General features: G+C 32.2%; 47 protein-coding genes (1 of these 47 only partly in view). 11 read left to right on the top strand and 36 right to left on the bottom strand.

The window, feature by feature from the left end:
• The 9 genes from A2530_RS11905 to A2530_RS11865 form a co-directional block, all read right to left on the bottom strand.
• Positions 1-617 (bottom strand): hypothetical protein (locus tag A2530_RS11905; protein ID WP_294891537.1); only part of this gene is annotated, 617 nt, incomplete at its 3' end.
• Positions 617-1,015: a PAS domain-containing protein gene (locus A2530_RS11900; protein ID WP_294885562.1), complete on the bottom strand. Its 399-nt coding sequence runs from the start codon at positions 1,013-1,015 to the stop codon at positions 617-619. The genes A2530_RS11905 and A2530_RS11900, both read right to left, overlap by 1 nt.
• A 72-nt stretch (positions 1,016-1,087) precedes the next feature.
• Positions 1,088-1,510 (bottom strand): PAS domain-containing protein, encoded by a 423-nt coding sequence (locus A2530_RS11895; protein WP_294885157.1) that lies wholly within the window; start codon positions 1,508-1,510, stop codon positions 1,088-1,090.
• Positions 1,511-1,596: 86 nt separating this feature from the next.
• Positions 1,597-2,172 carry a hypothetical protein gene (locus tag A2530_RS11890; RefSeq protein WP_294885158.1) on the bottom strand — a complete coding sequence of 192 codons (576 nt, stop codon included), beginning with the start codon at positions 2,170-2,172 and terminating at the stop codon, positions 1,597-1,599.
• A 1-nt stretch (position 2,173) separates the two neighbouring features.
• Positions 2,174-4,078 carry a methyl-accepting chemotaxis protein gene (locus A2530_RS11885; RefSeq protein WP_294885159.1) on the bottom strand — a complete coding sequence of 635 codons (1,905 nt, stop codon included), beginning with the start codon at positions 4,076-4,078 and terminating at the stop codon, positions 2,174-2,176.
• Positions 4,079-4,232: 154 nt separating this feature from the next.
• On the bottom strand, positions 4,233-6,785 hold the full coding sequence (locus A2530_RS11880; RefSeq protein ID WP_294885160.1) for a methyl-accepting chemotaxis protein: 2,553 nt from the start codon (positions 6,783-6,785) through the stop codon (positions 4,233-4,235).
• A gap of 22 nt (positions 6,786-6,807) precedes the next feature.
• On the bottom strand, positions 6,808-7,884 hold the full coding sequence (locus tag A2530_RS11875; protein WP_294885161.1) for a response regulator: 1,077 nt from the start codon (positions 7,882-7,884) through the stop codon (positions 6,808-6,810).
• 81 nt (positions 7,885-7,965) lie between these two features.
• Positions 7,966-8,649, bottom strand: coding sequence for a response regulator transcription factor (locus tag A2530_RS11870; protein WP_294885162.1), 684 nt, complete (start codon positions 8,647-8,649; stop codon positions 7,966-7,968).
• Positions 8,650-8,666: 17 nt separating this feature from the next.
• Positions 8,667-9,830: a hybrid sensor histidine kinase/response regulator gene (locus A2530_RS11865; protein ID WP_294885163.1), complete on the bottom strand. Its 1,164-nt coding sequence runs from the start codon at positions 9,828-9,830 to the stop codon at positions 8,667-8,669.
• Between the two features lie 142 nt (positions 9,831-9,972).
• Here A2530_RS11865 and A2530_RS11860 point away from each other — a divergent pair, with 142 nt between their 5' ends.
• The 7 genes from A2530_RS11860 to A2530_RS11830 all read left to right on the top strand — a co-directional run bounded on the left by A2530_RS11860 (position 9,973) and on the right by A2530_RS11830 (position 21,739).
• Positions 9,973-11,664, top strand: a complete 1,692-nt coding sequence (locus A2530_RS11860) for an EAL domain-containing response regulator (RefSeq protein WP_294885164.1) — start codon at positions 9,973-9,975, stop codon at positions 11,662-11,664.
• Between the two features lie 17 nt (positions 11,665-11,681).
• Complete coding sequence (locus A2530_RS11855; RefSeq protein WP_294885165.1) at positions 11,682-12,872, top strand: sensor histidine kinase; 1,191 nt, start codon at positions 11,682-11,684, stop codon at positions 12,870-12,872.
• Positions 12,865-15,027: a nitrate- and nitrite sensing domain-containing protein gene (locus tag A2530_RS11850; RefSeq protein WP_294885166.1), complete on the top strand. Its 2,163-nt coding sequence runs from the start codon at positions 12,865-12,867 to the stop codon at positions 15,025-15,027. Before A2530_RS11855 ends, A2530_RS11850 begins: the two co-directional genes overlap by 8 nt.
• Positions 15,028-15,037: 10 nt before the next feature.
• Positions 15,038-16,519 carry a PAS domain S-box protein gene (locus tag A2530_RS11845; protein WP_294885167.1) on the top strand — a complete coding sequence of 494 codons (1,482 nt, stop codon included), beginning with the start codon at positions 15,038-15,040 and terminating at the stop codon, positions 16,517-16,519.
• Positions 16,512-17,759 carry a response regulator transcription factor gene (locus tag A2530_RS11840; protein WP_294885168.1) on the top strand — a complete coding sequence of 416 codons (1,248 nt, stop codon included), beginning with the start codon at positions 16,512-16,514 and terminating at the stop codon, positions 17,757-17,759. The genes A2530_RS11845 and A2530_RS11840 overlap by 8 nt, the downstream gene beginning before the upstream one ends.
• Before the next feature lie 62 nt (positions 17,760-17,821).
• On the top strand, positions 17,822-19,504 hold the full coding sequence (locus A2530_RS11835; protein WP_294885169.1) for a response regulator: 1,683 nt from the start codon (positions 17,822-17,824) through the stop codon (positions 19,502-19,504).
• 72 nt (positions 19,505-19,576) lie between these two features.
• Positions 19,577-21,739 carry a nitrate- and nitrite sensing domain-containing protein gene (locus A2530_RS11830; RefSeq protein WP_294885170.1) on the top strand — a complete coding sequence of 721 codons (2,163 nt, stop codon included), beginning with the start codon at positions 19,577-19,579 and terminating at the stop codon, positions 21,737-21,739.
• 85 nt (positions 21,740-21,824) lie between these two features.
• On the opposite strand, the gene A2530_RS11825 is transcribed toward A2530_RS11830, so the two are convergent.
• A complete protein-coding gene (locus A2530_RS11825; RefSeq protein WP_294885171.1) occupies positions 21,825-22,211 on the bottom strand; it encodes a class II SORL domain-containing protein in 387 nt (128 codons plus the stop codon).
• 178 nt (positions 22,212-22,389) lie between these two features.
• On the opposite strand from A2530_RS11825, the gene glyS reads away from it, so the two are divergent.
• Positions 22,390-24,411, top strand: coding sequence for a glycine--tRNA ligase subunit beta (gene glyS, locus A2530_RS11820; protein WP_294885172.1), 2,022 nt, complete (start codon positions 22,390-22,392; stop codon positions 24,409-24,411).
• 37 nt (positions 24,412-24,448) lie between these two features.
• Here the strand turns inward: glyS and A2530_RS11815 are convergent, their stop codons facing one another.
• From A2530_RS11815 to coaBC, 12 genes are all read right to left on the bottom strand, one after another.
• Positions 24,449-24,640, bottom strand: coding sequence for a hypothetical protein (locus A2530_RS11815; protein ID WP_294885173.1), 192 nt, complete (start codon positions 24,638-24,640; stop codon positions 24,449-24,451).
• Positions 24,641-24,691: 51 nt separating this feature from the next.
• The gene (locus A2530_RS11810; RefSeq protein WP_294885174.1) at positions 24,692-25,873 is read right to left on the bottom strand and encodes a HAMP domain-containing sensor histidine kinase; all 1,182 of its coding nucleotides are present in this window, start codon (positions 25,871-25,873) and stop codon (positions 24,692-24,694) included.
• Complete coding sequence (locus A2530_RS11805; protein ID WP_294885175.1) at positions 25,860-26,561, bottom strand: response regulator transcription factor; 702 nt, start codon at positions 26,559-26,561, stop codon at positions 25,860-25,862. Before A2530_RS11805 ends, A2530_RS11810 begins: the two co-directional genes overlap by 14 nt.
• Positions 26,561-28,081, bottom strand: a complete 1,521-nt coding sequence (locus A2530_RS11800) for a hypothetical protein (RefSeq protein ID WP_294885176.1) — start codon at positions 28,079-28,081, stop codon at positions 26,561-26,563. The genes A2530_RS11805 and A2530_RS11800 overlap by 1 nt, the downstream gene beginning before the upstream one ends.
• A 1-nt stretch (position 28,082) precedes the next feature.
• Positions 28,083-29,333 (bottom strand): hypothetical protein, encoded by a 1,251-nt coding sequence (locus A2530_RS11795; protein ID WP_294885177.1) that lies wholly within the window; start codon positions 29,331-29,333, stop codon positions 28,083-28,085.
• A gap of 1 nt (position 29,334) precedes the next feature.
• Positions 29,335-30,069: a hypothetical protein gene (locus A2530_RS11790; RefSeq protein WP_294885178.1), complete on the bottom strand. Its 735-nt coding sequence runs from the start codon at positions 30,067-30,069 to the stop codon at positions 29,335-29,337.
• A gap of 90 nt (positions 30,070-30,159) precedes the next feature.
• Complete coding sequence (gene truA / locus A2530_RS11785; protein ID WP_294885179.1) at positions 30,160-30,873, bottom strand: tRNA pseudouridine(38-40) synthase TruA; 714 nt, start codon at positions 30,871-30,873, stop codon at positions 30,160-30,162.
• Positions 30,874-31,899 (bottom strand): LptF/LptG family permease, encoded by a 1,026-nt coding sequence (locus A2530_RS11780; RefSeq protein ID WP_294885180.1) that lies wholly within the window; start codon positions 31,897-31,899, stop codon positions 30,874-30,876. It abuts the gene before it with no gap.
• Complete coding sequence (locus tag A2530_RS11775; protein WP_294885181.1) at positions 31,899-32,714, bottom strand: A24 family peptidase; 816 nt, start codon at positions 32,712-32,714, stop codon at positions 31,899-31,901. The genes A2530_RS11780 and A2530_RS11775 overlap by 1 nt, the downstream gene beginning before the upstream one ends.
• On the bottom strand, positions 32,714-33,391 hold the full coding sequence (gene uppS / locus A2530_RS11770; RefSeq protein ID WP_294885182.1) for a polyprenyl diphosphate synthase: 678 nt from the start codon (positions 33,389-33,391) through the stop codon (positions 32,714-32,716). Before uppS ends, A2530_RS11775 begins: the two co-directional genes overlap by 1 nt.
• Positions 33,388-34,134 (bottom strand): hypothetical protein, encoded by a 747-nt coding sequence (locus A2530_RS11765; RefSeq protein ID WP_294885183.1) that lies wholly within the window; start codon positions 34,132-34,134, stop codon positions 33,388-33,390. The genes uppS and A2530_RS11765 overlap by 4 nt, the downstream gene beginning before the upstream one ends.
• Complete coding sequence (gene coaBC, locus A2530_RS11760; protein WP_294885184.1) at positions 34,131-35,399, bottom strand: bifunctional phosphopantothenoylcysteine decarboxylase/phosphopantothenate--cysteine ligase CoaBC; 1,269 nt, start codon at positions 35,397-35,399, stop codon at positions 34,131-34,133. The genes A2530_RS11765 and coaBC overlap by 4 nt, the downstream gene beginning before the upstream one ends.
• A gap of 154 nt (positions 35,400-35,553) precedes the next feature.
• Here coaBC and A2530_RS11755 point away from each other — a divergent pair, with 154 nt between their 5' ends.
• Positions 35,554-36,660: a multiheme c-type cytochrome gene (locus tag A2530_RS11755; RefSeq protein WP_294885185.1), complete on the top strand. Its 1,107-nt coding sequence runs from the start codon at positions 35,554-35,556 to the stop codon at positions 36,658-36,660.
• A gap of 22 nt (positions 36,661-36,682) precedes the next feature.
• Here A2530_RS11755 and A2530_RS11750 read toward each other — a convergent pair whose 3' ends face one another.
• The 6 genes from A2530_RS11750 to A2530_RS11725 are packed head-to-tail and all read right to left on the bottom strand — an operon-like array spanning position 36,683 to position 42,897.
• A complete protein-coding gene (locus A2530_RS11750; protein ID WP_294885186.1) occupies positions 36,683-39,754 on the bottom strand; it encodes a CusA/CzcA family heavy metal efflux RND transporter in 3,072 nt (1,023 codons plus the stop codon).
• Positions 39,751-40,821 (bottom strand): efflux RND transporter periplasmic adaptor subunit, encoded by a 1,071-nt coding sequence (locus A2530_RS11745; protein ID WP_294885187.1) that lies wholly within the window; start codon positions 40,819-40,821, stop codon positions 39,751-39,753. Before A2530_RS11745 ends, A2530_RS11750 begins: the two co-directional genes overlap by 4 nt.
• 2 nt (positions 40,822-40,823) lie before the next feature.
• On the bottom strand, positions 40,824-42,014 hold the full coding sequence (locus A2530_RS11740) for a TolC family protein (protein WP_294885188.1): 1,191 nt from the start codon (positions 42,012-42,014) through the stop codon (positions 40,824-40,826).
• Between the two features lie 42 nt (positions 42,015-42,056).
• Positions 42,057-42,368 carry a hypothetical protein gene (locus tag A2530_RS11735; RefSeq protein ID WP_294885189.1) on the bottom strand — a complete coding sequence of 104 codons (312 nt, stop codon included), beginning with the start codon at positions 42,366-42,368 and terminating at the stop codon, positions 42,057-42,059.
• A gap of 53 nt (positions 42,369-42,421) precedes the next feature.
• On the bottom strand, positions 42,422-42,589 hold the full coding sequence (locus tag A2530_RS11730; RefSeq protein ID WP_294885190.1) for a hypothetical protein: 168 nt from the start codon (positions 42,587-42,589) through the stop codon (positions 42,422-42,424).
• A 35-nt stretch (positions 42,590-42,624) separates the two neighbouring features.
• Positions 42,625-42,897 carry a CDGSH iron-sulfur domain-containing protein gene (locus A2530_RS11725; RefSeq protein WP_294885191.1) on the bottom strand — a complete coding sequence of 91 codons (273 nt, stop codon included), beginning with the start codon at positions 42,895-42,897 and terminating at the stop codon, positions 42,625-42,627.
• Positions 42,898-42,980: 83 nt separating this feature from the next.
• Between A2530_RS11725 and A2530_RS11720 the strand changes: the two genes are divergently transcribed.
• The gene (locus A2530_RS11720) at positions 42,981-44,180 is read left to right on the top strand and encodes a cation:proton antiporter (RefSeq protein WP_294885192.1); all 1,200 of its coding nucleotides are present in this window, start codon (positions 42,981-42,983) and stop codon (positions 44,178-44,180) included.
• Here the strand turns inward: A2530_RS11720 and nosD are convergent.
• Entirely contained in the window at positions 44,177-45,397 is a 1,221-nt protein-coding gene (nosD, locus tag A2530_RS11715; protein ID WP_294885193.1) for a nitrous oxide reductase family maturation protein NosD, read from the bottom strand. The genes A2530_RS11720 and nosD overlap by 4 nt on opposite strands.
• A gap of 114 nt (positions 45,398-45,511) precedes the next feature.
• Here nosD and pyk point away from each other — a divergent pair, with 114 nt between their 5' ends.
• Positions 45,512-46,954: a pyruvate kinase gene (pyk, locus tag A2530_RS11710; RefSeq protein WP_294885194.1), complete on the top strand. Its 1,443-nt coding sequence runs from the start codon at positions 45,512-45,514 to the stop codon at positions 46,952-46,954.
• A 130-nt stretch (positions 46,955-47,084) separates the two neighbouring features.
• Here the strand turns inward: pyk and A2530_RS11705 are convergent, their stop codons facing one another.
• The 7 genes from A2530_RS11705 to A2530_RS11675 form a co-directional block, all read right to left on the bottom strand.
• A complete protein-coding gene (locus tag A2530_RS11705; protein ID WP_294885195.1) occupies positions 47,085-47,879 on the bottom strand; it encodes a shikimate dehydrogenase in 795 nt (264 codons plus the stop codon).
• 5 nt (positions 47,880-47,884) lie between these two features.
• The gene (locus tag A2530_RS11700; RefSeq protein ID WP_294885196.1) at positions 47,885-49,288 is read right to left on the bottom strand and encodes an anthranilate synthase component I family protein; all 1,404 of its coding nucleotides are present in this window, start codon (positions 49,286-49,288) and stop codon (positions 47,885-47,887) included.
• A 48-nt stretch (positions 49,289-49,336) separates the two neighbouring features.
• Positions 49,337-50,011, bottom strand: a complete 675-nt coding sequence (locus A2530_RS11695) for an SPOR domain-containing protein (RefSeq protein ID WP_294885197.1) — start codon at positions 50,009-50,011, stop codon at positions 49,337-49,339.
• Between the two features lie 75 nt (positions 50,012-50,086).
• Positions 50,087-50,629: a DUF1882 domain-containing protein gene (locus tag A2530_RS11690; RefSeq protein WP_294885198.1), complete on the bottom strand. Its 543-nt coding sequence runs from the start codon at positions 50,627-50,629 to the stop codon at positions 50,087-50,089.
• A 19-nt stretch (positions 50,630-50,648) separates the two neighbouring features.
• The gene (locus A2530_RS11685) at positions 50,649-51,896 is read right to left on the bottom strand and encodes a serine hydroxymethyltransferase (RefSeq protein ID WP_294885199.1); all 1,248 of its coding nucleotides are present in this window, start codon (positions 51,894-51,896) and stop codon (positions 50,649-50,651) included.
• Between the two features lie 137 nt (positions 51,897-52,033).
• Complete coding sequence (locus tag A2530_RS11680) at positions 52,034-52,585, bottom strand: hypothetical protein (RefSeq protein ID WP_294885200.1); 552 nt, start codon at positions 52,583-52,585, stop codon at positions 52,034-52,036.
• Positions 52,586-52,606 carry the final stretch of a TonB-dependent siderophore receptor gene (locus A2530_RS11675; protein ID WP_294885201.1) on the bottom strand. 2,061 nt of this gene lie beyond the right edge of the window, so only the last 21 of its 2,082 coding nucleotides appear in the window; the start codon falls outside the window, past its right edge; the stop codon is at positions 52,586-52,588. It lies immediately after the preceding gene.

Genomic DNA, 52,606 nt, shown 5'->3' with positions numbered 1-52,606 from the left:
TTAGATGTCATCTCTTCCATAGCAGCGGCTGTTTCTTCAAGTGATGCGGCTTGTTGGTTAGAAGCAGTTGAGAGTGCTTCTACTGCTTGTTTAAGTGATGAAGCATCGGTTTGCAAATCAATTCCGTTTGAGAGATTTGAAGATAGAGTAAAAGTTAACTCTTCTCTTAAAAGATTTATTCCGTCAATCAAGGATGCCATTTCACCTTTTACTCCTTCTAGCTCAAGCTTTGGAGTAAAATCGTTATGTGTAAAAGCATCTAAAACTTTACCTATTTTTTCAAATTTATCATTCAAAAGATGTGTTAAATCGTTAAATGCAACAGCCATAACATAAGTCTCTCTTTTATAACCTACAATTTTTGACTCTTTGAAAACACCGGTTTTCATATGATCAAGCGATAGAACAAGCTCACCCATTGCAAGCATATCTTTTTGATCTTTCAACATAAAACTATTAATACGGTTTTTGATTATTTCATTAATTTTATTAAATTTTTTATCTGAAAAACTTGACTCAACATAACGATAACTATTTCTTTTACCATCGATTATGTCAAACGCATCACTTAGCATATTTTCCAACAGCAAAAAATTTTTAGTATTAGTTCCAAACATTAACTATCCTTATTCATCATTGATTTGTATAGTAAGCCGTATTTTTGGGTCTCATCTAGTGTAGCTTTTCTTCTGCAAGAAATATAATGTTTTTTTCCGTCTCTATCTATGGGAAATACCGTTGCATAAACCCAATAGAATTGGGATTTGTCTTTGGCACAATTTTTTACGTATCCAGTCCAAATTTCACCTTTTTTTATAGTTTCCCATAAATCTTTAAAGGCTGCTTTTGGCATATCTGCATGTCTTATTATGTTGTGGGGTTTACCAATTAATTCGTCTATGCTGTACCCTGCCACTTTGCAAAAATCTTCATTTGCAAAAACTATAATTCCTTTTGCATCTGTTTCTGAAATTAAAAAGGCATTATCATCAAGCATCTTTTCATTTGCATTCATTGTATATAAATTCACTTGTAAATCCTTGTTTTTATAATCTGTAGGAGGAATTATTACTTAGTTATGTTGCAACTATGTTGCAATTTGAAAACCTTGATTTAACCTTTCAAAGAGTGTTATAGTATTTTTTATTTCACTTTCTGATGGTTTTACGCCTAAGCATAAAAGGTTGTTTTTAGAATTACTTTTAGTAGGAACGATAATTGAGAATGTCCAGTAGTATTTTAAAGAGTCTTTAGTTTTATTTTTTATAATTCCTTTCCATAAATCTCCTCTTTTAATGGATTGCTCCAAATCTTTAAGTACGGCTTTTGGTACATCATGATGTTTAAGTATGTTGTGAGGTTTGCCTATAAGTTCATCTGCATTAAATCCTGAAATTTTGCAAAAATCATTATTTGCAGATATTATAATCCCGCTTTCATTCATTTCTGATATTAAAAAAGTGTTTTCATTGAGAATAATCTCGCCGTCGTTTGTAGAAAATGTTTCCATTTTAAAATCCTTTTTTTAAGTTTACATATAACAATTATTGCTTTTTAGTGTTGCAGTTTTGTTGCAGTTTCTACAATTTAAAATTTTTACATGTAAAGCATACGTTCTGATGAAGAGTTGTCAAAGAAAAGAGACTTTGCAAAAGATTTTACGGCATCAATTTCATGTGTGATTTTATGTCCAATATTACAAATCTTTTTTGTAGAAATCATAAAATCAGTTTGGTCTTGACTCTTATCTTTGGCTTGTAGCTTTAGTTTTTCTATTGTAGTCGCTATAAATTCCATAATATCCGAGATATCTTTAACTTCTTGTAAAGCCGAGCTAAGAGAGTGTTTTAGTAAAATATTACTATTTAATAACTCTAGATTCAGCATAGAAATAATTGCTTTTGCTAAATTATTTACCGATTTTACTGATTTTGTAAGAGTCGCTTGTGAATCTTCTTGACTTAAAAATGACAAAATATTGCTTTCACTACAGTTACGTAACAAAGAAACTATTTTATCTATTTCACTGCAAAGAGAATGCACATGTAAGTTAAGAGACAATGAAATTTCATTTAAAGAAGTTTTTTCTTCTTCATCTATTTTAAACACGCACATATCTAATTCCATCAAATTTGACAGGTCTTCCATATTTTCCATATTGTTTCTATACATTTTATACTTCCTTTAATAAGTTATCCATAAGGACAAATAGTTTTGAACTTGCATTTTCCATTTTTTTAAAATTCTCTATTATTTGAGATGAATTTCTTAAGCATTCCGAACCGTTTTTATCTCCCATATATGATAAATTTTTATTTACCAACTCATGAATTAAGTGATGCGGCTCGTTCATTAGTGCTAAACTTTGTGTTTTTGAAAATCTTCTTTTTCCTTCACCTTCATACCATTTGCCTATACTGCACTCTTTAGTATTCATAATTTTTAGTCTTGGTTCACATCTCATCAGACTGTTATATGCACCTGATTTATATAATATATGGTCTATCTTTGCCAAAACAATAAACAGAGAATTCTCCATCATATAAGAGGAATTTACTATTTCTGAAGATGTTTCATTAAGATTAATTAGCGTTTCTTCAAATTTACGTACTTTTTTACTTGATTCCAGAGCTATCTGGTACATACCATCAGCACTCTCTTCTATATGATGCATATCTTGTTTTAGTGAATTTATAGAAGCCGAAATTTCCCCAGTTGCATTATGTGTTTTCTCAGCTAGTTTTCGAACTTCATCGGCAACAACGGCAAATCCGCGTCCGTTCTCACCGGCACGTGCCGCTTCAATTGCTGCATTTAATGCTAGTAGATTTGTCTGTTCTGCAATATCGCTAATTAAATCAATAATTAAACTGATATCTTGTGTTCGAGCTGACATGTTTGATATAGCATTGTTATTATTGTCAACACTTGTAGTAAGGGATTTTAATTCTACTATGATAGTTTCTATGATTAAACGAGAGCTATCGGAGAGTGTTGCCGCATCTTTTGTCGTACGTGTGACTGTTTTTAAATTTGAAATATTTTTTTCGAGGTCTTTTTGTATAACACTAAGACTTTCATTTACTTCAATAGACATTACGCTTAACTGTGAATTTAGTATATCTCTTTGTTTTTGATTTTCTTGATTTTGCATAACGGATATGGAACTTTGTATAAGAGCTATTGAATCGACAAAATCTCCAAGCATCCCTTCATTGCTAATTGCTCTTTTAAAATCACCTTTGACCGCATTGTTAATGGATATATCTATTTCATATATGAAATTTTTCATTTGATAAATTAGTTTTTCCAATGAGCCACCCATAATTCCAAGTTCTGTTTCATCTACTACTTCAATTCTTGTATCTATAAAAATACCATTTGATACTTTTTCAATAATTTGAGTAAAAGAAGAAAGAGCAGATAAGATTGAATGTTGAATAAAACTTGCAAAAATAAATATTAAAAGAGTAGTTACAAAACCGTAAAAAACTACTGTTGTTTTATAGTTTGAAATTTTTGTATGCATATCTTTTTTTGCAGTATTGAAATTTTCACGTTTAAGATGAAGTACATTTTCAAAGTTTTTTCTTGATAATTCTGCATAAGGAGTAAGCTCTTGTTTGTATTTTGCATAAATAGAAGCCGTATTTTTGGAAATCTCTTCTTGATTTAGATTTTTCATCATTTCTAAAGATTTATCTAAAAATTTATATGTACTCTCTTTTGCGTTAGAGATTAAATTAATAGAATCGTTATTTGAAATTTCTTCAAGGTTGGAGAAATTTTTTTTAATTGCCTCTACTTTGCTTATGAGTTTTTCTAGATTTTTATCATAAGAGTTTCCAAGCATAATATCGCGGCTTATCCTGCTAACATAATTTAAATCTTTTTCAATTTCTAAAGTATATATAGCACCGGCAGTTGCATTGTTCTGCAAATTGTTATATTTAAGCTCAATTTCTTCTAAAGTAAAAAAAACAAGCATAGATGCTATGATCATTATAAAAGCAATAAATACTCTCAAATAACGCATTTTCTGTTTAATAGATAGTTTTTCTAAGACAGATGCTTTCATAAAGACTCCATTGTATTTTACGTAACAAAATATTATCAAGGTAGTGTTGCAAGTTTGTTGCAAAAAAATTTGCTTTTTGTTGTGGCCTCCCCATAATAACTAGGGTTTGTTATTGTGGGGAGTAAAAAACATATATATAGAGGAAGTTGTTGTGTTATTTATCTTTACAATTATTTATCTTGACATTATCTAAACCTTTAAATACTCCGATTGTTGCATTTTCAATCTCTTGGCTTAACTTAAACATAGTCTCTTTTGATGCATTTGACAAATCTTCATGTATAAAGGACTGAACGCCTGCATGTACATGTTCATGCTCTTTTAAAAGTGTCTGCCACTCTGGAGTTTTTGCAAAAGATTCATTTGAATTTGCATCTATCCATTTTCCTAAATTACAATCATGGTGACCGACAACTTTCCACGGAGTCACTTCTGATTTTAATTTAGCATAATTATTTTCTTTATAATTAATATGATCTAGTTTTAGTTTTGTTGTCGTAAATAAAAGATTCACGTCACAAGTATTTTCAATGCTTTTCTTGTCGTACTTTATATTTGTTAACATGCTTTCAAGCTGCTCTGTTTTATATAAAACGTCACTAACAGTTTCTGCTACATTATTGGCAGTTTTTGCATTTTGCTGAGTCATTTGGTCTAATTGCGAAATAGCATTGTTGATTTGATTTATGCCGTCCATTTGCTCGCGAGACGCATTTGTAACATCTCTGACTAACTCATCGGTTTGTTCAATTTTTTTAGTAATTAAAGAGAAATTGTCCATCATATTTTGTGTTGTCTGCAAACCGCCCTGAGATTTTTCTCTTGCAGCATAAGATAGCTCTTGAATCTGTTTTGCGGCATCGGCACTTCTGTTAGCAAGATTTCTTACCTCTTGAGCAACAACTGCAAATCCTTTACCTGCATCTCCTGCCGTTGCTGCTTCAACTGCAGCATTGAGTGAGAGGATATTAGTTTGGAATGCAATGTTCTCTATAATGCTAACGGCATCAGCGATAGCTTCAGTGGCATTTACTATCTCATTCATAGCCCCTAAGCTTTCAGTAGCTACGTTATTTCCATGTTGTGCAGCTGTTTTTGCATCTTGAGCAACTTTTGTCATCTCCTCTGTTTTTGCAACATTTGCCGCAACATTGGACGTAAGCTCTTCAATGGCAGCTGCTGTTTCTTCTAAGCTTGAAGCTTGCTCGTTTGCACTTGTACTTAGTTCATCTCCTGAGATGCTAAGTTCTGTTGCCTCTTTATTAAGTTCTTGTGAGAATTTTGTTATTACTGCAAAAATTTCACTATTATTTGTTCTTATTGCTCCAATAGAATTCAACATGGATGCGAAAGCACCTGATGAAGAATTTGTAATTGTATTGCTTTGAGAATAGTCTCCACGAGCCATAGCTATAATTATGTCAATTATATTTTTGAAAGTTCTTTCTATTTCATCTAACATGCCATTAAATGAGTTGCTTAGAATTTTAAGGTTTGTATCTTCATAGTCTGAAGTTATTCTATGATATAAGAATCCTTTTGCGGCATAATCACATATCTCATTAAAATCAGTAATATTTTTTTGCTGTTCATTAAATTTTTTCTCTAAAATATAGATATTATCATTAATCATTGCACTCATAGCACCAAATTCATCATGACTTGAACAATTGATTTTTTCAATTGTCTTTTGCTTTTGTCCTAAAAAATTAAAGAATGAAGATAATCCTGCATTCATTTTTGTAATTTTTTCAGCTATATTTCTACCTATTGTAGCTGCAAAGAAAAGAGTTATAAATATAATGAGTATGAATAATCCTGTTGTGTAAATAAGCTTATTTGTATCATTTGTAATTGCTTCGTTAACCATTTTATCTATTTGGAAAAAACATAATTTTTCAACCTCTCTGTGCCCGTTAATCGTATTTGTTACTTTAGTAAACCAAACAGAAGCATCTACGCTGAAATTGCCTTCTGGTTTGCTTATTGCTAATGCAATAGTGTCATTAACAAATAGTGAATCTTCGCTTAACCCATTTTTCTTAAACAGTTCAAGTGCTTCAGGCGTTGCCAATGTTGTAAAAATCTTGTTGTTTGATTCTATAATACCTTTGTTTGTACACAACTTTGTGTACATATTGGGAGCAAAAGCATTTTTTATAAAGGCTCCGTTTAAAATAGCTCTCGTTCTTCCAAGGGATTCTTTTGAAAGTGTTATATGTGAATATGCCTGAATAGCTCCTGCAATATTTTTGTTATTTATCAGTGAAGGAATTTTAATAACTCCATCAACTAAAGAAGCAATTGCTTTTGTATAAAATCCTGTACCTTCTCCAAGAGAAATACTAAGTGAATCTACAGAGGCTCTATTTTTTAAAAGATTTTCATTAAATGAAGAAGATAAAATATCCTTAGCTTCTATAAGTTCTTTATCTGTATTTTTTCGCTGTTCTTGAAGCTTATCTTTATTTTTTGTTCCGTTAGAGACAATTACACCTGCAGTTAGTCCGCGTTCTATCTGAAGTTCATGAATCAAACTTGCAAAAGCTTTTGCCTCTGTTGTTTTATTTTTAACTTGCAATAGTTCATTTCTCTCTTTTGTTATAGACATAATGTTGTTAATTCCAAACATTAGAATACCTACCGTGCTGATAAACGATAATAAATACAGTTTTTTGTAAACTGACAGATTATGAATAAAATTCATTTTTTTCCTTTTTTTTGATGTTTTAAAATAGTTCTATATCATCGGAATCTGAATCCGATGAGTTGCTTTTATAATCAAGTATGCCCTGAAGACTTTGGGCATCACTAATTAGAGAGTCATCCATATAGTGTATATCTTCTGCGTCGCAGTAGTAAAAAACAGCTTTCCTCCATTGTTCAAGATTATCAAAAAGATGCGCTAGCATAGGAAGAGCAGAGCTTAATTTTTGTGGATCTTCGATAAATTCGAATGTTTTTGCCAGTTGGCGTATGCCGTAAGATAATGCTCCAAATTGAGGAATCATTTCAATCGTATGAGCATAACATTTCATGATCTCGATAAATTGTTCCAGCATTTCGCCATGTATATTTTTTTCAGACCTAATTAAGGCAAGATTGAATTTGTCTTCAAGCATTTCTAAATCCTCATTTGTTTTTTCTAACTCAAAAGGATATGCATTAAAAAAATCAACCGCGCTCATTTTTGTACTTTTTGGAAGAATGCATACATCTTTAGATTTAACGCTCTCTTTAACTTCAGGGATTTTTGATGTTGGCTGAAGTTTATGGTTTTTTGTTGCAACTAAATTGTATTCTGATTTATGATTATTTTTTAGAAGCTCTTCATTTGTCTCTTCTAGTATATTATGATAATATCTTAAAAGTTTATCGTTATATATTAGTTCGCAAGTTTTGATTAACTGTAAAAGTGTTTTTTCCATATCCATAGGTTTAGTTATAAAGCCGTCTATTCCTATATTTACAAGCGGTAAAAGATTTTCACTTTCATAATGAGCGGATAAAATCAAAATATTTTGAGTATTTTTTATCTCTTTTATATTTTTTGTTAATTCAATGCCATTCATCATCGGCATAGTCAAATCCGTAATAACAAGTTCATAAGAGTTTTCAATATACTTTTCTAAAGCTTCTATTCCATTGTTTGCAGTATCTATTTTATTAAAAAATTTTGATAAAAATTGTTTAATTTGGTCTTGTAAAAATATATCATCTTCAACTAAAAGTAAATTAATTTCATAACAAACTTCTTTTAGACGTTTTGTCAAACTGTTGATGTTTGGTTTTGTATTTGAGTCCACTATATTTCCCTTTTCTTGTCAAAAACATAGCATAATTATTTCATATTACTGTTGCAAGTATGTTGCAAAAAAAGTGGAAAATTAATTTAAAGGGTTTGATTTTGTCATAAGATAGCCAAAACCACGAATATTTTGTATGAGTTCTTCTTTTAATTTGTTATTTACGCGATTAACCAAAGAACGGATTGTAGAGCCTTTAGTATCATCCCCTTGCCATATAAAAGAGCGGATATTTTCATCGCTTATAATTTGACCGAGATTACTTACAAATAGAAGTATTAAATCATATTCACGTTTTGTAAATTGTTGAACTTCACCTTTATAATATAAAAAATTAGTCCCTTTATTAAAAGAGTAATCTTTACCTAGTTTTATTATCGGTTCATCTAACAGTTTTGCCGTTGAGGACTCAATATATAAAAGATGATTAATTCTTATTTCTAACTCTTTTAAATTGAACGGTTTTTTTAAATAATCGCTACAGCCAAATGAAAATGCATCTGAAATATAACTAATATCATGATAAGCACTTATAATAATTTTAGGAACTTCGGGATATTTTTGAGCAATCACTTTTAAACATTCTAAACCGCCTACTAAAGGAGTATTTATATCTAATATATAAAAATCATGTTTATTTGTTTGGATTATTTCAAGAACTTCTTTTCCATTATCATATATATCTACAAAACAACCTTTATTAAGAAGATAAGTACTAATAGAGCGAGACAACATATATTCATCTTCAAGTAATAAAACTTTCATAATATCTCCTTAATTAATTATTCTACCGAAATTGTAGATAAAGTTTGTTGCAAATTCGTTGCAATATTAAAAATATATTTGAAAGATGTTCCTCTTGTTTTATTTGATAAAATTTTAATATCTATATTTTCTTCCTCACAAATCTGAGCGACGATACTAAGTCCTAAGCCATAGCCTCCCTTGTGCTCAGACTCTCTATAAAATCTTTTAAAAATATCTTTTTTATTTTGTATTATCGGTCCGTGATTTCGTATTTCAAAGAAAAGCTTGTTTTCATACATACCGATTGTTATATTTATTTCACTTGGACGGTAAGAATATTTTATTGCATTAGACAAAGTATTGTCTATTAGACGAGTCAGTTTTAATTCTGAAAAATATAACATCGGAAAATTCGGCTGGCCAATAAACATAGATATGGAGAGATTATTTACTTCTGCTATGCAATTAAAATATTTTTTTCTTTTAGATATAAAATCCACAATATCTATATTTGTTTTTACGTCTGCTACTTTATTGCTTTTCATTAAATATGTCATATCTTCATAACTGTTTTGAATAATATAACTTCCGGCTTCAATGGCATTTAAAAATTCATTGTCTATTTCGCTCATTCTAAGTAAATCTATATTTGTTATTATTACTGCTAGAGGAGTGTGTATTTCATGTATGGCATTTTTTAAAAATTGGTCTTGTTCTTTTAAGAGTTTCAAAGCATACTCTTTTGACTCTTCCAAAAGCTTTCTGCTTTTTTGCAACTCTTGATCATAATCAATCTTTTTTAAGACCGATATAAGTGCTTCAAAAAGTTTTTGCATATCTATTGGTTTTAGTACAAACTTATCTACTCCACACTCAATAGAATCTATAAAGATAGCGCGGTTGTCTGTTGCAGAAATAGCTATAACTCTTTGCAGAGGATTTGCTTTTTTAACATAGCAAGTTAAATCTATACCGCTTTTATTTCCTAAATTTATGTCTGTTAATATTAGGAGGGTTGAATTTTTTGACTCTATTTCAAAAATTTCAATAGCTTCAGATACGTTTAACGCGATAAAACTTTTTTTAAAAAATGACGATAGCAGACGGTAAAGACTTTGTGCGATGTCCGCATCATCTTCAACAATAAGCAGTTTTTTGTCAGCAGACAACTCTTTTAAAAGAGTTATAACAAGATCCATGATTGTTCCAGTTCTATTTTATTTGTTGTCATTATACATTAGTTATGCTATCATATTTCCTAAAAAATAGTGAGACAACTGGGCGACAATTTATGTATATAATACTTGCACCAGTTGAAATTTTTTATTTGAGGATATTGGGATGGATTTAAATCTTATTAAGCAGATCCGTGTACTAGGAAGTTCAGTAAGTGTTTTGTATGTGGAAGATGAAAAAAGCATTAGAGACCAAATCTCTAAGATGATGAAACAACTCTTTGACAGCGTAGATATTGCTATAAACGGATTTGATGCTTTAGAGATGTACAAACAAAATCAGTACGATTTAGTCATAACAGATTTGAAGATGCCGCAAATGGACGGTGTCGAACTTTGTAAAAAAATTATACAAATTAATAAAGAACAGCAAATAATTTTAATTTCTGCACACAAAGAGATAGATGAGCTACTAAAACTTATAAACATAGGTATTTCTGGGTTTTTACTTAAGCCAATCGATATGAATATTATGCTTGAAAAATTGTATTCTACAGTTAAAAATATTTATGCAAATAAAATGATGAAATATCATTATGAAGAGATGAAAAAACAGCTTAGCGGAAATACTGCCACATCGGTAGATGAATTTCATAACATAGATGCACTGACTTCACTTTTTAATCGTCAATATTTTATAGAGTGTATAAATAACGATATTGAAAAATATGCAATTTTAGTGAATATAAATGATTTTAAATTAATTAATGACTATTACTCATTTGCACATGGAAATCATCTTCTTTATCAAGTGGCAAATATATTAAAAGATGAAGCGCAACATTGTGGATATGAAGTTTTTAGAGTTTCCAATGATGATTTCGTATTATTAAAAAAAGAGTTCCCAAATGATTGTGAAGTTATAGAAGAAGATGCAAAAAATATATGTAAAGTGTTGGAGAAAAAAAGATTTAATATAATAGGCGTAGATGATATACATGTAGGCATTACACTTGGAATTGCAAAAAGTCAAAACAGATTGCTAGAATGTTTGCATCAAGCGTTAAATTATGCTAAAAAGCATGGTGTTAAATATGCTTTTTATAAAGATATTCCGGATAATACAAAAGATGTAAAAAATATTATCGAAGTTAAAAAAATGTTGCAAAACAGTATAGAAAATAGCTCAATCGTACCTGTTTTTCAGCCGATAATTATGAAAAACAACAACATAAAATATGAAGTGCTTATGAGAATAAAAAACACCGACGGTGAAAATAAGCTAACTGCACCGGGTTTATTCTTAGATATCGCCAAAAGACACAGTTATTATAATGAAATTTCACAGATGCTTATTTTTAAAGCAATTGATTTTATGCTTGAAAATGAGGGTGTTTTTTCTTTAAATTTTTCATACGCGGATATGAGTAATAGTGACTTAATGAATAGATTGGAAGAGACAATACTTATGCATAATATAGGTGAGCGACTAATATTTGAAATTGTAGAGACGGAACAGTTGGATAACATCGATATTGTCAATGCGTTTATTAATCGTTTTAGAGTGCATGGCATAAAGATAGCCATAGATGACTTTGGAAGCGGATACTCAAATTTTGCATATGTATTTACTCTTAATCCAGATTATATAAAAATAGACGGCAGCTTAATAAGCCAAATGCTAGAAGATAAAAAGATGCATGTACTTGTAGAAACGATTATAGAATTTGGACATAAGTTAGGTGTTGAAGTTATAGCAGAACATGTAAGTTCGCAAGAGATTCATGATACTCTTGTTAAGTTAAATATTGATGCTATGCAAGGTTATTTTATAGGATATCCAAATGAATGTATTTAATAATTTGGATGTGTTAAATGAACGATAAATATTTAGCAATATCGTACGAGTGCTTAAGCTCTATCGGTAATTCATTTGAACTAGAGAGTATGATGGCAGAGGTTGTTATTACTTTTTATCAATCTACAAAGGCTGTTTTTGTGGGTTTTTATGAAAGCATAGATAGCATTTTACCGACAGTTTCAGCAGGAAAAGATGAAGATAATGAAATAAAAATGTCATATTATGAGTGTTTTATGGCAAAGTCTAAAAATTTTTACATAATAGTTTTACCGTTAAAAATGGGTTATATGAAGTTTGTTTATAATGAAAATAAACATATAGAAGATACATACAATATGATATGTAATTTTAAGAAAAAAATAAATTTTGCTCTAAGCGCGTGTGTCGGTGTAAAAGAGTTAGAAAAACTTAATGATGAACTTGAGGATAGAGTAAAACAATCAGTAGAGAAAATACGAGAGCATGAAAAAATGTTAATCGTGCAGTCAAAAAGTGCTATTATGGGCGAGATGTTAGAGATGATAGCTCATCAATGGAGACAACCTATAACATCTATAGGTATGATATCAAACAACATGCTTTTTAACATAATAATAAGCGAAGAGAATGAGCTTGATAAAGAGTTGTTTAAAAATGAACTGGAAGACATAAATAAACAAATTAAATATCTATCTCATACTATTGATGATTTTAGAAATTTTTTCAAAGAGAGCAAATCTAAAGAAGAAGTTTTTGTAAATGATGCTATAGATAAAAGTGTAGCTCTTCTTAAAAAACAGTTAGAACAAAATTCAATAACACTAGAAATAAAAAGTACATGTGGAGAAATTTTATTATATACATATAAAAATGAGTTAACACAAGTATTGCTAAATATTTTAAATAATTCAAAAGATGCGTTTGATACACAAGATATAAAAGATAAAAAAATTACCGTAGAGTGTATGCAAGAAAACCAAAATATAGTGATAAATTTAAAAGATAATGCAGGGGGTATAAAGGATGATGTGCTGTCAAAAATATTTGAGCCGTATTTTTCAACTAAAAAACAAAAAAACGGTACGGGTCTAGGACTTTACATGTCTAAAATAATAATAAATAGACATCTTGAAGGTGAAATTTTTGTAAAAAATGTAGATAACGGGGCTATGTTTACAATTAAAATACCAATTAAAACAAAAGAGGAGAATAAGTTAAATGTTTAATAATATGTCAATTAAAATAAAAATGGCACTTATGGTTGTTATACCGATAGTAGTTATATTTATAGCACTTGGAATGCAAAGTTATAAAAACTACAAAGAAGTATATGTATTAGAGCAAATAGAAGATATGGTCGGATACAGTGCAAAAAGCAGCGCACTTGTTCATAACCTTCAAAAAGAGAGGGGTGCATCAGCCGGATTTATTAGTTCTAAAGGTGCAAAATTTTCATCAGAATTGGTAAATATTAGAAAAGATACCGATACGACTCTCTTGGAGTTAAAACAGTATTATGAATCTATGAAGTTAGATAATTATTCACAAAGTTTACGTGCAAAGATGTCCAAAGCCGCTGAGAATCTTCAAAAATTGCAAGATATGAGAAATCAGGTTGATTCACTAAGTGTTGCAGTAGGCATTCCTGTTAAATACTATACGGAGTCAAATGCTAATTTTCTTAAAACAATAGAAGAGATAGCAAAAATGAGTGCTCATGTGGATATGAATAATGCAATTAACGCTTTTGTAAATTTTTTATCTTCAAAAGAGAGAGCTGGAATAGAGCGAGCTGTACTCTCTTCAACTTTTAGCAGAGATAATTTTGCTCCCGGATTTTATGAGAAGTTTATAGGACTTTTAAGTGAACAAAATACATATATGGAAAAATTTCTATTTTTAGCATCTGATGAAAACAGAGTTTTTTATGAAGAGAATATGGAGTCAAAAGAAGTTAATGAAGTGGCTAGAATGAGAAAAGTGGCACTTGAAAATCCAAACGGAGGATTTAATATAGACGCTACTTACTGGTTTACTACTATAACCGTAAAAATTAATTTGTTAAAAAAAGTTGAAAATAAAATGTCGGATGCTCTTAAGGAGCAAGTTGTTGATTTGAAGAATAAAGCATTTAATTCTATGGTAGTAGGATTAGTTATAAATTTTGTAATAATACTCTTCATATTAGGTTTTAGTTTTTTTGTTTCAGATGGACTGATAAAAAGAATCGGCTTATTTAAACAAGAGATAGACAATATTATATCCTCAAACGATTTTTCTAAAAATATCTCTCAAAACGGTAAGGATGAAATAGGGTTTATTCAACAATCTGTAAATCATTTAGCATGTCTTGCCAATAAATCAATGCAAGAAGCTAAAGATAGTTTGGAAAAATCAAACCAACATTCAATTGAGAGTGAAAAACGCTTAGAGGCAAATAAATTGACGTTGTCATTAACAGAGCTTTTAAGTGAGGGTGCTATAACAGGACTTGGAGGAGTTCAAAAAGGTATCGTTGATACAATGAGTTCTTTGGACTGTATAAATAAAAGAAACTCAGAGACGGAAAATATAGTAGCAGATGTTCAAAGTTCCACTGCACAAATGAGTGATTCGCTAAATAATATCTCTGAAAAAATGAATGGAAGTAAAGAAAATTCTAACCAGTTAAATAGCAGCGTAAATGAAATTACAAGTGTTATAGCTCTTATTAAAGACATTAGTGATCAGACAAACTTATTGGCTTTAAATGCTGCAATAGAAGCAGCTCGTGCAGGTGAACACGGAAGAGGTTTCGCCGTTGTTGCGGATGAAGTAAGAAAGCTCGCGGAGAGAACTCAAAAAGCGACTAATGAAGTTGAATTAAATATAAATCTTTTGAAACAAAACAGCTCTGCTATGCAGGAATTTTCTGAGCAAATGAATAGTGAAGTTTTAACTTCTATGGAAAAACTAGATACTTTTACAGAGAGTTTAGAATCATTAGTTACCAGTGCACAACAAATTCAATCAAGCAATAAAGAAGTTTCAAACGAAATGTTTATAAATCTTGCAAAATTAGATCATATAGTGTTTAAGCTTAATGGATATAACGCTGTATTCAAAGATGACCATAGCTTTACATTCTCAGAGCATACTAGTTGCAGATTTGGCAAATGGTATAACGGTGAAGGTAAGGTTGTATTTTCTAAAACATCTTCGTACGGCAAGATCGATCCTATTCATAAAACTGTTCATGACAAAGTCAGAACTATTCCTGATTATATTAAAGATGATGCTATTAGGAATTCTGAGAAAATTATATCAGCATTTAGTCATGCAGAAAATGCTTCAAAAGAGCTGTTTGTAGCTTTAGACAATATGGCTAATGAGATAAAATAGGAGATATTGATTGGGAAAGTTTGATAGGTTAAAGTCTATTACCGTACTATATGTAGAAGATAGCAGATTCCTTGCAAAATCTACAATGGCTATTATTGAAAAAATTTTTAATAAAGTTTATATTGCTTATGATGGACAAGAAGCCTTAGAAGTCTTGGAAAAGAATAAAGATGAGATAGATATAATAATTACTGATTTAATTATGCCTGTATTAGACGGTATAAATATGGTTGAAGTAATTAGAAAAAAAGGGTGTACGATTCCTGTGGTAGTTACTACTGGTTTTAATGATATTTTAGCACAAGAGAAAATTATTGAACTTTCAATAGAAGGTTTTTTATCAAAACCTATCGACATGTTTAAACTTCTAAAAAGAGTCAATGTTATAGTTGATTCTTTGTTTATAAAAAGAGAACTTGCAACAAAAAAAGAGATGATAGATAATGACATAATTTACTCCGAAACGGATGCTAATGGGATTATTACTTATGTGTCGAAACCGTTTGAAAAAATAAGCGGATACACAAAGGAAGAGCTAATAGGAAAAGCGCACTCTATTTTAAAAGATTTTAACACAATGCCGGATTTATATAAGCATATGTGGCAAACTTTGAAATCTTTGAAACAGTGGCAGGGAGAGCTTAGAAATAGAAGAAAAGACGGTTCTTTTTATATAGTAAATATCATAATTTCTCCAATGTATTTTAGAAAAAAACTTACAGGATATAGCGCTACATGTATAGATGTAACAGAGTTGAAATTAAAATCTCAAGAGCTTCAGGCAAAATCTAAACAAGCAGCTATGGGTGAAATGATTGCTATGATTGCACATCAGTGGAGACAACCTATAACATCAATCGGTATGATATCAAATAATTTAAGATTTGATTTAATGATGGATGAGTTAGATAAAAATATTTTAAAAGAGAGTCTTAATAATATTGATTCACATGTAAAGTACCTTTCAAATACTATTGATATTTTTAGAGATTTTTTAAAAAAGAGTAAAAATAAGGAGGAATTTATTGTGACTGAATCAATATTAGAGGCAATATCAGTAGTAAAAGAGCAGTGTAAAAAGAAAAATATTGTAGTTGCTTTTAACAACAATGGTATAGACCTTAATATGAATACATTTAAAGATGAGTTAATTCAAGCAATGGTAAATATACTTACCAATGCTCAAGAAGCATTGGTTGACAATAATATTGCTGACCCAAAAATAGATATTTTATGCGAGGAAGATTCAAAATTTATTTATATAAAAATATCAGACAATGCAGCTGGGATAGATAAAGAGGTATTACCAAAAATCTTTACTCCCTATTTTTCAACAAAAACAGATAAAAATGGTACCGGGCTTGGCTTATATATGACTAAAACAATAGTTGAAGGAAACCTAGACGGTACGTTGAGCGTAAAAAATATAAATGGCGGAGCTGAGTTTACGATAGAACTGCCAAAATATGACAAAGGTTGCTGCAGTGGATAAAGAACAAGTAGAAAAGCTTCGTAAAATTTGTAGGAATATTTCTGTTTTATATGTAGAAGACGATAAAAATATCTCTGATCAGTTAGAGAAATTATTAAAAAAATTATTTATTAAAGTTGATGTTGAAAAAAATGGATTTTTAGGATTACGAAACTACAAAGAAAATAGACAAGATATAGTTATTACCGATATTTCTATGCCGTCAATGGATGGTATTGAAATGGCAAAAAGGATAAAAAAAATTAATGAAGAACAGATAATTATAGTTACTTCAGCTCATAATGATATTGAATATTTGATGCAGTTAATTGAAATCGGAGTGGATAGATTTATTTTAAAGCCAATTGATATAAATGTTTTTATGCCTTCTATAACAAAAATGGCTATAAGTATTTATAGAGAAAGACAAGAAATATTTCTTGAAAAACAGATAAAACAACAACATGAGCTTCAATTGAAGATAATGAATAATATGTTGATTCCTATTGCACTTATAGAAAATGGAAGATTTAAATATACAAATATGATTTTTAATAAATATTTTCTATCAAAAAATAGTTGTAAAATTGAAGAATTTGTTCTAGGGCATATTTTTAAAAATGAAAAATTGATAATTATGAATAACGATACGTTGATTAATTATTTAATTCAAAATAATGGATTATATAGCATTAATGAAGTCGGTTCACAAATTTTTAAAAAATATAAAATAAATATCATAAAATTAGAAGAGGAAAATAGTTATCTGCTTAACTTTTTAAATATTGATTCATTAAATATGGAATTTAAAAAATTGAAGTTAGAAAATAATTATTTTCCAACGAGGGAAGATTTTATACATAAAATAGCCGGTATATTGTCTAATAGTAAGCAAGAATATCATATTTTTTGTGTAGGTTTACGAAATATTAATAATTTTATTAGTAAATACGGGAGTGGTAAAATTAATGCTATTTATTCAGAACTAAATAAATCTTTAAAAAAAGATTTACGTAATGAGATAGAATCGGGTGTAGCCGATATTTATATTTTTGATAGAAATAGGTATATTATTTTAGTAAATGAAAACTATAAAGATGAAATTAAAATAAAGTTAGATAATTTTGGCAATAACTACAGTTACAGTTTTGGTAGTACACAAGCATTCTTTTTAGCTATAATCTCCGAAAAATTAGATCAAAATACATCTTTTAATCAAGTTATGGAAAATACGGAGAGTATGCTATATTTATTTGATTAGACAAGTGAAACGTTAATGAAAAATATTTGTAATAACAGTTTTTATATAAAAAGTTAATTTTAATGATGCCCACAAATGTATTGATAATCGATGATTCAAAAGCTATAACAAAAGTAATTACAAAAATTTTATTATCAAATAAAATATCAAATTATTTTTTTCACGAAGAGCATATTTATATTGCTTATGATGGTATGCAGGCTTTTGAATTATTGAGTAAGAATCCAAAGATATCTTTAGTAATATCTGATGTTATGATGCCTGAATTAAACGGCGAAGAATTAATAGAGATGCTTATAGATACTGATAAAATTAAAACACTAGAAGTTATCTTTATAACTACTCTTATGAATAAAAACAACATATCAAAAAAAATTAAAGAAAGTATAAAAGGAGTAATATACAAACCTTTTAATACTGTAAGTTTTTCTGATTTTTTTAATGAAATACAAATAGAACATAAGAAAAAACTTCACAATCAACAAAAAATAAAATCGAATCATGTTAAGCAGATGAAATATATTAGGACATGGGTTCAAGATTATTGTGATGAAGAAAACATTAATATTTCTTTAGAAATTTTAGAGCCTATCATAAGTGATGAATTTACCCATCATTATGTAATTGACAAAGATGAAATTTATATGATTTATCAAATGATTTTAGAAAACTATATAAATGTAGTGAATAGTTCATGTAAATTAAATAATTTACTTATGAAAAAGATATACAATATTTGGCATGAACCGGAAAGATACAAACCACTAGGTGTTAGTGAGGATTTTAATAATATTATATTAAATGCACAAAACTCATTAACTGACCTATCAAAAAAAGATGATGTACGATATTCAATTATTTTACCGCTAAATCACCTTTTAATACAAATAAAAAATAGAGTAAAAGTGAAACAAAAGCTTTCATATGATGATTTTATGCCATATATGGACAAATTATTAGATGTGTTTTTAGAAATTGATTTAAAATACGATAATAGTGAAATTTTATTGATTTTAAATCATATAAAAGAGATAGAAAGATTTGAAAGTGAGTTAAAATCTTTATTAAATAAATCAAAACTTGTTGAATTATTTGTAAACTTAAATAAAGCTCCTCACTTACTTGATGGTGTATCCAACCATATTAATACTTGTATAAAATATATAAAACAACAGATAATTACTCTGTATGTATTTAAAGCAAATGAATTGGCATGGCAAAAAGCAAAGAAATCATCCAACATAGTTGCTTATTTAAAAAGTAATTTAAAATTTAAAATGATTAATACACATAATGTACTTCATGAATGGGGTATTATTGATAAATCAAATATAAAGAGATTTCAAAAATATGATAGAGAAAGAATAATTTTAGCTACAAAAGATTTAAAAATATTAGAAGTATTTAAAAAAAATTTAGTCGCAGATATGCCCTCATTAGATATATTAATTTTTAATACAACTTCAATACTAAAAAGTGAGTTAGAAAAATGTACTTATACAAGAATAGTTGTGGATTTAGATTTTACAAATTCTGTTTTTAGTAATGGAATACAGTTGATAAAACTACTTACTAAAAAATATCCTGATATCGAAAAAATAGTACATGATAATGGTTTATATTTACTAGTAACAGTTGCACAAGCCGAAATGCTGAAGAAAAGTAAAATTACGTTTAAGTATAAAATATTTTTGAAACCACTTGATAATAAGAAAATATTTAGTCAATTTTATTTAGAAAATTAATAACAAAAACATAGCATAAAATATATTTTTTATGTTAAAATAGATTTTTCAGTCACAATTAAAGGAGTTTCAGTGTTTAATAATATGTCGATAAAACTTAAGATGGCGCTGATAGTTGTTGTACCGATTTTTGTGATAGCAATATCACTGGGTACTGATAGCTATAGAAGTTATAAAGAGGTAAAAGTTCTAAAGCATATTGAGGAGATGGTTGGATATAGTAAAAAGAGTAGTGCCCTTGTCCATAATCTTCAAAAAGAGAGAGGTGCTTCTGCAGGATTTATAAGCTCTAAAGGTGAAAAATTTTCATCTGAATTACAAGGTATTAGAAAAGATACTGATAAAACTTTAGCTGAATTAAATGAGTATTATAAAACAATGGAGGTTGCTTTTTATGCTCAGAGTCTTCGTTCAAAGATGTCGAAATCATTTGATATGCTTTTAAAACTTCAAGAGATAAGAGGGCAAGTTGATGGGCTTAGTGTTGCCGTAGCAGTGCCGGTTGGTTACTATACTGCTTTAAACGGAAGCTTTATAAACTCTATAGAAGAGGTAGCAAAGATGAGTTCAAATGCAGATATGAACAATGCCATTAATGCATTTGTAAACTTTCTATCCTCTAAAGAGAGATCTGGTATTGAGAGAGCCGTTTTATCATCAACATTTTCCAGAGATAACTTTGCACCTGGATTTTATGAAAAATTTATCGGACTACTTAACGCTCAAGAGATATTTATGAATAAGTTTCTTTTTTTGGCATCGGATGAGCTTAAAACTTTTTATGAAGATAGCATGAAAGCAAAAGAGGTTGAAGAAGTACAAAGGATGAGAAAAATAGCGCTTGAACATCCAAACGGAGGTTTTGATATTGATGCTACTTATTGGTTTGCTACGATAACATCAAAAATAAATATTTTGAAAAAAGTAGAAGATAAAATAGCTAAAGATTTAGAAGAGACAATTGCAACGTTAGAGAGCAGAGCTTCAAATGCTATGATAATGGGGCTTGTTGCCAATATAGCATTAGTTCTTTTTATAATTATTTTTAGTTTTTACATATCAAACGGTTTGGCAAAAAGAATAAATAGATTTAAAAATGAGATAGACGACATCGTATCTTCAAAAGATTTTTCCAAAAAAATAACAAACTGTTCAACCGATGAGATAGGATTCATTCAGCAATCTGCAAATCATTTGGCACATGTTGCACATAAAGCACTTGAAGATGCAAAAGAGAGTTTGCAAAGAGCGCAGGAACACTCAATTGAGAGTGAAAAGCGATTAGAAGCAAATAAATTAACTCTAAGTCTTATATCACTTTTAAACGAGGGAGCAGTTTCAGGTGTCGGAAGCGTTCAAGAGGGCTTGACAACAAATATGGTGGCTCTTAAAGATATAAACAGCAAAAATGCTCAAACTGAATATATTGTAGAAGATGTGAAAAATTCTACTCATGAGATGGAAGACTCTTTAAATAATATCTCTGAGAAGATGCATGAGAGCAGAGAGAATTCTGATCAGTTAAACAACAGCGTAAATGAGATTACAAACGTTATATCTCTTATTAAAGATATAAGTGACCAAACAAATCTTCTTGCACTTAATGCGGCAATTGAAGCTGCTCGTGCAGGTGAGCATGGAAGAGGGTTTGCGGTAGTTGCTGATGAAGTACGTAAACTTGCCGAGAGAACTCAAAAAGCTACAAGTGAAGTTGAAGTAAATATAAATCTTTTAAAACAAAACAGTGCATTAATGCAGGAGTTTTCAGAGCATATGAATAAAGAGGTTTCATCATCGCTAGAAAAACTTGATGTATTTAACAGTAGCTTACATGACTTGGTAGGCGGTGCAAAAGATATTCAGCTCTCAAATAAAAAGATATCAAATGAGCTGTTCATTACTCTTGCTAAACTAGACCATATTGCATTTAAACTTAGCGGATACAGTGCAGTATTTAAAGATGACCATAATTTTAAATTTTCAGACCATACAAGCTGTAGATTTGGTAAATGGTATCTTGGAGATGCAAAAGAGTCGTTTGCCAATACAAATTCATACAATAAAATCGACCCAATACATAAAACTGTACATGACAATGTTAGAAGTATTCCCGATTATATTGAAAACGGTGCTATTAAAAATGCAGAGAGTATCATCTCTGCATTTAGTTCGGCAGAAAAAGCTTCAAAAGAGCTGTTTATTACTTTAGACAGTATGGCTAACGAGATAAAGTAGTTCTCAAACTCTAAGATTTTACTGCGCTTCGCTCGATGACGGAAGATGTCGTCTAGCGAGGAATAAAACGATGCGGCAATCTCTACTACTTAGTTACTTCTACAACTTTCTGGGTTGATTCCCAAACACCGTGTTTAGTGCAGTATGCTTGAGCAGTAAGTTTTAGTTTGCTTCCTGTTGGAATAATGTTAAATGTTACCGTTGCATGAGCCTTTATATTTCCTAAAGCTCCCGGAGTAAAATCAGCACGCGCTAAAAGAGTCTCACCGTTAAAAAGTGACATGTTAGCTATATAGTGATCAAAATCATCAGGGTGAGAGTACTCATTTCCCATTTTTACTGTTACACTAAACATTTCTCCCTCTTTAGCACTATCTTCACAATGTATAAAAGGAGAATGTCTATCTATATAGTCTTTTTTGCTTTCTCGCTCTACCGTATCTATGTCTATGTAACGATTTATTGTCGGCATATCTAATCCTTATTTGTTTAAAATTTGTGCGACATTTTAACCGCTAAAACTTTTATATAAACATTTGACTTGGTATATATGTCTGAATTAAGATAGTTTTAATTTACATGTATTTATAAGTATTTAACGAAAATATAGATAAAATCGCGCAATTAATATTGAAATAAAGAGTCTGTTTATGATAAAACCATTGCTAATCGAGATTGGTGTAGAAGAGCTTCCAGCCATTCCACTTTTAAAAGAACTGAAAAATATTGAAAAAAAATATGCAGATATATTAGAGAAAAATTCACTTTTATGTGAGTTTGAATTTTACTATACTCCTCGTCGTTTAGTTTTATGGCACAGAGAGTTCAAAAGTTTTCAAGACGATTCTATTGAAGAATTTTTTGGAGCACCGCTTGAAGTCGCGTACAAAGACGGTGTAGCAACACCTGCGGCAGAGGGTTTTGCAAAAAAATGCGGTGTAGATATAGAAAAAATCGGTTCTGCGCAAAAAGGCGGTAAAGATGTTTTGTATTACAAACAAGAGTTAAAAGGGAAACCTAGTACTGAGCTTTTTGGCGATATTATCAACTCATGGATTAACTCTTTGGATTTTGGCAAATCTATGAGATGGGGAAGTATGAGTGAGAGCTTTATACGCCCTATACGCTGGGTAAACGTACTTTTTGGCGATGAGCTTGTTGATATTGAGCTTTTTGGCATTAAATCAAAAAAAGAGACATTTGTTCACCGCATCAGTAATTTTGATTCAGTTTTAATTAGCGGAGCAAAAGAGTACTTTGAAGTTTTAAAAGATGGCGGAGTGACACTGTTTCCTGAACTAAGACGTGAAAATATTTTAACTAATTTTTCTTCGCTTGAAAACAGCAATAACATAAAAATTGAGATTGATGAAGATTTGCTAGATGAAGTTGTAGCCATTACGGAGCATCCGACTCCTGTTCTAGGTTCATTTGATGAAGAGTTTTTAAAACTGCCTCCTGAAGTGATTATTACATCAATGAAAGAACACCAAAGGTATTTTCCGGTTTTTAAAGATGGCAAGCTTATAAATAAATTTGTTGTAGTCTCAAATGCACTAACTGATGATTTTTCCAAAGTGATTGAGGGTAATGAGAGAGTTCTTCGTCCTCGTTTGGCAGATGCACTCTTTTTTTATAACAATGATTTAAAAAAAGGTCTAAGCACAAAAGGGCTGGAGAAAGTTATATTTATGAACGGTCTGGGAACTGTTGCAGACAAGATTGAGCGAGAGAAAAAAATAGCTAACACTCTATTTGACATGTATGCACCAAAAGACTCAAGCAAAGAGATATTAGAGCGTGCCGTAAGTCTTGCAAAAGCTGATTTGACTACAGAGATGGTTTATGAGTTTACGGAACTTCAGGGTCTTATGGGATGTTACTATGCAAAAGCACTCGGTGAGAGCAATGAAGTGGCTACATGTATAAAAGAGCAGTATCTGCCTGACGGCGAAGAGAGTAAACTTCCTTCAACTCTTATGAGCGCAATAGTTGCTATTAGTTTGAAATTAGATACTCTTTTAGGTATGTTTAGCATAAATCAGATTCCAACAGGCTCTCGCGATCCTTTCGCACTTCGCAGAGCGGTAAACGGACTCATTAGAATAACTAAAGAGCATAATTTAGAGTTTGACATAGTCGCTACACTCAAACTTTTGGCAAAAGAGTATGCGGAGTTTGACATGTCAAAACTTGAAGCATTCTTTTTAGAGAGAGTCAAACAGTACTTTAAAGTTAATCCTTCCATCATAGAAGCAGTTTTAGCATCAGGTGAGAGAGAATTGCTCTCAATGGGTAAAAAGATAGAAGCACTGGAGACTATGGTAAATAGTGAAGGTTTTAGTGAATCTTTCTCGACTTTTAAAAGAGTTGCAAATATAACTAAAGATATTGACATGTCGATTGATATGTCGGTAGATAGTAAACTTTTTGAAGTAAAAGCAGAAGAAGCTCTTTATACTAGATATAGTGAAGTTTCAGCTCGCAGATATAACTCTTATGAAGAGGAACTAGATGCGCTTTTAGGACTTAAGCCTGAGCTTGATAAGTTCTTTGAAGATGTAATGGTAAATGCCGATGATGAAGCTATAAGAAATAACAGAAAATCTTTGGTCGCTTCTATTTATAAAAGTATTTTAAAAATTGCGGATATTAAAGAGATAACTATTTAGATGTGATAGTATGAGAGAGAAATCTCTCTCATAAGATTTATTTTGTTGCTTCTGGAGCTGCTGCTTCTTTTTTAACTTTTTTAGCTTTTTTAACTTTAACTTTTTTCTCAACCTTAACTTTTTTTTCAGCTTTTACCGGAGCTGCCGCTTCAGCGCTAACAGCTGCTGCTTCTGATGCAAACATTGAACTCAAACCAAGAGTAAGAAGAAGAGCGATAATTTTTTTCATAATAGATTCCTTTTGGGTTATATACACATTTCGTGTTAGCGGAATTTTATATTATAAAGCGTGAACTATTCGTGAATTATTCCATGATAAAATAAAAGTTGTTCCGTTTCCTATTTTTGATTTAACGTCAATATCTATTCTGTATAAGTCACATAAAGATTTTACAATACTTAGTCCTAGCCCAAAACCGCCGTTTGAGTCATCAAGTCTCTTGTAGCGTTCAAAAATTTCTTTTGATTTTGACTGTTCAAATCCTATCCCGGTATCTGATATAGTAAGTGAATTTTTATCCAATTTGATTGTTATTTCTCCGTTTATTTTATTGTACTTAATGGCATTTGAGAGAAGATTATCAATAATCCTATTCATAAGACGCTCATTAACCATAACTTCACACTCTTTTAACTCTGTAATAAAACTTATATTTTTAGTAGATGCTAAAGGCATAAAATAGTCGATACGCTGCAAAACCAACTTAGACACTTCTATTTTTTGAACCGGATAATCTTTTGATGAGAACATAGAAAATGTCAAATCATTATAGAGATGCGAAAGTGTTCTAATAGCAATAAGCATACGCTTGGTTGATTTTATATTTTTTGGACTTAATTCATCTTTGTCCATAATTTCAAGACTCATAGACAAGACAGATATAGGCGTATTTAACTCGTGAACTGCATCTGTAATAAATTTATTTAACAACTCTATATATTGACGAAGAGGACGTAAAAAAAATCTTGATAAGATAAAGATAACTATACCAAAGAAAAGAATTGAAAAAAATAAAACCGTACTTATTATATTTTTTGTTTCATTAAGCTCTTTATCTATTGTGTCAGCTTTTAGTAGCAGATAGTGAATATTTTTAATGTTATCAAGTTCTATAGTTTTAATAAAATAGTAGTGTGATTCCTGTGTAGAAAAACCCTTTTTAAATTTTATGTCAAAATCATTCTCCTTAGGATATACGATATTACTGTTTTTATCCATAAATGCGATATCGAATCTTGTATCATGTAGAAGTATCTCTTCTAATTCGTTCATGTTTTTTGCATAATATATTGACTCATAAGCCGTTTCTGCATAATTAATAATCTCATTTTGAAGAATTTCGGTATATATATTTTTTTGGTAGTGATAATAGAGCATAGATAGCGTAACTAAAAAAACAGTATTTAGCCCGACAAAAACGGATACAAACTGTATAAGAGATTTTCTCTCAGCTAATAGCAATCAGATACCCTTGTTTTCGTATATTTTGAATTATATCTTTGCCTAAAATTTTACGCAGTTTCTTTATATGTGTGCGAAGATTTTCTTCTGTTGCCTCATCATTATAATTCCATGCATGTGCAATAATCTGCTCATTAGTGACCATATGACCTTTATGCGATATAAGTATATTTAATATTTTTGTCTCTTTTTTTGTTAAAAATAATTCGCCGTTTTCTCCAAATAGTTTTCCGTTATTCGGTTCAAACGACCATAAGTCATTTAGAACTATTTTGTCATTGCTATTTAGTGAGAAAGATTTTCTTACTGTTTTTTGAAGGCGCAGCTGCAGCTCTTTAAGCTCAAATGGTTTTTTTATATAGTCATCGCACCCAGCGTCATATCCCTGAGAGAGATCATTTATGCTAGCAAGTGAAGTAACAAAGATAGCGGGTGCTTCTTGTTTAGCTTCTCTTAATATTTTTAGTACGTCAAACCCATTTTTTGACGGTACCTTTACATCAAAAACAAATGCATCAAAATGCATTTCATAAGCTTTGTCTATTGCTTCTTCCCCGTCATTAACGGATATAACTTCGTAGCCGCATTCTTGTAAAAACTCAGATAAAATATCACAAATCAGCAAATCATCTTCAAGTAAAAGGATTCGTAATTTTGTTCCTTTTTTTTTGATTTGTACTCTATCCACTATGCATTTATCTCTTCAATAAGTGTTTTTTTTGATGTAAGGGCTTTAACTAGGGAGTTTTTAATTGATGTGTATGACTCTCTGTTTTGTTCTAGAACTCTTTCGTCCCTTTTCTCTTGTCTTATTAAAGAGTCTATCTCTTTTTTAATGTCATTGTATTTATTGATTATCTCTTTTTTAATTATTTTTGATGTTAATTTATTTTTTTCGTTTTTTAAAATAAGAATCTCTTTTTTTACATCTTCAACGTTTTTTCTTAAAACTGCTTTATCCGTATCATTTTTCAATGAATTTAAAGAGTCTGTATATATATTTAATTTTTTTGTAATATGAACTAAATCCTGAGATATCTTATCTATCTCTTTATTTATATTATTGTTATACTCTATGGGTGAAACCGTATTGATAAGCAAGCTATTTAGGCTCTGTATTAACTGATATTTACTATCTTTAATAAAATCTAAAGACATTTTTGTTTTTATATAAACTTTAACCACGGAAGTCATAGATACAACATTCCATTTAAGCCCGTTTTCTGCTTCTATTTCAGGAACTTTATATTTTTGTCCCTCAACTACTACGATATTTAAAGAGTAGTATTTTAAAAAATCGATAATATAGCTGTTTGATGAGATCATTTCAGATAGTATTAAATTTGCTATATAACCAAATACCTCTTTAAAATGCATTCTAAAGATATATCCTGAAAACCCTTTAAAAAAATTGTCGTTTTTATCAAATGAGTTTGTTAATTGTTCGGTTATTATTGTATGGATAATTGAAAATACATATTTTTCATAAGCAAAATTATCGATTCTCTTCTCAAGCATGTAGATTTCTACAAACTGCTCTGCAACTATATTGAAAAATTCACTATTCTCCTCTTTTAAAAAGAAGTTGTTATAAAATGATAAAAGTTCATCTTCTTTTATACCGTTATATCTGCCTGCAATTGTCTCTTTCTCTTCTTCTTTAACCTCTCGCATCGTATCGTCATTTAATAGTTTTATAAATATTTGATTGTTTTTTATAATAACAATATCTTTTTCATTTAGCTCAAATGCCTCTCTGACACTATATTTTAAAAGCTCTTTTTTATTTATCTCTTCATTGTCTATTTTGTTTACGAAATGAATAAGTTTTATACTTAACTCTTTTTGTAAACAGATTAAATCATCTTTATTGTTGTAGTTGTACTCAATTAAATCTTCGTTTTCAACTATGATATTTATAATAGCATCTAAATTTACACTATCTTTTGGTTCTATTTTGTATGGAAAAATTTTTATGCGAAGCTGTGTTTGCGACATTTTAAATAAAATATAGCCAACAGGCTCAAAATAGTCTTTAAAGGCTAGTTTTATAGTTGTCTGAATCTCTTCGTTTAGAATATCTTTTACTTCTACATGTTCATTTAAGTATAAGAAAAATTTTTGATTCTCTTCATCATTCCATTTAAAGTCAATAGATGGAGCATCAAGATAAGTTTTTAAATAACTTTTTACTCTTTCACGTAACATTTTAGGTACTTTTAATAACTGTTTTTTTAGATATTAATGCTTTTATAAGTGAATTTTTAATCGATAAAAATGCGTCTTCATTCTGAAGAAGTATCTTTTCATCTCTTTTTTGTTGTCTATTAAGTGAGTCTATATCTTTTTTTATATTATTATATTTAATCAAATTAGAAGGGCTTAGCAGTTTTTCTGTAAGTTGCTTTCTTTTTTCACTCAAAGTACGCAGTTCATCTTTTATGGTTTTTATATTCTCTTTTATCGACTCTCTCTCTTTTTCATCTTTTGTAATATTTAAAGAATCCATAAAAGAGTCCTGTTTTCTTGAACAGTATGTAAATTCATCGGTAATTTTTTCTATATTTTTGTTAATTTCGTTATTATGCTCTATGGGAGAGAGTTCTCCGACATAAAATTCCGCAATTTTTTGTTTTAGAGTCTCTTTTTTTACTTCAATTGCCTCTTTTGAGGTAAGAGCTTTATTATAAATTTTTACTATCGACATCATGGAGATGACATTCCATTTCAAGCCACTATCGGCTTTAATTTCAGGAACTTTATATTTTTTCCCGTCTATAACGATTATATCTTGCGAGTAGTAGTTTAGAAACCCTATGACATGTTTGTTTGATATAGAGATTTCAAATAGAATAAATTTTGCAATATACCCAAAGACCTCTTGAAAGTGTATTCTAAATATATATCCTGAAAATCCTTTAAAAAAAACATCGTTTCTATCAAATGTGTTTATAAGATTATCGTTTATTATCGACTGAATAAATTGAAAAACATATTTTTCATAAGTCTCATTATCTATTTTTTTATCAATAAGATACGTATCTACAAACTTTCTTGCAATTTGATAATAAAATCCGTCACTCTCTTTTATAGAGCAAAAATTGGTATAAAACGATTCAAGTTCAGCCTCATTAAGACCGTTGTATCTAGCCGCAACAGTATCTTTTTGAGATTCTGGTATTATAGTTACTTTTGAAGTGTCAAAAAATTTCACAAACCCAAGTTCATCTTTTAAAAAAACTATATCGCCCTCACGCAACTCTAGGGCATTTCTAATAGCTTTTTTTATTACCTCTCTTCTATCTATATTTTTTTTTACGACACTTTGTAAAAAAGAGTCTATTTTCTGCATTAAATCTTTTGAGAAACATGTTAAATCATCTTTCCCTTTATAGCCGTGTATTATTAAATCTTGATGTGAATTTATAATCTTTACAAGTCCATTTAGGGTATTTTTCATTTTATTTCGTCTTTATAGTTATCGGCGGAAATGATGAGAAAGCTTTTTTAAAAGCATTCGCTCTTACATCTTTAAGTTTACCCGTAGCAGTTGGCGGTAAAAAACATGCCGACTCTTGGCTCTCTTTGACATCATAGTTGTTGTCATGCATAAACGCTATCTCTTTGCCTAGTTTTGCGGCTTGTGCGGAGATATTTCTAGCATAGGCTATAATGTTTTTATGGTGCCTGTCAAATTTATTTCCGGATGCAAAAAAAACAAATTTTCCGCTTAGTCTAATATTTGGATAGTCATGGTAGTTTAGTTCTTTATCGTACCTTGTTAGTTGATTGCTGTAGTATTTATCCAAATCTGCATCAAACTCTTCCAGTATAGGAGTAGGCTCTATATTTGGTCTGTTTAAGTTGAAAAGATATTTTATCTCTATTAGATAGCCTCTGTAGCCATCTTTTATAGCCGATGCAAATAGATTGCAGTTGTTGTCAAAATTTAGTTCGCAATATTCATCATTAAACTCGTAACCTTGAGATGCAAGTCTTGAATTAGTGTTGTATCCGATTGGAGAGATGGTAGGGTTATATAAAAATATCGTACCTATTACAGTTTTACGTCTTTTTTTAAGCATCTCTTCTAATTGTGCTACATCTATAGTCTCATCACTTTGAGGTATATAAATGTAGTGTTCTGATATATACTCTATATCTAAATTTGTAGAAAATTTTCCAAATGTTTGCAAATTAAATCCTATATTATTTCATCGTATTGTAGCACAAGGAGACGTTTTTTTTCTTTAGCTCTTCAAGCTATTTTTAAAAAAATAAGATATTTAAAGATATTTAATTTTTGCTAAGTATAGGCCGTTGCTTTTTGCGGGTTTTATTTTATATTTTTTCTTACATGTAAGCTGTTGTATAATTTCATCTGCATTAAGTGTTAAAAGAGCTCCTACCATTAGCCTTATTTGGCTTCTTAAAAAGCCGTTTGCTTCAAAACTTAGTATTATAAAACCTTTGTGTCTATATGCAAAAGTTCTGTATATGACTCTAAGTGTGCTTTTTATATCACTTCCACTTTTCATAAAATTTTTAAAATCAAACTCTCCTTGAAAAAGTTTTATATTTTTCTTTAGTGTTTCAAAATCCACACTATCTAAAAAAGTTACGAAATTATCTTCAAAAGGGTTGCTTTGTGCTTCTTTTATTACATATCTGTAAAGCCTTTTTTTAGCACTGTATCTTGCATGAAAGCTATCATCAACTGCTTTTATGTTCTTAACATGTATAGATGGCGGAAGCATTTCGTTTAATATTTTTGTTAGCTTTTGCAAATCACTCCAAAAAGGAGGCAAGTCAATATGGCAGACCTGACCTGTTGCATGAACGCCTCTGTCGGTTCGTCCGCTAGCGATTACTTTTGAATCAATGTTAATCTCTTTCAAAACATGTTCTATTTGCCCCAAGACAGTATTTTTTGAACTTTTTTGTGTTTGTGAACCTAAAAAATCTGTGCCGTTATAGGCTATCGTTAAAGTGCATCTCATCTAAAATTTCGAAACAATTGTTTTTTTATAAATCATATATGTACTCAAAAACCATACAAAAATTAAAATCGGTATAGTATAGCTTTTAAGCAGTGTATCAAGAGTGAGCGCAAGGGCATAATAGACAATTATGCTCAAAAACATAAACAGATACACTCTTCCTTTGTTATGTCTTACATGTACTATTCCGATTGCCGCAACCAAAAACAGACTTAAGATAGGAAAAAGACTAAAGAGAGTATTTGTAATTAGTGTTTTTCTTTTTTTCTCGGACGACCAGTATTTTAGAGGAGTTTCATACTCATCAAAGTTTGTTCTCATGGTGTCGTTAATGAACATAACCTCAAAATTAATCTGGGTAAATTTCTCTTTTGAGTAACTATATCCCTCTCCTGATGTGAGTTTGAGACGTAAGATACCGGAATCGTTTATAATCTGTGCCTTTTTAGCTTTTATTAAAACCTCTTCGTCTTGTTTTTTATTAAATAAAATTACGTCAGAGTAGGTCTCATCAAGATTATCATTACCTATATATAGTAGCCATTCGCCGAATTTATGCCCGAACTCCGAAGCTGAGAGGTTAAATTTTGCTTCGCTTTTTTTATAAGATATAAAATTGCTAGAGAGTATCTTTGCATGTGGAAAGAGTACTAAAAAATTAAATAAAAGCAGTGCAGATAAAAAAAGAGCAGGTTTAAATAGTGTTTTTAATATAAATTTCGGGCGTATTCCAAGGGCAAAGAGAACAATTATCTCGTTATCGTTTGAGAGCTTAAAAAGAGTAAGCGTGGCTGCTACAAAAAATGAGATAGGCAGAGTATAAAAAAGAAGTTCCGGTAACATAAAGAAAAATAGTTTGCTCATCTCAAAGAGTGAGAGTTGAATAATAGCCGTATATGTAGCCATTTTTATAAGAAAAACAATTGAAGCTATTGAGAAAAGCGGCAAAAATATAGAGAGAAACAAAATTGAGAGAGATTGTTTCATGTAGTTTTCCAAAGAGGCGAAACGCTGCATTTTTTTCATTAGTAATTTGCCTCGATATATCTTAAAATTGGGCTGTCAAATATGTATGTTATAAACGTTGCTATAGCTAAAAAAGGGACAAACGGAACTCTTTGCTCTTCTTTTGATTTTTTCATAACTAAAATCATAACGGGAAGAGCCAAAAGAGCTGATAAAAATATTGCAACAAGTGTAAGTTTTGCACCAAGAAGTGCACCCATAGTAGCAGCTACCATGATGTCGCCTTCTCCCATAGCTTCTATAAAAGGGTATGTATGGTAGTTTTTACTCCATGACGTAACGGTTTTTTTGGCATGTCTGTGAGCCGATGAAGTTAACATGTAAGAGAGTGCAAATCTAAGAAGCGTAAATCCGCCTGCAAAGAGTAGGGCATTTTGAAGATTTGTAAAAATACCATTAACATTCCAAGCCCCAAATATCGCAAAAACTAATGCTAAAAGATTTAGTGAGTCAGGAATCATCTTATATCTAAAATCTATCATTGAGAGAGCCAAAAGAGTTAAAAAACTAAAACCTATAAGCGTAACGGGGAAGTTTATGCCATATTTTATAGCCAAAATCATAAAAATAAAGCCGGATATAAGTTCAATAAGCGGATATTGCAAAGATATTTTTGAGCCGCAAAACGAGCATCTGCCTCTTAAAAAAAGCCAAGAGAGTATCGGTATGTTATGCCATGGCTTAAGAGGATTTTTACATGTAGTGCAATGAGATGATATAAAAACAATACTCTCATCTTTTGGAAGTCGTAAAATGACAACGTTCAAAAATGAGCCGATAACGGCACCGAAAATAAAGGCAAAGAGAAGCTCCACTATTTTAAGCCTCCAAATCTTCTCTCTATTTTTGTAAAATCTTTTATAATTTTGCCTAGCTCATTTGTCGTAAAATCAGGCCAGAGAGTATCGCTAAAAAAGAGTTCCGCATAAGCCGCTTGCCAGAGCAGAAAGTTTGATAGCCTATGGTCTCCTCCCGTTCTTATGAGCAAGTCAACACTGTGTTTGCAATCAAGCGCATTTCCCAGCATAGCTTCGGTTATATCGTTTTGGCAATTTTTTATCTTATTTACTGCTCGTAGTATCTCATCGTGTGCGCCGTAATTGAGTGCCAGAGATTGAACTAAACCGTCGCAATGGGCAGTTTTCTCTTTTACGTTTTTAAGTGTAGTTTGCAGAGATTTTGAAAAAGCTCTTATGTCGCCTATCGGCTCAAATCTAATATTATTTTGTATATAGTTATCCAACTCGCTCTCAAGGTACTTTTGCAAAAGTTTCATTAAAAATTCAACTTCAAGTCTGGGTCTTTTCCAGTTTTCCGTTGAAAAAGCGTAAAGTGTCAATCTCTCTATATCTTTATCTCTTGAGCAGTACTCGGTAATCTCTCTAACTACTTTTGCACCTGCTTCATGACCTTTTACTCTTTTTTTCTCTCTTTGTTCTGCCCAGCGTCCGTTCCCGTCCATTATTATGGCTATATGTCTTGCCTTATTCATATACTTATATCCAAAAGAGAATTTATATTTGCGCTGTATAGCGGTTCGATAGTGTCAATTAGCGATATATTGACGTCAAAAGAGATATTGTCCATATTGTCTTCCAAAAATTGTTTAGTTTTATTAAAAGCAACATTAAGCTCTGCACTAACAGCACCTCCTTCAAGCGAGATAACACCTGAGACGGGACCTAAAAGCTCTAATGCCGCATAAAAATCAATTTGAGTTTTTTTAGTTCTCTTATTGTACCTTTTTTTAAATTGCAAAACAAAAAAATAGCCATGATAATTTAGTGGAATAGTCATAGTCTGGTTTTGAAGAGAGAGTAAAAGAGTTGATGTATTTGTAAACTCCTCTTTTGTAGCAGAATTTGTAAGGTGTTCTAGTAAACCATGCTTAATAATTGATTCTGGCTTTTTTGAGCTTAAAATTGTTTGCAAATCTTTTATGGAGTACTCAATTGTAGAGTTTTGAAGGCTCTTTAGCAGATGAGGCTGTTTTAAAAGATTTGATAGCTCAGGAGTAGAATTTTTACTCTGCGATAACTGGGTCCAATATTTTGCACCTTCGCTTAGAGGTTTGTCGCTTTGAGCGGTTAAGCTTTTATTGTCAAGTAAAATCGAGTATTTTCCATCGCCTAATGATTTTAAAACATCTATGGATGCCAGTTTTATAACCGCTTTTGCTTCATTTTGGTTTGAAGCTATAAGTTTTGCCAAAGCACTTAAATTTGATATATTCATATATTTTTTGCGTACTCAAGTATCTTAAATGCAACACTTAGTTTATCGGATGTCGGAATCGATTCTTGTGAGGCTTTTGTTATAAACTCTATGGCGTTTGTATCGGTTCCAAAGCTTGAAGAGTCTTTTAAAACATTTAGACAAACTGCGTCGATTTTTTTCCTATCAAGCATATTTGTTGCGTTAATGAGGGCATTTTTCTCATCCATCTCCGCTTTAAAGCCGATAGTCGTTATATCTGTTTTGTCAATTGAGTCAAGAATATCTATATTTTGTTTTAGTTTTAAATCCCACTCACTCCCTAAAGACTCTTTTTTTAGTTTACTCTCTTGCGGATAGGTAGGTATGTAATCGCTGACGGCAGCAGCCATAAAGAGATACGGTTTTTTTTGAATCAGATGAATTTGCTCATCTCTCATAAGCGTTGCCTTTGAAAGTTTGCCTTTTTTAGCAATTCTAATAGAATCTTGCAGATACTCCATCATCTCACTTGAACTCTCAACGTCTATGGTATATAAATCAAGGGGTAAATCTTTGTCAAATTTAGTTGAAATTAGATTTACGTCCGCTCCTTTGCAGTAGAGCGCAGCTGCAAGTGCAGATGCCATCTTGCCGCTTGAGAAGTTTGATATATATCGAACTTCATCAATTTTTTCAATTGTTCCTCCTCCTGTAACTATTACTCTTCTATCCATCCAAAACTCATCTCTAAGTAGTGCTTTAGCGCAGTGCCAGAAAATCTCCAGAGGTTCAGCCATAGCACCGTTACCTACGCTTTTACATGCAAGCTCTTTTATCTGCGTATCTACAACTTCATAGTTTGCAATTCCTAGCATTTTGAGGTTTGCTTTTGTAAAAGGATTTTCTAACATGTTGGTATTTGCGGATGGTGCGATTATTTTTAATTTCGGATATGCAAGTGCAACTTGCAAGAGCATATTATCAGCAATTGCATTTGCAAGTTTTGCTATGGTGTTTGCGGTTGCGGGAGCTATTACAAAAAGGTCTGCCCACTCTCCTGCTTTTATATGATTGTGATTTGATGCCCAAGACTCGTTAATATCGTCAAGTACCTGATCTGACGTAAGTGCTTCAAAACTAAGAGGTGTTACAAATTTTTTGCCGGCTTCACTCATTACCACTTTAACCTCTGCACCGGCTTTACTTAAGAGTCTTACCAACTCAAGTGATTTATACGCTGCAATAGAGCCTGTCACTCCTAAAAGAATCTTTTTATCTTTTAGCAAATCTGATGGAATAAGCATTTTTTACCTCAATAATAGTTAAATATAAATATTAAATTTAATATGTATTTTATCACGAAAAGCCTTAATAGGCTTCAATAGTTGATGTAAATCAAGCATACTGATTTATTACTTGTTAAAATTTCAACTTATAATAATTAAAAGGAATGTTTATATGAAGAAGTTATTAATATTAGCTGTTGCATTGCCGTCACTGCTTTTTGCTAAATCTGAAATGGATACATGTATGAAATGTCATCCGAGTATTGTTGAGGAGTTTAAAGGCTCTATGCATAAAAACTCATCGTTTTATGATGATGAGATTCACAAGGCGGTATGGGAAAAACACCCTTTACATGAAAAAGGCGATTACAAATGTTCAAAATGTCATGCTCCGAGTTCTCAAAATGAAGATAGCGTAAAAGAGGGTATCTCATGTTCTACATGTCATACTATTAAAAGCGTAGAGCAACATGCAAAATCAAACAGCAATGTTTATGAAAAAGATTCTAAAACATTTTACTCGGCAGAAGAGGGTAGAGAGAGTGAAAAAGTGGTTTATAAACAGAAAACTTCAATGTTTGGTATGAATAAAACAACGGTAGGTTCTCCGTACCATGATATAGACTATACAAATGAAAATTTTTATACGGCAGAGGTCTGTATGGGTTGTCACTCACATAAACAAAATTCGCATGAATTTACTATATGTGAAACTGATAAAGAGGGTGCAAAAGATAAAAAACAAAACTGTATTACATGTCATATGCCAAAAGTATTAGGGAGTGCAACTACTATCAGACAGAGTGAAAAACACGCTTTTCACGGTTTTGCAGGTGCTAGAAAACATCCGGAGATGTTATCGCAGTATGTTGAGATAGAGCTTGAAAAAAAAGCGGACGGATTTAATGTTATAGTTGAAAACAAGGCTTCACATAACCTTTTAACGCATCCTCTAAGAGTTGTTGAACTTAGAGTAAACCTTATAAGAGATGGTAAAACTACGGCTCTAAAAACCGAAAAGTTTATGAAAATAATCGGTCGTGACAAAGAACCATCTATGCCGTGGATTGCAAACGAAGTTTTGGTTGATAGTATGATTAAAAAGCAAGAGAAAAGAAGTGTTGGTTATGACAATTTGCTAACAAGCGGTGACAAGATTGAAGTTCAGCTCGGATATTATGTAGTAAATCCAAAAGCCCTCAAAAAGCTTAGTCTTGAAGGCAATGAAGAAGCAGAAAAGTTTACGACTCTAAAGTATAAATATTTTACGATAGAGTAATCTTATAGAGCAGAGTTATAATTTAACTCTCCTCTTTGTTTAGTTTTATAAACTTTAGATATAAAAGCGGCAGTATGATTAGGGTTAAAAGTGTAGAGCTAATCAAACCGTTTATAACCACTATTGCAAGAGGTCTTTGAATCTCCGAACCCGGACCGTCTGCAAAAAGCAGAGGTACAAGACCAAGAGCCGCAATAGAAGCTGTCATAAGAACGGGACGAAACCGTTTAATAGACCCCTCTTTTACAGCGTCAAGAACACTATACCCATATTTAAGCAGATAGTTAAAGTAATTTACAAGAACTACGCCGTTTAGTACGGCGATACCTAAAAGTGCTATAAACCCGACTGATGCAGGAACGGAAATATACTCGCCGCTAAAGTACAATCCGGCAAATCCGCCGATAAGTGCTAAGGGTACATTTATCATAACAAGCACGGCTTGAGTTATAGAGTTGAATGATACAAAAAGCAGTATAAATATTAAAAATAGTGCGATAGGAATGATTACGGCTAGTTTTGCAGCAGCACGTTGCTGATTTTCAAACTCTCCGCCGTAAGTTACATAGTAACCCACAGGCATATCTACTTTTTGCTCTATTTGTGCTTTTGCTTCCTCTACAAAACTAACCAAATCACGACCCTCTACATTGCTTTGAACTACCGTCTTTCTATAACCGTTTTCATGAACTATCTGTACTGGCCCCGTCGTATTTTTAAAAGTAATCAGGTTTGCAAGAGGAATACTTTTTCCATCCTCAAGTATATAGTAGAGTTTTTTTAGAGTATTTAATGATTTATGCATACTCTCCTCAGCTTTAACCGTCAAGTTTATTCGGCGCATACCCTCTTGAATTATGCCTACTTGAACTCCCGTAACTGCTACTTTCATAAAGTTTGCTATCTCATGTTCGTTTACTCCGTAGTAACCTAAAGCTTGTTGGTTAAATTCAAGTTCAAAATATTCAACTCCTTCGTTACTCTTTTTATAGACGTCACTACTTCCTTTGATACCTTCTAAAATAGTTTTAATCTCTGTTGAGATACGCTCAAGCTCGTCATGGTTCTCTCCAAAGATATCAATAGCTAAATCTCCACGAACACCGGTTAGCATCTCGGAAACTCTCATTTCAATGGGTTGAGTAAATACATGTTCAATACCGACCATCTCGTCAAGCGACTCTCTTATGCGGTTTTTTACCCACTCTTTTGAGGGATTGCGCCACTCTCTCTTAGGTTTTAGAATAAAAAACGTATCCGTATCGTTAAGACTCATTGGGTCAAGTCCAAGCTCGTCAGTTCCGGTGCGGGCTATTATGGATGAAATTTCTGGAACGTCATGCATAAGCTTTGTCTGAATCTTTTTATTTAGCTCAATACTCTCTTCAAGGCTAATGGAAGGTAGTGACTCTATCATGGCAATAATAGTTCCTTCATCCATTGTAGGCATAAAAGTTTTGCCTGTTTTCGAGGCAAGATACAAAGAGGCTCCAAAAAGAAGAATTACTGTTATAAACATCGCAGTAGTATGTTTTATAGCAAAATCAAGTGATGGTTTATAAAACTTTAGTAAGTTTTTAATAAGCCAAGACTCTTTATCGGGACGAATTTTTAGGATAAAAGAGCTAAGAACAGGGATAAGAGTAAGAGACAAAATTAAAGAGCTAAATAGTGCAAAAACAATACTTATAGCTACTGGTTTAAATAGTTTTCCCTCAAGCCCTTCAAGAGTAAGCAGAGGCATAAAAACAATAATTATTATCAGTACTCCTGTTACTATTGAAGGTGCCATCTCAACGGCAGCATAATAGATAACATTCATCTTATTTTCATTTTTGCATCTCTCATCCCCAAGCTTTGCGGTAATATGCTCAACCATTACAACGGCAGAATCTACAAGCATACCCACGGCAATAGCTAAACCGCCAAGACTCATAAGATTTGCACTTAATCCGAAATAGTCCATAGCAATAAAACTCATCAAAAGCGCAAACGGTAAAATTATTGCAACACTAAAAGCAGAGGCAAAGTTTCCAAGAAGCAGTAACAGTACTATAACGATTAAAATAACTGCTTCAAAAAGCGAATTTTTAACAGTGTCAGTTGCAAGGTTAACCAGTTTTGAGCGGTCATAAAATATATCTATTTTAGTATCTTTTGGAAGCATAGTCTCTATCTGGGAGAGCTTCTCTTTTACCTCTTTTAAGACTATCTGAGTATTAGCTCCTCTAAGCCCTAAAACAAGACCTTGAACAGCTTCTCCCTCTCCGTTTTTAGATGAAAATCCGGCTCTTGTTAAATGCCCTACATGTACATCTGCGACATCTTCTATTGTTATAACTTTGCCCTCAATCAAAGCAACGCTTAGTTTGCGGATATCAAAAATATCATTAATACGTCCCACACTTCGCACTAAAATAGAGTTTACACCTTGAGTGACTCGTCCTGCACCGTCGTTTTGGTTGTTTTTTTCCAAGGTTGATATTATCTGCTCTAAAGTTATGCCGTATGTACGCATAGCGTCAAGCTTTGGTGTTACCTCATAAGTTTTTACTTTACCGCCAAGAGCATTTACCTCTGCAACTCCGCTAATAGAGCGGATTTTTGGTGATATAACCCAGTCAAGAAGAGAGCGTTTTTCAATTAAGTTGAGAGTTTTTGACTCTATCGTAAACATTAGTATCTCACTAAGAGGTGTACTTATGGGTGCTAATCCGCCTTCCATGTTTGAAGGAAGATTATCCATAATAGAGTTTAAACGCTCACTTACCTGCTGACGTGCCCAATATATATCAGTTCCCTCTTCAAAGTCTATGGCTACGTCGCATATACCGTATTTTGAAGTTGAGCGTATAATTGTTTGATGAGGTATTCCTAACATTCCCATCTCAATAGGAATAACAATGCGAGATTCGACTTCATCAGGTGTCATTCCGCTTGATTTCATGATGATTTTAACCTGTGTTGGGGAGATATCTGGAAAAGCGTCAACGGGAAGATTGTTGTATGACTTTATACCAAAACCAAAAAGCATAAGAGCAAGTAAAGAGACAAAGAGCCTCTGTGTAAGTGTAAAGGAGATTAACTTATTCATTCTTGTGCCTGTTGAAGCATATTTTGCAGTACGCTTGTACCGTTAATAACGATTTGCCCATCTAGCGCCGTATCATGAGAGATATAACATATATCTTTGTCTTCTAAAAGCAGTTTTACCTCTTGCTCTTTGTAGGTTAAACCCTCTTTTATAAAGAGTATGTTTTTACTGCCGTCTTGCACAACGGCTTTTTTGTTTACTATAAAAGCTTTTCCTTCAATTGAGAGTTTTGCTTTTGTTCTTAATCCATCAAGCAGATTTTCATCTTTTGGCAGAGAAAAACGTACATGTCTTGTTTGATTTTGAGAGTTTAAGATTGGCGATACATGTAAAACTTTTATTTTTATCTCTCTATTATCAATGTTCAGCAAAACTTCTTGCATCGGTTTAAGTTTACTTGCGGCTTCTTGAGACAAATCACTCTCAACCCAGTTGTCCCCATCTGTTTTTATAACAAAAATAGCGCTTGAGCTAGATATGCTTTTCCCCGGTTCTATGTTTACTTGAAGCAGAGTCCCATCAACCGGAGATAAAAGCTTTATATTTGGGGTTATGCTCAAATCTTTAGATAGTGTTTCAATCATCTTGCTATCTGCACCGTAAGCTCTAAGCAGTGCTTTTGACGCCAAAAGTTTTATCGTGTCGGTTTTAAGTTGTGACTCTGCGGCAATGCACTCCTTCTGGGCTATTATCTCCTCTTTGCAAAGCTTTGATTTGCGATTTGCCTCATTTTGGCTTTGCAATTGTGTAATTGAGTCGGCAATTGCGCTTTTTTGAGCTTCTATCCACTCTGAAGCGCTAAGTAGAGCTAAAACGTCACCCTTTTTAACTCTCTCAAAACTTACTCGATTTAGCTTTACTACCTGAGCTTCATAAGGCAGAGAGATTGTATGCATAAGATTTGGCGGAGTTTTAACACTCATCATATACTCTCCAAGCGGAATGTATGATACCTCTTTGGCAAGAGCCGTCTCAATTTGCCAGTTTTTTTCCTGCTCCAAAGTCAGCGTAATGTCCGCTAGAAGAGAGATACTAAGTAAAAGTTGTAAAATAGTAAATTTTTTCATAATTAATCCTTTATCTTCACGACACCATATAGTTCAAATAGTGTTTTGTAGTAGTTTTTATAATATTCGGTAAGCTCTTTTTTGAGATTTGATACCTCACGTTGACTCAGTAAGTACTCGATAGGAGAATTTTCGCCTAAGCGGTATGCGCTCTCAACAAGAGGCATAAGTGCATTTTCATACTCATTGAGCATTGATTTTAGAGTAGCTATATCTTCAAAACTTTTGTTTAACTCTTTTTGCAGAAGTTTTATTTTTGAGGCTTTCTCTAGCTTAAACTCCTCTTTTTCATACTCTATAGCACTCTTTTTATGAAGAGTTTCAGCACGGCTGTGCTCATTAAACGAGGTAGTAAAATTAAGCGGTATAGAGACTCCTAGGGTAAACCTGTTTGTATCAATCTCATTTTGATATGAAGCACTGAGTTTTAGCGAGTCAAAAAGAGTATCGTACCTCTTAAAATCACTCTCAAGACTATCTATCTTTTTGTTTAGTGATTGCTCATGTAGTGAATCTTCTGAGATGTTAAACGTGACCTCTTTTACAATACTGTTTAAGTCTTTGCAAGATAGCTCTTTATCGCCAAAAAAAGGTAAAAGAGTTTTAGACTCTAAGCTTTGAGCGGAAATTTTTAGTTCGCTCTCATATCTTTTATACTCGTTTTTTAGACGCTTTAGCTCTATTTGTAGTTGTAAAAGCTCTTTTTTTGATATCTCTTTGTAGTCGTACGCTTTTGCTTTTTTCTCATAAAGCGTCTCAAAAGCAACAAGAGATTTTTTATACTGATTTAAATTTTCAACATCCAGACAACTTACATGATAAAGAAAACTAATTTCATTTTTTAAAAGTAAAAAGTTTTGTTTCAACTCTAGTATCTGCGCATCGTTCATGTCTGATACAGATTTAACCATGCTCTCTTTGATGCGCGGGTTTATGATGTTTTGTTCTACTCCTACGCCGTACTCATAACCTGATTTGCCTAAATCAGGTTTTGCATAAGTTCCTTGCGTAGAGAGTAAAAGCGCCTCTCTTGATGATATAGCCCTGTTTTGTGAAGCATATGCACTTTCATAAGCTTTAATGCTTTTTGCCATAGGGTGTTCATCTTCAATTTTTTGTAATATTTCACTTAAATTAACTTCTGCCGCATGTAAAAATAAAGTACATGTAAACAGAAAAAATATTGATTTCATCTGCAATCCTGTTTTTATATATATTTATTTGTGATTTAAAAGTTATGCAATAGGTGGTTTAAAAAAGTTGAATTGTTTTAATGAAAAGTAGGTTCCATTGTATGAAAAAAGGCTTTTTTCTTTTCCTATGATAGGAAGTGACGGTTCTTTTGTAGGAAACGTATAAGATATATGGTACTCAAAATGAATATCACATAAGTTGTCACCTCTTTTTGTAGTATCAAAAGAGAGTTCATTTATATAAGCTTTTAACGAGGAGTGTTTATTATCTAAAATCGCAAAAGTATAGTCATGCGTAACCGAAAAGCTTATTGCAAATAACAGTAGCAAAGAGTATATTTTTTTTAACTTCATAGTGCTATTTTACTTCATTAATCTTAAGAAAAAATTGTTAATACAATGTAGTTTTAACTATTATATATAGTTACTCTATTTCTTCCGTTATCTTTTGAGAGATAAAGGGCTTTATTCGCTTTTGCATACAAAGAGATTATTTTTGAATCTTTTTTGATTAAGTCCAATAGACCGTGCATTAAAGGTGCTACAATTTTTAAAACTATTTGAAATTTATACATATTTTTCCACCCTATAAATTGTATCTAAAATAATTTTATTTTACGCCTTTACCTATCTCGTCGTCTTTATAAATACTGTGTGTTCCATCGCAAAAAGGGAAATTTCCGCTGCTTTTGCATAGACAAATCTGATATGGTTTTGTCTTTTCGACAGTTAATTTTTTAGGAGAACACCCGCTTCCCTCATGACTTCCGTCACAAAAAGCACCGTTTTTGCTTCGTCCGCATGTACAGATAGAGTACTCGACTCCGGCTTCTAGTGTTACACCTTTAGGTTTGTTGTGAAATACTATTGCATCTTTACACATAACTTATCCTTTGATATATTTAGGACTATTATAATAGGAGATTGAATATATTGTCAAGATGAAAAAGATAGTATAATAAGCGGATGGAAGCACATGACTTTTTTTTAGTACTCTTTTTGATTCTTATAGTAGCAAGAATTTTAGGTGAAGCTTTTGCGAGGATGAGAATACCTTCTGTTCTTGGCGAACTATTTGCAGGGATTATTCTCGGCTCATCCGTTCTTGGCATAATAGAACCTAATGAAATACTTAAAATTTTGGCGGAGATAGGGATTATACTTTTACTTTTTGAAGTGGGGATTGAGACCGATTTTACACGATTAAAGGATGCTGGAAGCAAATCACTTGCTGTAGCACTTTTAGGCGTGGTTTTGCCTTTTAGTTTTGGGCTTTTGAGTGCTTATTATGTTTTTGGACTTGCTTTTGATATATCCCTATTTGTAGGCGGAACGCTTACTGCAACAAGTATTGGCATTACGCTTAGGGTGCTTAGAGATATACATATGGAAAACACAAATATAGCTCAGATAGTCATCGGTGCGGCTGTAATAGATGACATTATCGGGATAATACTTTTAGTATTTATATATGATTTTTCTATCTCACATGAGGCGAATTTTACTCATACACTTTCCGTTGCAGGTATGGTTTTGATGTTTTTAGTTCTTGCTCCGATTTTGGCAAAAACGCTCTCTTATCTTATACATAAATTTCACGGAAACGATTTGGTACCGGGGTATATTCCCAGCATAATTATTTCGCTTATTCTGTTTTTTGCATATCTCTCGCACTTAGTCGGAGCGCCTGCTATACTTGGTTCTTTTGCCGCCGGCATAGCACTCTCAAGAAGATTTTTTCTCCCTTTTGGCGCATTTTTAAATACAAATGAGTTGCTACTCGATGATGTACGAAAAAATATGACCCCGATTATCCAGATATTTACACCTATATTTTTTGTTATGGTGGGGTTGTCTATGGATTTAAGAGTAATAGATTTTTCATCTTCCTCTTTTTGGGTTATGTCGCTATCTTTTGTATCTTTAGCTTTTATAACAAAATTTTTAGGAGCATTTTTTATTATACAAAAGTGCGCTAGAAATAATGCGCTTATAGGAATTTCAATGATACCAAGAGGAGAAGTAGGGCTTATCTTTGCCGAAATGGGAAGAGTAAACAATATACTGCCAAATGATATCTATGCAATGCTGATTTTTGTCATTATCATCACGACGGTAGTACCGCCGTTTTTATTAAAGAGGTACTTTAAAGGGGAGTGTGTTTAGTTTGTTACTTGAAATATAGGCTTCTTATCTTCTATCAAAAAAATAGGCTCCATAAACGGGGCTATTTTTAGTAAAAAGTTTAACATTGAGAGTACGGGAGAGCCGTAAAAAAACATCAATTCCGGATTGTTTACCCAAAGCTGATCAAGATAGAGATACTTTTTATGAGAGCTGTCCCCTATGTTATCTTTGTTTATATCAAACCCCTCATAATCATCCCAGTAGTTTCCCTCTATCTCATTCTCATTTGTTCTGCCGTTGCGGCTATCCGTCATAATATTATCCATATTTCCAAATATCTTATTATTTTTTATAACGTTTGCTATGCTATGGTTTTTAAAGTCCAGACCTCTTGTGCTATACATTATTTTGTTATCTAAAATCCGGTTTTTTGTCTCTTGCATCTTTGGAGAGTTATCGATATAAAGCGCTTGATTGCACTCTCCTACGCTGTTTTTTTCTACATGTATATTTGATGCACCTTTAAAAAGTATGCCAAGACTCGTTTGTGCGCCGTGGTGTCCTGCTACTATATTGTCGGTTACGTTTATATCCATGCTTCCTTCTAAAAAGATGCCGATTGCACTCTCTTTTACTCGGTTCTCTTTTATTATTATATTTTTTGAGTGATGCGTATATATGGCAAATCTACACTCTTGCATGTAGTTGTTTTCAATAGCATTGTTGTTGGAACGCATAAAAACGATATCACGCGATTTTGTAAACGAGTTGTTTTTTATGACATTGTCATGACTAAACCAGAGTCGAAGTCCATCGCCTCTAAGCCCTATATCTTCGCTGTTTGAAGAGATTTTGTTGTTTAAGACGGCAGAATTGCCGACATTGTCCATAAAAATACCAAAAAGAGACTCTTCAATCGTACAGTTTTCTACAACCACTTTTTGTGAGTTATTTATAAAAACGGCAGCATCCATAGCATCGGCTCTATTGCCGCTTTTAATGATTTTTAGATTTTGAAGTTTTACATGTGAGCTTTTTATCGTTATGACAGTCCCGCTACCGCTGCCTTCTATGACGACTCCGTCCTCTTTTGCCAGTATGCTAATAGGCTTATCTATAACAATATTGCCTTTGTAGATACCTTTTGATAGTTTTACTACAGAACCGCTTGAGGCAGAGTCGATTGCCTCTTGAAGTGGATTTGTATCTGCATTTGCAATAAAAGTAAAACAGATAAAAAGAAGTGTTTTAAACATAAAAATCCTAAATATCAAACAAAATTTTAATTTTGTAATTATGACACATTTAAAAAAAAGTAAAAGATAAAGTGTAGTTTATGATATGATTATTTGAGTAATAAGGAGTCTTTCATGAAAAAAAGAACTAAAATCTTAGCTACAATAGGTCCGGCGTCTGATAGCCTTGAAGTTATAGAGTCGCTTATGGGGGCAGGTGCGAATGTTTTTAGGTTAAACTTTAGTCATGGAACGTACGAGTATCATTTGGATGTTATAAATAAAATCCGTCAAGCCATGAAAAACATGGGCTTAGTAGTTGGAATCCTTCAAGATATCAGCGGTCCTAAAATCCGTGTAGGAGAGCTTGAACACCACTTTGAACTAAAAGAGGGCGACACGGTTGTTTTTCATAAAGATAACATTATGGGCAGAGCCGTTAGCGAGGATAGATATGAAGTTTCTATAAACTATCCTGAAATTTTATCTCAGTTACATGTAGGAGATTATATCTATCTTTATGATGGGATTATACGAACAAAAGTCACTACATGTAAGGATGATAGAGTTGAAGTAAGCGTTGAAAACTACGGTACTCTCTCGTCCAAAAAAGGGGTAAATTTTCCAAATACTTTTCTTGGCGTAGATGTTTTGAGCGAAAAAGACATAGCGGACATGGAGTGGGGTGTAAAAAACGGTGTTGATTTTATGGCTATCTCTTTTGTGCAAGATGCCTCTGACATGTTAAAAGCTCGTGGTATTGTTACAAGTCTCGGAGGCAAACAGATGCTAATCGCAAAGATAGAGAAGTTCGATGCCATACATAACATAGATGCAATTTTGGCGGCTTCTGATGGGCTTATGGTTGCTCGCGGAGATTTGGGGATAGAAGTAGCGTACTATGAAGTGCCAAATATCCAAAAGATGCTTATACACAAAGCAAATATGGCTTCAAAACCTGTTATAACGGCAACACAGATGCTTCTTTCAATGACGCATAGCCAGAGGGCTACAAGGGCAGAGATAAGCGACATCGCAAATGCCGTTCTTGACGGTACCGATGCGGTAATGCTATCAGAAGAGAGTGCGGTTGGAAAGTACCCTGTTTTGGCTGTTAAAGCTATGTTTGAAACTATTAGAGAGACAGAGCTTCAGTATGATTATTTTCAATTTGACGATATTAAGTGTTATGATGCGACTAATGCCATAGACGAGTCGGCGGTGAGACTAGCAAGAGACTTAAATGTCGATGGGATTTTATCCGTTACTTCATCTGGAAACTCTGCAAGAAAACTGGCAAAATACCGACCTAAACAGCCGATTTATGCTATAACTCACGATGATGGAGTAAGACAACAACTCACACTAAGCTGGGGAGTTATTCCTGCATTTTGGGTAAAAAAAAGCTCGTTTGGACAAACAGTTCGCGAGGTAATGCAAAGAGGTTTTAAAGATGGTGTGCTACATTCTAAAAGCAGCTATATCTTAACCGCAGGAGACCCTGTAGGAGTAAGCGGCTCGACAAATACTATTCGCTTGCTTAGAGAAGTGGAGATGGAATTTTTTCATAAGCTTTAATATGTTTTATAAATTATACAAGCTCTACTATGATACAAAATAAATTTCTACAAAGAAATAGCAGTAAATAATTAGTTTTGTACATTTTTTTGTGTACTGTAAAATATTAAACACATTATTTTATAGCTTTTTAGAGTTCAAAACTCTTTGACATGTAAGTTTTAATATCTTTGGTTTTTAGCTCATAATTTATAAAAAGTTCGTTTGCCAAAATGCCTTGACCTAAAAGCATATCAGCACCGTCTTTACATATTATATTTTTTTTATGTGCAAGTTTTAAAAACGGTGTAGTTTTTCCATAAATTGCATCAGCTACATAAGATGTATTATCTAAAAGAGACTCAATTATATTTTTTGGAGCAGGTAACTCTTCATCTTTTAGTCCGGCACTTGTTGTATTTACGACTAAATCATATTTTGAGATTTTAAAATCTTCCCAACTATAACACTTACAGCCAAGTTCTTTAAAGTAAGACAGCCTGTTTTTGCTTCTATTTAGAACGGTTACTTTTATGCCGTCTTGTAGAAATCTTGCAGCAAGTGCTTTTGCTGTTCCGCCGGCTCCGAGAATCAAGATATTTTTTTTATCTCCAAACTCTTTAATTGCAAACATAAAACCATCAGCGTCAGTGTTATAGCCTATAAGGCGACCGTTTTCATTTATAATAGTATTTACGACGCCTACTTTTGTTGCAAAACCTCTTACTTCATCACAAGCAGTATATGCCGCTTCTTTATGAGGAACTGTTATATTTGCTCCACTAAGACCAAGTGCAAAAAAAGTCTCTTTAAGTTTTGTGCCGTCTTTTAAATGGACTCTTGTATAACATGCAGGATAATCAAGATGCTTAAATACGCAGTTGTGCATAAGAGGAGAACGGGAGTGTGACACAGGATCGCCAAAAATAGCAAAAAGTTTTTTCATAGCCTTTAGTCTAAATCTTCTAGTGAATGTACTAATGCACCTAGTTTATTTTTAACTTCCAGATACTCCAACTCATTTTTGCTATCAGCCACAACACCTGCACCGGCTTGAAGAATTACTTTATCATCTTTTACCATAGCAGTTCTTATGGTTATTGCACTATCCATATTTCCATCAAACCCAAAGTAGCCTACGCTTCCGCTGTAAAATCCTCTTTTTAACCCTTCATATTCAGCGATAAGCTCCATTGCTCTAATTTTTGGTGCTCCCGTCATTGTTCCCGCTGTAAAGGTAGCCATGAAGAGATCAAACATATCTTTATCATCAGCAATAGTAGCAGTGACATCAGAGACTATATGCATGACATGTGAAAAGCGCTCGATATGCATCATATCTTCTACTTTTACGCTTCCAGTTTTTGCAACGCGACTTACATCATTTCTGCCTAAATCAATTAGCATAAGATGTTCAGAGAGCTCTTTTGGGTCATGAAGAAGTTCATATTCTAGCTCTTTATCTCTCTCTTTTGTATTGCCTCTTTTACGAGTTCCTGCAATCGGACGAAGAAGAAGTTTTCCCTCTATTAGTCTAACCATAACTTCAGGAGAAGAGCCGACTATGTTAAAATCTTCATATTCCATCAAAAACATATATGGTGATGGGTTTTTAGTTCTAAGAATTCTGTAAAAGCTAAACGGGTCAACTTTTATTTTTCTTGTAAAACGGTTTGTCATGAGTATCTGAAATACATCACCGCTTTTTATCATCTCTTTAGAGTCATCAACCATCTTGAAAAAGTGCTCTTTAGTATGTGCAAAGCTACCCTTATCGTCCCCGATATTTCTTTTCATATGGATATATTCATATGAACCTTTTAACTCATCTTCAATCATCGCAAACTTGTCACTCATCTCTTTAACGGTACTTATAAGTGTAAGTTGATGATTTTTATGAGAATATACTAATATAATCTTTGGAAGAATTAAATCCAAATCGGGAGTATTAAACTCATCTACAAGATTTTCCATAATTGTTTTAAGTTTTGGTTCAAAGACTTTGACCATGTCATAGCCGATATACCCTATAAAACCATCTACATATCCGACTTTTAACTCTGCTGAAGCTTTTTTGTAGGCTGAAGTATCTATATTTTTGTAGTAGTTTTTTAAAAAGTCAAATGGGGATTCATTTTTTACATGCTTTACGCCATTAACATCGGTGTAAAGTGTTTGATTGTTTATATATTGTACTCTCTCTCTTGCACCTATACAAATAAAACTGTAGTTTCCTTCGCTTTGTCCTGCACTCTCAAAAAGATAGGAGATTTCATTTTTAAATATAGTTTTTAGTTTTGCATAAACTGCTATTGGAGCTAACTGATCTTGGAAAAATTGTTTAGAGTAAATCAAATGAGTACCTTGTTTATATAATTGCTCCTGCAATAGGAGCATTAAGAGTTATATTTTTGTTATAAAAGCAGCGGCTTCTACAGAACTTCTAATAGGTTTTAGTGCTTTTCTAGCCTCGGATTCGCTATTAAAAGGACCAACTAAAACTTTATTAATCTCTTTAGAATTTATAGTCACTTGGTGAAACTTATATTTGTATCCTAGTTTTAAAATTGAATCAAGAAATTTTTTATTAGGTTCGTATTTTGCAAATGAGCCTACTTGTATATAATATCCGCTTGAAGCTACTGCAGGCGCAGGCGCAGGTGCTTCTTTTATTGTTGCTTTATTAGGTTTTTGCGCAACAGTTTTAGGAGTTTCTTCTTTAGCAGGCTCAGTTTTTTCTACACTTTCTGTTGCTTTGGCACTCTCTTTTATACTCTCTTCTTTTAGTTTTTGTGCAATTTTATCTAAAGAGGCATTCTCGGCAGAAGACTCTTTTACAACCTTAACTTCTTCAAAAAGAGGTTCGTCGGTAATAGTTTTTGTTTGTTTTTGCGGTTCAGGCGGAAGAGCTGCTTGAGGCAAGTTGCTTGTGCCGTTTGACGCAAGGGTGCTCATAAGCATGACAACAATAATTAAAATAACACCAAGCGTAGCCACAACCAAAATGATTTTTTTATTTCCTGCAGATGAGCTACTTTTGTTTAGTATAATATCGTTTAATTCACTTTTTTCTTCCATAACTTCTCCTCTTTAACTTATATGTTTATAATAATACCAAAAACTTGTTTATAGTGAGTGTATTTTAAATAAACACTACATATGCTTTGACCAAGAAGCACCACGTTCTTTAGAATAAACTTCATACGGTAGAGTTAAAATATTATACTCATCAGGCATATCTGCATTTGGAAACATTCTCCATTGCTTTGGCTGTTTAGCAGCTAATTTCATAGATATCATTTTTCCTAGCTGTATAGCCTCTTGTAGAGTGGTGTGTCCTTTGTGTATGTAAACATGAAGATGACCTTCTGTTTTCGTTTTATAAGCCGTGAAATTTATAAAACCCTCTTCACGAAGAAGAAGTTGTGCTTTATGATAAAAACGTTCAGGGTCTCTTCCGTTATAGTCAATAACAATATTTTCTACTTTACCGAGTTTGTTAATTAAAGAGTGAGCCACTGTTATCTCACCTTTAATATGCTGATTGATAACAGTTTGCGACAGCGCAGAATTTACTTTTTCAAACTTATTGTAAAATGTACGACCTTTAAAGAGAATCTTGTCAACTACTTCATCCCTCTTTATCCAGTAATGGTCACTAATCATTTTTATAAGTTTTAAATCCATGGCTGTCATTATTTATCCTTTAATTTAATTAATAAGTCGGTTGATTATAAATTACAAAGTTTTGAGCTAATGCTTTTAGTTCCTCTTTAACCGTTGCTTGTAAGTCAGTATTATTGATATCATCTAAAACATCGGCTATTTTATTTGCAATAAACTCAAATTCCTTCTCTTTCATTCCTCTTGAAGTAAGTGCAGGAGAACCTATTCGGATGCCTGAAGTTACAAAAGGACTTCTTGTTTCACCAGGAACGGTATTTTTATTTACCGTAATGCCTGCATTTCCAAGAGCAATGTCAGCATCTTTACCAGAAAATTCGCGATTTAAAAATGAGAGTAAAACTAAGTGATTGTCAGTTCCACCGCTTACTAAATCGTAACCTCTTTTAACCAATACTTCACCTAGAATTTTTGCGTTTGCTTTTACTTGTGCAGCATAATCTTTCCATTCAGGAGAGAGGTTATATTTAAACCCGACTGCTTTTGCAGCTATTACATGTACAAGTGGTCCGCCTTGAAGAGCTGGGAAGATTGCAGAGTTCATCTTTTTTGCTATCTCTTCATCATTTGTCATAATCATACCGCCTCTTGGACCCGCAAGAGTTTTATGAGTCGTAGTTGTTACGACATGAGCGTGAGGAAATGGACTCATGTGTTCACCTGCTACAACAAGTCCTGCAACATGGGCAATATCAGCAAACATAATTGCTCCGACCGCGTCGGCAATTTCACGGAATTTTTTAAAGTCTATCTCTCTGGCATATGCAGATGCACCGCAAACTATGATTTTTGGTTGCACTGCTTTTGCAATTTCTAAGATTTTATCATAGTTCATGCGACCGTCAAGCTCAACACCGTATGTAAAACTTGAGTAGTTTTGACCAGAAAAGCTAGGTTTTGAACCATGCGTTAAGTGACCGCCGTGGCTTAAATCCATTCCTAAAAGTTTGTCACCGGCTTTTAAAAGACCGGCATAAACAGCAGCATTTGCCTGACTTCCGGAGTGAGGTTGTACGTTTGCATAATTACATCCGAAAAGCTTACATGCTCTGTCAATTGCAAGCTGTTCGACGCCGTCCGCATATTCACATCCTCCGTAGTAACGTTTGGAAGGATAGCCTTCTGCATATTTGTTAGTAAATACAGAACCCATTGCTTCCATAACGGCTGGAAGCGTAAAGTTCTCAGATGCAATCATCTCCAAGTGGTTAGTTTGACGCTCTAACTCTTTTTCGCATAAATCAAATATCTCTTTATCGTATTCTTTTAAAAAACTCATATTACAAATTCCCTTGTAAGTTAAATATATGGATTATACAAAAAGTATAATAATAAATGACTGAATGGTATTTTGATTAAATAATTATCTCTTTAAAGTTGATTTCATAATAAAAAGTAGTTGAATTATATAACTGCTTATTGTTCGTCTTCTTGAGTATTGATAAATTTTACTATTTCATATAGTGAAGGGATGAAATCTATTTTATTGTTTTTGAAGTTTTTTTTATTTATATAAAGTGCTGTATTTTTTTCAAGCATAAGAGAGAACATAAGACCGCTTTTTAAATTATTTATATCGTATGAAAAAGTAATAATTCCCTTAGATGCACATATATTAGACAAATCTTTTATTGCTGTTTGTGAGTTTAATATATAAATAGCCGTTGCTTCGGTGCTTTGCGATATTTTTGAAAATTCTACTGTTTTTGTCTCAAATACATAATTGGAGAGAGTATTTTTATAGAGTTGCAAGAAAATATTTTGTATATTTGCTGCTGTTGTACCATCGCTCTCTTCATGGGCTATAATAAATACAATTTTATTATCTACTAACTTGTTGTTTATCTTTTTATCAAGAAGCAAAATTTTAGGAAAAACGGCTATTTGTGCTTTGATAAGCATTTCATTGTATGTATATCCATAAATAGTAACAGTTAAAGTAAAAAATAATAAAATAAATTTTTTCATTTAAAATCTTTTTACATAAGT

This window comes from Sulfurimonas sp. RIFOXYD2_FULL_34_21 (genome assembly GCF_001830805.1).
Classification (GTDB): domain Bacteria; phylum Campylobacterota; class Campylobacteria; order Campylobacterales; family Sulfurimonadaceae; genus Sulfurimonas.
This window is presented reverse-complemented; position numbering and strand designations above follow the sequence as displayed.

Coding starts and splice junctions, on each gene's coding strand:
- A2530_RS11900 (WP_294885562.1), bottom strand. CDS start 1,015: ATGAATGCAAATGAAAAGATGCTTGATGATAATGCCTTTTTAATTTCA.
- A2530_RS11895 (WP_294885157.1), bottom strand. CDS start 1,510: ATGGAAACATTTTCTACAAACGACGGCGAGATTATTCTCAATGAAAAC.
- A2530_RS11890 (WP_294885158.1), bottom strand. CDS start 2,172: ATGTATAGAAACAATATGGAAAATATGGAAGACCTGTCAAATTTGATG.
- A2530_RS11885 (WP_294885159.1), bottom strand. CDS start 4,078: ATGAAAGCATCTGTCTTAGAAAAACTATCTATTAAACAGAAAATGCGT.
- A2530_RS11880 (WP_294885160.1), bottom strand. CDS start 6,785: ATGAATTTTATTCATAATCTGTCAGTTTACAAAAAACTGTATTTATTA.
- A2530_RS11870 (WP_294885162.1), bottom strand. CDS start 8,649: ATGAAAGTTTTATTACTTGAAGATGAATATATGTTGTCTCGCTCTATT.
- A2530_RS11865 (WP_294885163.1), bottom strand. CDS start 9,830: ATGGATCTTGTTATAACTCTTTTAAAAGAGTTGTCTGCTGACAAAAAA.
- A2530_RS11860 (WP_294885164.1), top strand. CDS start 9,973: ATGGATTTAAATCTTATTAAGCAGATCCGTGTACTAGGAAGTTCAGTA.
- A2530_RS11855 (WP_294885165.1), top strand. CDS start 11,682: ATGAACGATAAATATTTAGCAATATCGTACGAGTGCTTAAGCTCTATC.
- A2530_RS11850 (WP_294885166.1), top strand. CDS start 12,865: ATGTTTAATAATATGTCAATTAAAATAAAAATGGCACTTATGGTTGTT.
- A2530_RS11835 (WP_294885169.1), top strand. CDS start 17,822: ATGATGCCCACAAATGTATTGATAATCGATGATTCAAAAGCTATAACA.
- A2530_RS11825 (WP_294885171.1), bottom strand. CDS start 22,211: ATGCCGACAATAAATCGTTACATAGACATAGATACGGTAGAGCGAGAA.
- glyS (WP_294885172.1), top strand. CDS start 22,390: ATGATAAAACCATTGCTAATCGAGATTGGTGTAGAAGAGCTTCCAGCC.
- A2530_RS11815 (WP_294885173.1), bottom strand. CDS start 24,640: ATGAAAAAAATTATCGCTCTTCTTCTTACTCTTGGTTTGAGTTCAATG.
- A2530_RS11800 (WP_294885176.1), bottom strand. CDS start 28,081: ATGTTACGTGAAAGAGTAAAAAGTTATTTAAAAACTTATCTTGATGCT.
- A2530_RS11795 (WP_294885177.1), bottom strand. CDS start 29,333: ATGAAAAATACCCTAAATGGACTTGTAAAGATTATAAATTCACATCAA.
- truA (WP_294885179.1), bottom strand. CDS start 30,873: ATGAGATGCACTTTAACGATAGCCTATAACGGCACAGATTTTTTAGGT.
- A2530_RS11780 (WP_294885180.1), bottom strand. CDS start 31,899: ATGAAAAAAATGCAGCGTTTCGCCTCTTTGGAAAACTACATGAAACAA.
- uppS (WP_294885182.1), bottom strand. CDS start 33,391: ATGAATAAGGCAAGACATATAGCCATAATAATGGACGGGAACGGACGC.
- A2530_RS11765 (WP_294885183.1), bottom strand. CDS start 34,134: ATGAATATATCAAATTTAAGTGCTTTGGCAAAACTTATAGCTTCAAAC.
- coaBC (WP_294885184.1), bottom strand. CDS start 35,399: ATGCTTATTCCATCAGATTTGCTAAAAGATAAAAAGATTCTTTTAGGA.
- A2530_RS11755 (WP_294885185.1), top strand. CDS start 35,554: ATGAAGAAGTTATTAATATTAGCTGTTGCATTGCCGTCACTGCTTTTT.
- A2530_RS11750 (WP_294885186.1), bottom strand. CDS start 39,754: ATGAATAAGTTAATCTCCTTTACACTTACACAGAGGCTCTTTGTCTCT.
- A2530_RS11745 (WP_294885187.1), bottom strand. CDS start 40,821: ATGAAAAAATTTACTATTTTACAACTTTTACTTAGTATCTCTCTTCTA.
- A2530_RS11740 (WP_294885188.1), bottom strand. CDS start 42,014: ATGAAATCAATATTTTTTCTGTTTACATGTACTTTATTTTTACATGCG.
- A2530_RS11735 (WP_294885189.1), bottom strand. CDS start 42,368: ATGAAGTTAAAAAAAATATACTCTTTGCTACTGTTATTTGCAATAAGC.
- A2530_RS11730 (WP_294885190.1), bottom strand. CDS start 42,589: ATGTATAAATTTCAAATAGTTTTAAAAATTGTAGCACCTTTAATGCAC.
- A2530_RS11725 (WP_294885191.1), bottom strand. CDS start 42,897: ATGTGTAAAGATGCAATAGTATTTCACAACAAACCTAAAGGTGTAACA.
- A2530_RS11720 (WP_294885192.1), top strand. CDS start 42,981: ATGGAAGCACATGACTTTTTTTTAGTACTCTTTTTGATTCTTATAGTA.
- nosD (WP_294885193.1), bottom strand. CDS start 45,397: ATGTTTAAAACACTTCTTTTTATCTGTTTTACTTTTATTGCAAATGCA.
- pyk (WP_294885194.1), top strand. CDS start 45,512: ATGAAAAAAAGAACTAAAATCTTAGCTACAATAGGTCCGGCGTCTGAT.
- A2530_RS11705 (WP_294885195.1), bottom strand. CDS start 47,879: ATGAAAAAACTTTTTGCTATTTTTGGCGATCCTGTGTCACACTCCCGT.
- A2530_RS11695 (WP_294885197.1), bottom strand. CDS start 50,011: ATGGAAGAAAAAAGTGAATTAAACGATATTATACTAAACAAAAGTAGC.
- A2530_RS11690 (WP_294885198.1), bottom strand. CDS start 50,629: ATGACAGCCATGGATTTAAAACTTATAAAAATGATTAGTGACCATTAC.
- A2530_RS11685 (WP_294885199.1), bottom strand. CDS start 51,896: ATGAGTTTTTTAAAAGAATACGATAAAGAGATATTTGATTTATGCGAA.
- A2530_RS11680 (WP_294885200.1), bottom strand. CDS start 52,585: ATGAAAAAATTTATTTTATTATTTTTTACTTTAACTGTTACTATTTAT.